Origin of the sequence: Novibacillus thermophilus (assembly GCF_002005165.1) — a bacterium.
Taxonomy (GTDB): Bacteria; Bacillota; Bacilli; order Thermoactinomycetales; family Novibacillaceae; genus Novibacillus; species Novibacillus thermophilus.
Map to the genome: position 1 here is coordinate 1,037,599 of NZ_CP019699.1, position 56,798 is coordinate 1,094,396.

At 45.7% G+C, this 56,798-nt stretch carries 68 protein-coding genes and 5 pseudogenes (2 of these 73 only partly in view); 64 read left to right on the plus strand and 9 right to left on the minus strand.

The genetic code is table 11. The features are described 5' to 3' along the window. The 14 genes and pseudogenes from B0W44_RS05100 to B0W44_RS05155 all read left to right on the plus strand — a co-directional run. Positions 1-498 carry the 3' portion of an AI-2E family transporter gene (locus B0W44_RS05100; protein ID WP_077719069.1) on the plus strand. The gene continues 564 nt to the left of window position 1, outside the view, so only the last 498 of its 1,062 coding nucleotides appear in the window; the start codon falls outside the window, past its left edge; it ends in the stop codon at positions 496-498. Between the two features lie 447 nt (positions 499-945). Beyond that, entirely contained in the window at positions 946-1,212 is a 267-nt protein-coding gene (locus B0W44_RS18030) for a hypothetical protein (RefSeq protein WP_169835339.1), read from the plus strand. Continuing rightward, positions 1,155-3,590, plus strand: a complete 2,436-nt coding sequence (gene lanM, locus B0W44_RS05105) for a type 2 lanthipeptide synthetase LanM (RefSeq protein ID WP_077719070.1) — start codon at positions 1,155-1,157, stop codon at positions 3,588-3,590. Before B0W44_RS18030 ends, lanM begins: the two co-directional genes overlap by 58 nt. 23 nt (positions 3,591-3,613) lie before the next feature. After that, positions 3,614-4,384: a cysteine peptidase family C39 domain-containing protein gene (locus B0W44_RS05110; protein WP_077719071.1), complete on the plus strand. Its 771-nt coding sequence runs from the start codon at positions 3,614-3,616 to the stop codon at positions 4,382-4,384. Positions 4,385-4,399: 15 nt separating this feature from the next. Beyond that, positions 4,400-4,912 (plus strand): annotated as a pseudogene (locus B0W44_RS18875) (ABC transporter transmembrane domain-containing protein); the annotation flags it as partial. A 57-nt stretch (positions 4,913-4,969) separates the two neighbouring features. Next, positions 4,970-5,737, plus strand: coding sequence for an ATP-binding cassette domain-containing protein (locus B0W44_RS18880; protein ID WP_257788069.1), 768 nt, complete (start codon positions 4,970-4,972; stop codon positions 5,735-5,737). A gap of 17 nt (positions 5,738-5,754) precedes the next feature. Continuing rightward, positions 5,755-6,657 (plus strand): ABC transporter ATP-binding protein, encoded by a 903-nt coding sequence (locus B0W44_RS05120; RefSeq protein WP_077719073.1) that lies wholly within the window; start codon positions 5,755-5,757, stop codon positions 6,655-6,657. A gap of 19 nt (positions 6,658-6,676) precedes the next feature. Next, a complete protein-coding gene (locus B0W44_RS05125; RefSeq protein ID WP_077719074.1) occupies positions 6,677-7,414 on the plus strand; it encodes an ABC transporter permease in 738 nt (245 codons plus the stop codon). A 16-nt stretch (positions 7,415-7,430) separates the two neighbouring features. After that, positions 7,431-8,099: an ABC transporter permease gene (locus tag B0W44_RS05130; protein ID WP_077719075.1), complete on the plus strand. Its 669-nt coding sequence runs from the start codon at positions 7,431-7,433 to the stop codon at positions 8,097-8,099. Positions 8,100-8,945: 846 nt separating this feature from the next. Further along, a pseudogene (gene alaS / locus B0W44_RS05135) lies at positions 8,946-11,577 on the plus strand (alanine--tRNA ligase). A gap of 80 nt (positions 11,578-11,657) precedes the next feature. Then, positions 11,658-11,918, plus strand: a complete 261-nt coding sequence (locus B0W44_RS05140; protein ID WP_077719076.1) for an IreB family regulatory phosphoprotein — start codon at positions 11,658-11,660, stop codon at positions 11,916-11,918. Positions 11,919-11,956: 38 nt separating this feature from the next. Then, positions 11,957-12,382 (plus strand): Holliday junction resolvase RuvX, encoded by a 426-nt coding sequence (ruvX, locus tag B0W44_RS05145; RefSeq protein ID WP_077719077.1) that lies wholly within the window; start codon positions 11,957-11,959, stop codon positions 12,380-12,382. After that, the gene (locus tag B0W44_RS05150; protein ID WP_077719078.1) at positions 12,375-12,680 is read left to right on the plus strand and encodes a DUF1292 domain-containing protein; all 306 of its coding nucleotides are present in this window, start codon (positions 12,375-12,377) and stop codon (positions 12,678-12,680) included. The genes ruvX and B0W44_RS05150 overlap by 8 nt, the downstream gene beginning before the upstream one ends. Then, positions 12,677-12,961, plus strand: coding sequence for a DUF1292 domain-containing protein (locus B0W44_RS05155; RefSeq protein ID WP_077719079.1), 285 nt, complete (start codon positions 12,677-12,679; stop codon positions 12,959-12,961). Before B0W44_RS05150 ends, B0W44_RS05155 begins: the two co-directional genes overlap by 4 nt. A 9-nt stretch (positions 12,962-12,970) precedes the next feature. On the opposite strand, the gene B0W44_RS05160 is transcribed toward B0W44_RS05155, so the two are convergent. Beyond that, positions 12,971-13,786: an ABC transporter ATP-binding protein gene (locus B0W44_RS05160; RefSeq protein WP_228441526.1), complete on the minus strand. Its 816-nt coding sequence runs from the start codon at positions 13,784-13,786 to the stop codon at positions 12,971-12,973. Between the two features lie 130 nt (positions 13,787-13,916). Here B0W44_RS05160 and B0W44_RS05165 point away from each other — a divergent pair, with 130 nt between their 5' ends. The 3 genes and pseudogenes from B0W44_RS05165 (at position 13,917) to B0W44_RS05175 (ending at position 16,989) form a co-directional block, all read left to right on the plus strand. Further along, entirely contained in the window at positions 13,917-15,713 is a 1,797-nt protein-coding gene (locus tag B0W44_RS05165; RefSeq protein WP_077719080.1) for a peptidoglycan D,D-transpeptidase FtsI family protein, read from the plus strand. 130 nt (positions 15,714-15,843) lie between these two features. Further along, positions 15,844-16,152: pseudogene (locus B0W44_RS05170) on the plus strand (sigma-70 family RNA polymerase sigma factor); the annotation flags it as partial. Positions 16,153-16,404: 252 nt separating this feature from the next. Continuing rightward, the gene (locus B0W44_RS05175) at positions 16,405-16,989 is read left to right on the plus strand and encodes a sce7726 family protein (protein ID WP_149026935.1); all 585 of its coding nucleotides are present in this window, start codon (positions 16,405-16,407) and stop codon (positions 16,987-16,989) included. Here the strand turns inward: B0W44_RS05175 and B0W44_RS05180 are convergent. From B0W44_RS05180 to B0W44_RS05200, 4 genes and pseudogenes are all read right to left on the minus strand, one after another. Then, positions 16,946-18,039, minus strand: a pseudogene (locus tag B0W44_RS05180) (beta family protein). The gene B0W44_RS05175 and the pseudogene B0W44_RS05180 sit on opposite strands and share 44 nt — an antisense overlap. 113 nt (positions 18,040-18,152) lie before the next feature. After that, the gene (locus B0W44_RS05190) at positions 18,153-18,695 is read right to left on the minus strand and encodes an ImmA/IrrE family metallo-endopeptidase (RefSeq protein ID WP_077719085.1); all 543 of its coding nucleotides are present in this window, start codon (positions 18,693-18,695) and stop codon (positions 18,153-18,155) included. Positions 18,696-18,794: 99 nt separating this feature from the next. Beyond that, entirely contained in the window at positions 18,795-19,193 is a 399-nt protein-coding gene (locus tag B0W44_RS05195) for a hypothetical protein (RefSeq protein WP_077719086.1), read from the minus strand. Positions 19,194-19,216: 23 nt separating this feature from the next. Next, complete coding sequence (locus tag B0W44_RS05200; RefSeq protein WP_077719087.1) at positions 19,217-19,660, minus strand: helix-turn-helix domain-containing protein; 444 nt, start codon at positions 19,658-19,660, stop codon at positions 19,217-19,219. A 147-nt stretch (positions 19,661-19,807) separates the two neighbouring features. Between B0W44_RS05200 and B0W44_RS05205 the strand changes: the two genes are divergently transcribed. From B0W44_RS05205 to B0W44_RS05395, 41 genes are all read left to right on the plus strand, one after another. After that, positions 19,808-20,059, plus strand: a complete 252-nt coding sequence (locus B0W44_RS05205) for a helix-turn-helix transcriptional regulator (protein WP_077719088.1) — start codon at positions 19,808-19,810, stop codon at positions 20,057-20,059. Positions 20,060-20,125: 66 nt separating this feature from the next. After that, positions 20,126-20,446, plus strand: a complete 321-nt coding sequence (locus tag B0W44_RS05210) for a hypothetical protein (RefSeq protein WP_077719089.1) — start codon at positions 20,126-20,128, stop codon at positions 20,444-20,446. A 281-nt stretch (positions 20,447-20,727) separates the two neighbouring features. Continuing rightward, positions 20,728-21,552 (plus strand): Rha family transcriptional regulator, encoded by an 825-nt coding sequence (locus B0W44_RS05220; RefSeq protein WP_228441529.1) that lies wholly within the window; start codon positions 20,728-20,730, stop codon positions 21,550-21,552. A 355-nt stretch (positions 21,553-21,907) separates the two neighbouring features. Further along, positions 21,908-22,414, plus strand: a complete 507-nt coding sequence (locus B0W44_RS05225) for a helix-turn-helix domain-containing protein (protein ID WP_077719092.1) — start codon at positions 21,908-21,910, stop codon at positions 22,412-22,414. Positions 22,415-22,654: 240 nt separating this feature from the next. Further along, on the plus strand, positions 22,655-22,783 hold the full coding sequence (locus B0W44_RS18885; protein ID WP_257788062.1) for a hypothetical protein: 129 nt from the start codon (positions 22,655-22,657) through the stop codon (positions 22,781-22,783). Positions 22,784-23,058: 275 nt separating this feature from the next. Then, a complete protein-coding gene (locus tag B0W44_RS05235; protein ID WP_077719094.1) occupies positions 23,059-23,253 on the plus strand; it encodes a hypothetical protein in 195 nt (64 codons plus the stop codon). An 86-nt stretch (positions 23,254-23,339) separates the two neighbouring features. Further along, on the plus strand, positions 23,340-24,281 hold the full coding sequence (locus B0W44_RS05240; RefSeq protein ID WP_077719095.1) for a YqaJ viral recombinase family nuclease: 942 nt from the start codon (positions 23,340-23,342) through the stop codon (positions 24,279-24,281). Continuing rightward, positions 24,281-25,159 (plus strand): recombination protein RecT, encoded by an 879-nt coding sequence (gene recT, locus B0W44_RS05245; protein WP_077719096.1) that lies wholly within the window; start codon positions 24,281-24,283, stop codon positions 25,157-25,159. The genes B0W44_RS05240 and recT overlap by 1 nt, the downstream gene beginning before the upstream one ends. A 55-nt stretch (positions 25,160-25,214) precedes the next feature. After that, the gene (locus tag B0W44_RS05250; protein ID WP_077719097.1) at positions 25,215-26,126 is read left to right on the plus strand and encodes a MarR family transcriptional regulator; all 912 of its coding nucleotides are present in this window, start codon (positions 25,215-25,217) and stop codon (positions 26,124-26,126) included. Continuing rightward, positions 26,023-26,838, plus strand: a complete 816-nt coding sequence (locus tag B0W44_RS05255; protein WP_228441532.1) for an ATP-binding protein — start codon at positions 26,023-26,025, stop codon at positions 26,836-26,838. Before B0W44_RS05250 ends, B0W44_RS05255 begins: the two co-directional genes overlap by 104 nt. A 177-nt stretch (positions 26,839-27,015) precedes the next feature. Further along, on the plus strand, positions 27,016-27,162 hold the full coding sequence (locus B0W44_RS17700; RefSeq protein WP_169835431.1) for a hypothetical protein: 147 nt from the start codon (positions 27,016-27,018) through the stop codon (positions 27,160-27,162). Between the two features lie 6 nt (positions 27,163-27,168). Further along, on the plus strand, positions 27,169-27,543 hold the full coding sequence (locus B0W44_RS05260; protein WP_077719099.1) for a RusA family crossover junction endodeoxyribonuclease: 375 nt from the start codon (positions 27,169-27,171) through the stop codon (positions 27,541-27,543). Between the two features lie 136 nt (positions 27,544-27,679). After that, positions 27,680-27,859, plus strand: coding sequence for a hypothetical protein (locus tag B0W44_RS05265; protein ID WP_077719100.1), 180 nt, complete (start codon positions 27,680-27,682; stop codon positions 27,857-27,859). A gap of 94 nt (positions 27,860-27,953) precedes the next feature. Continuing rightward, the gene (locus tag B0W44_RS18890) at positions 27,954-28,079 is read left to right on the plus strand and encodes a hypothetical protein (protein WP_257788063.1); all 126 of its coding nucleotides are present in this window, start codon (positions 27,954-27,956) and stop codon (positions 28,077-28,079) included. 111 nt (positions 28,080-28,190) lie between these two features. Beyond that, the gene (locus B0W44_RS05270) at positions 28,191-28,640 is read left to right on the plus strand and encodes a helix-turn-helix domain-containing protein (RefSeq protein ID WP_077719101.1); all 450 of its coding nucleotides are present in this window, start codon (positions 28,191-28,193) and stop codon (positions 28,638-28,640) included. 126 nt (positions 28,641-28,766) lie between these two features. Then, complete coding sequence (locus tag B0W44_RS05275) at positions 28,767-29,177, plus strand: hypothetical protein (RefSeq protein WP_077719102.1); 411 nt, start codon at positions 28,767-28,769, stop codon at positions 29,175-29,177. Positions 29,178-29,268: 91 nt separating this feature from the next. Beyond that, positions 29,269-29,556 carry a YjcQ family protein gene (locus B0W44_RS05280; protein WP_077719103.1) on the plus strand — a complete coding sequence of 96 codons (288 nt, stop codon included), beginning with the start codon at positions 29,269-29,271 and terminating at the stop codon, positions 29,554-29,556. Between the two features lie 57 nt (positions 29,557-29,613). Then, positions 29,614-30,042 carry a helix-turn-helix domain-containing protein gene (locus B0W44_RS05285; protein WP_077719104.1) on the plus strand — a complete coding sequence of 143 codons (429 nt, stop codon included), beginning with the start codon at positions 29,614-29,616 and terminating at the stop codon, positions 30,040-30,042. Beyond that, positions 30,035-31,336, plus strand: coding sequence for a PBSX family phage terminase large subunit (locus B0W44_RS05290; protein WP_077719105.1), 1,302 nt, complete (start codon positions 30,035-30,037; stop codon positions 31,334-31,336). Before B0W44_RS05285 ends, B0W44_RS05290 begins: the two co-directional genes overlap by 8 nt. 56 nt (positions 31,337-31,392) lie before the next feature. Then, positions 31,393-32,835, plus strand: coding sequence for a phage portal protein (locus B0W44_RS05295; RefSeq protein ID WP_418304074.1), 1,443 nt, complete (start codon positions 31,393-31,395; stop codon positions 32,833-32,835). 4 nt (positions 32,836-32,839) lie between these two features. Next, entirely contained in the window at positions 32,840-33,109 is a 270-nt protein-coding gene (locus B0W44_RS05300) for a helix-turn-helix domain-containing protein (RefSeq protein ID WP_077719107.1), read from the plus strand. After that, the gene (locus B0W44_RS05305) at positions 33,099-34,283 is read left to right on the plus strand and encodes a phage minor capsid protein (protein ID WP_077719108.1); all 1,185 of its coding nucleotides are present in this window, start codon (positions 33,099-33,101) and stop codon (positions 34,281-34,283) included. Before B0W44_RS05300 ends, B0W44_RS05305 begins: the two co-directional genes overlap by 11 nt. An 87-nt stretch (positions 34,284-34,370) precedes the next feature. Further along, positions 34,371-34,946, plus strand: coding sequence for a hypothetical protein (locus B0W44_RS05310; protein WP_179947368.1), 576 nt, complete (start codon positions 34,371-34,373; stop codon positions 34,944-34,946). Between the two features lie 14 nt (positions 34,947-34,960). Further along, positions 34,961-35,833, plus strand: a complete 873-nt coding sequence (locus B0W44_RS05315) for a hypothetical protein (RefSeq protein WP_077719109.1) — start codon at positions 34,961-34,963, stop codon at positions 35,831-35,833. A gap of 11 nt (positions 35,834-35,844) precedes the next feature. Further along, on the plus strand, positions 35,845-35,976 hold the full coding sequence (locus B0W44_RS18895) for a hypothetical protein (protein ID WP_257788064.1): 132 nt from the start codon (positions 35,845-35,847) through the stop codon (positions 35,974-35,976). Positions 35,977-36,002: 26 nt separating this feature from the next. Next, on the plus strand, positions 36,003-36,443 hold the full coding sequence (locus B0W44_RS18955; protein ID WP_077719110.1) for a hypothetical protein: 441 nt from the start codon (positions 36,003-36,005) through the stop codon (positions 36,441-36,443). An 8-nt stretch (positions 36,444-36,451) separates the two neighbouring features. Further along, positions 36,452-36,844: a head-tail connector protein gene (locus tag B0W44_RS05325; protein ID WP_077719111.1), complete on the plus strand. Its 393-nt coding sequence runs from the start codon at positions 36,452-36,454 to the stop codon at positions 36,842-36,844. Further along, entirely contained in the window at positions 36,845-37,186 is a 342-nt protein-coding gene (locus B0W44_RS05330) for a putative minor capsid protein (protein WP_077719112.1), read from the plus strand. Beyond that, the gene (locus tag B0W44_RS05335) at positions 37,186-37,515 is read left to right on the plus strand and encodes a minor capsid protein (RefSeq protein WP_077719113.1); all 330 of its coding nucleotides are present in this window, start codon (positions 37,186-37,188) and stop codon (positions 37,513-37,515) included. The genes B0W44_RS05330 and B0W44_RS05335 overlap by 1 nt, the downstream gene beginning before the upstream one ends. Continuing rightward, the gene (locus tag B0W44_RS05340; RefSeq protein ID WP_077719114.1) at positions 37,515-37,913 is read left to right on the plus strand and encodes a phage tail terminator protein; all 399 of its coding nucleotides are present in this window, start codon (positions 37,515-37,517) and stop codon (positions 37,911-37,913) included. Before B0W44_RS05335 ends, B0W44_RS05340 begins: the two co-directional genes overlap by 1 nt. A gap of 1 nt (position 37,914) precedes the next feature. Continuing rightward, the gene (locus tag B0W44_RS05345; protein ID WP_077719115.1) at positions 37,915-38,382 is read left to right on the plus strand and encodes a phage tail tube protein; all 468 of its coding nucleotides are present in this window, start codon (positions 37,915-37,917) and stop codon (positions 38,380-38,382) included. 38 nt (positions 38,383-38,420) lie between these two features. Next, positions 38,421-38,804, plus strand: a complete 384-nt coding sequence (locus tag B0W44_RS05350; protein ID WP_077719116.1) for a DUF6673 family protein — start codon at positions 38,421-38,423, stop codon at positions 38,802-38,804. Beyond that, entirely contained in the window at positions 38,805-39,377 is a 573-nt protein-coding gene (locus B0W44_RS05355) for a bacteriophage Gp15 family protein (protein WP_228441535.1), read from the plus strand. A 40-nt stretch (positions 39,378-39,417) separates the two neighbouring features. After that, positions 39,418-39,960: a hypothetical protein gene (locus B0W44_RS05360; RefSeq protein ID WP_077719118.1), complete on the plus strand. Its 543-nt coding sequence runs from the start codon at positions 39,418-39,420 to the stop codon at positions 39,958-39,960. A gap of 70 nt (positions 39,961-40,030) precedes the next feature. Continuing rightward, positions 40,031-42,265, plus strand: coding sequence for a phage tail protein (locus B0W44_RS05365; RefSeq protein WP_077719119.1), 2,235 nt, complete (start codon positions 40,031-40,033; stop codon positions 42,263-42,265). A gap of 4 nt (positions 42,266-42,269) precedes the next feature. Next, the gene (locus tag B0W44_RS05370) at positions 42,270-43,697 is read left to right on the plus strand and encodes a distal tail protein Dit (protein WP_077719120.1); all 1,428 of its coding nucleotides are present in this window, start codon (positions 42,270-42,272) and stop codon (positions 43,695-43,697) included. Next, positions 43,642-47,013 (plus strand): phage tail spike protein, encoded by a 3,372-nt coding sequence (locus tag B0W44_RS05375; RefSeq protein WP_149026937.1) that lies wholly within the window; start codon positions 43,642-43,644, stop codon positions 47,011-47,013. The genes B0W44_RS05370 and B0W44_RS05375 overlap by 56 nt, the downstream gene beginning before the upstream one ends. Continuing rightward, the gene (locus tag B0W44_RS05380) at positions 47,003-47,218 is read left to right on the plus strand and encodes a hypothetical protein (protein ID WP_077719122.1); all 216 of its coding nucleotides are present in this window, start codon (positions 47,003-47,005) and stop codon (positions 47,216-47,218) included. The genes B0W44_RS05375 and B0W44_RS05380 overlap by 11 nt, the downstream gene beginning before the upstream one ends. 34 nt (positions 47,219-47,252) lie before the next feature. Next, positions 47,253-47,450 carry a BhlA/UviB family holin-like peptide gene (locus tag B0W44_RS05385; protein ID WP_228441538.1) on the plus strand — a complete coding sequence of 66 codons (198 nt, stop codon included), beginning with the start codon at positions 47,253-47,255 and terminating at the stop codon, positions 47,448-47,450. A gap of 28 nt (positions 47,451-47,478) precedes the next feature. After that, the gene (locus tag B0W44_RS05390; protein ID WP_077719123.1) at positions 47,479-48,585 is read left to right on the plus strand and encodes an N-acetylmuramoyl-L-alanine amidase; all 1,107 of its coding nucleotides are present in this window, start codon (positions 47,479-47,481) and stop codon (positions 48,583-48,585) included. Between the two features lie 3 nt (positions 48,586-48,588). After that, positions 48,589-48,837, plus strand: coding sequence for a holin (locus B0W44_RS05395; RefSeq protein ID WP_077719124.1), 249 nt, complete (start codon positions 48,589-48,591; stop codon positions 48,835-48,837). Between the two features lie 67 nt (positions 48,838-48,904). On the opposite strand, the gene B0W44_RS05400 is transcribed toward B0W44_RS05395, so the two are convergent. The 3 genes from B0W44_RS05400 to B0W44_RS05410 form a co-directional block, all read right to left on the minus strand. Then, on the minus strand, positions 48,905-50,569 hold the full coding sequence (locus tag B0W44_RS05400; protein WP_077719125.1) for an IS1634 family transposase: 1,665 nt from the start codon (positions 50,567-50,569) through the stop codon (positions 48,905-48,907). A gap of 266 nt (positions 50,570-50,835) precedes the next feature. Beyond that, a complete protein-coding gene (locus B0W44_RS05405; RefSeq protein ID WP_228441541.1) occupies positions 50,836-51,924 on the minus strand; it encodes a thermonuclease family protein in 1,089 nt (362 codons plus the stop codon). A gap of 97 nt (positions 51,925-52,021) precedes the next feature. After that, positions 52,022-52,339 carry a YhjD family protein gene (locus B0W44_RS05410; protein WP_077719126.1) on the minus strand — a complete coding sequence of 106 codons (318 nt, stop codon included), beginning with the start codon at positions 52,337-52,339 and terminating at the stop codon, positions 52,022-52,024. Between the two features lie 147 nt (positions 52,340-52,486). Here B0W44_RS05410 and B0W44_RS05415 point away from each other — a divergent pair, with 147 nt between their 5' ends. The 4 genes and pseudogenes from B0W44_RS05415 to B0W44_RS17725 all read left to right on the plus strand — a co-directional run. Beyond that, positions 52,487-52,753, plus strand: a complete 267-nt coding sequence (locus B0W44_RS05415) for a LexA family protein (protein WP_228441544.1) — start codon at positions 52,487-52,489, stop codon at positions 52,751-52,753. Beyond that, positions 52,713-52,892, plus strand: coding sequence for a hypothetical protein (locus tag B0W44_RS17710; RefSeq protein ID WP_149026938.1), 180 nt, complete (start codon positions 52,713-52,715; stop codon positions 52,890-52,892). Before B0W44_RS05415 ends, B0W44_RS17710 begins: the two co-directional genes overlap by 41 nt. Before the next feature lie 235 nt (positions 52,893-53,127). After that, complete coding sequence (locus B0W44_RS18320; RefSeq protein ID WP_077719128.1) at positions 53,128-54,627, plus strand: recombinase family protein; 1,500 nt, start codon at positions 53,128-53,130, stop codon at positions 54,625-54,627. 14 nt (positions 54,628-54,641) lie between these two features. Then, positions 54,642-55,013, plus strand: a pseudogene (locus tag B0W44_RS17725) (sigma-70 family RNA polymerase sigma factor); the annotation flags it as partial. Between the two features lie 57 nt (positions 55,014-55,070). On the opposite strand, the gene tlp reads toward B0W44_RS17725, so the two are convergent. Next, positions 55,071-55,292, minus strand: coding sequence for a small acid-soluble spore protein Tlp (gene tlp, locus B0W44_RS05430; RefSeq protein ID WP_077719130.1), 222 nt, complete (start codon positions 55,290-55,292; stop codon positions 55,071-55,073). A 168-nt stretch (positions 55,293-55,460) separates the two neighbouring features. Between tlp and lipL the strand changes: the two genes are divergently transcribed. Then, the gene (gene lipL, locus B0W44_RS05435; protein ID WP_077719131.1) at positions 55,461-56,333 is read left to right on the plus strand and encodes an octanoyl-[GcvH]:protein N-octanoyltransferase; all 873 of its coding nucleotides are present in this window, start codon (positions 55,461-55,463) and stop codon (positions 56,331-56,333) included. Positions 56,334-56,381: 48 nt separating this feature from the next. Then, a protein-coding gene (locus B0W44_RS05440) for a YqeG family HAD IIIA-type phosphatase (protein WP_228441547.1) crosses the window boundary here: on the plus strand, positions 56,382-56,798 show its 5' portion. 96 nt of this gene lie beyond the right edge of the window; 417 of the gene's 513 nt are visible here — the first part of the coding sequence; the start codon lies at positions 56,382-56,384; the stop codon falls past the right edge of the window.

Genomic DNA, 56,798 nt, shown 5'->3' on the forward strand with positions numbered 1-56,798 from the left:
TCCACGGTCCTCTTTTTGCCGAAACACAACCGCCGCAAGTGGATCCGCCTCTTTCGGGATGTGGACGAGGCGCTGGGGAGTTACATCAGGGGTCAGTTGCTCGTCTGCCTCGTTGTCGGGATTCTGGCGTATGTCGGCTACATGCTCATTGGTTTGCCTTACGCATTGCTTTTGGCGTCTATCGTCGGTTTGATGAACGTCATTCCGTATCTGGGACCGTTTATCGGGGCGGCTCCTGCCGTTCTGGTCGGGTTGAGTGAATCGTGGAAACTGGCGCTTTTCGTCGTGGCGGTCAACGTCGTCGTCCAAATTTTGGAGAGCAATGTCGTCTCTCCGCAAATCGTCGGGCGTACCTTGAAGCTGCATCCACTCGTCATCATTTTGGCTCTTCTCATCGGCGGGCAGTTGGGCGGCATCCTCGGCCTGATTTTGGCCGTTCCCTCTTTCGCTGTTCTAAAAGTCTTGCTGGAGCACCTTTTTATTTACAGGTTCCGCTGAAGACGGGTGAAATGGAGCTCGTGTCCAATTGCGGGATGCGGTATCACCGAGAGATTGTCATCGGAGGTGAACAGGGATCAGTGAAAGAGTGTTCTTAAACGTGCGCATCTCCGGAGAAAACGAAAACCGCTGCGATGCCGCCGTATCGTCGAGGAACTGATCTTGGATGCGTAGACAATCCCGGAAGCTTTTGGTGTCTCAGAGGGAAACAATCGGTCCAGGAACCGTCATCCAGATGAACAGTACTTCATTGTCGGCCTACGGAAGCTACTTTCTGGCAGCAAGGGCTCAGCCGGTCATACATCTACCGTAACAACGCCCCCCTGGAATGCAGACAGACTGGACCGATTTTTGATGCAACACTTTCCTGCCCCCGTTCAAAGGGACGAAGAGAAAAGTTTCGACGCACTTGTTCATGTCCTGGGCACTTTTTTTCGCCAGCTGTTTGTGGAAATGACGGACAAACCTGCGGGCTCTGAAAATCTTTCCCTCTTGGCACGTGAGGCCGAGGCCCATTTGACAGACAGAATGTATGAACTGCTGAGGCCTTCATTTGTTCTGTTCATCAATGATTGCAGAAAAAAAGGGATGCTGGCCGGTGCGAATGAACGCGAGCAGTACGCTTATTTTGTCAGGAATTTTTTTGGGAAGACAAATTGTACAAAACGCTTTTCAAAAAGTATCCGCTGCTTCTTGAAAGGTTGTCGGTATTGATCGAAAACGAGTACGCCTTTGTCCGCTGGATCACCGATTGTTTGGTGAACGACGCCGCATTGCTCAAGTCTCGGTTTTCAATCGATGTTTTCTCCCTTGCGGGAGTGTCTTTTGCGGGCGATTGCCACAACGGTGGCAGGAGAACGGTGTTACTCAGTGACCGAAGGGGAAACAAAGCAGTTCTGAAACCAGTTCCACTGGACAACGCACTCTTGTACAGCGCAGTGATCGAACAGCTCAACCGTTTGCTGGGCACTCACGTTCATGTCCCCGGACTGATTGTCAAGGAGAATTACGGATATGTGGAGTACATCCAGCATAAACCGTGCACAACCCATCAGGAAGTGCGGACATACTACTACCACTGCGGCGTCGTCCTGATGGCCGTTTATCTGCTGAACGGAAATGACATTCACAATGAGAACCTGATAGCGTACGGATCATCCCCGGTGATCGTCGATTTTGAAACATTGGGAGGAGTCATTGAGCACAGCGATCACGCAGCGTTCATTGACAAACTGTTGAAACGATCTGTCATGAATTCCAGAATGCTGCCGGTGAAATTCAGTTCTAAAAATGATGCTGTCAGGGATTTCAGCGCAATGGGGCGGCTTATGAAAAAAGTAGAACGAAAAGTTGTCCTTGAACGTGAATTCCGGTCTGACCCAGTAGAACAAACGCAGGAGATCATCGAGGATGACACCAATTGGCATCTGCCCGAATTTCAGGGCCAAGTTGTAGAATACGACGCCTACCTGCCGGACATTTTAGCCGGATTTAGCGACGCCTATCTGGCCGTCCTGAAAGATCGGCATCGTTTTCTGTCCGGTCTCAGGCGACAAACGCCTGCTTCTTGGACATACAGAAAAGTCCACCGCAGCACCGTCGTCTACCGCTATTTGTCCGCGAGGCTGAACGTGCCGGATATGCTGCGGGACAAAGCTTACACAACGCAATACCTCTACGGGATCTTGGCCAAAAATCCGCTCTTTGAACAGAAAGATCACATCTTGCAAAAGGAGGCAGACGATCTCATCCATTCGGATGTCCCTTATTTTTCGGTTCGTACGGGATGGGTGGATGGCCACGAAGGGATCGGGGTTAGGGAGAAGATCGGACAGTTGAGCTACGGTGATTTTCTCCTGCAGCGCAAGCTCATGCATATCTCTTTTTCGGAAAAAGGGGATCAGATGGAACGGATACAAGCCACCTTGGCGCAACACAACCAACACAACCGCTTTCCCCGCACACCTGTCATCCACTTTGACAGCGTGAGAAAACAGTTGTTCAGAACGATCGTCAACTGCGTCTTTGTGTCCGAGCAGGGAGAAGTAGATTTTATCGCCCTGAAAAAGAACTGGAAAGGTCAACTGGAAATCAACAACCTGAATGACGGCCTGTACGACGGCCTTTTAGGTATCCTTCTCGCCATGAACGGAGAAGACGCGAAACAGGGATTCTTTGCCCGTCAATTGGAGCAGAATGCTCTGAAACGGATCGTATTCCGAAACGGGAAAGACAGCAGTCTGGTCAACGGTACAGGTGCCCTCGTCACTTATTATCTGGCCGCAGGTCAACAGGCTACATTTGATGTCCGTCTATTGTTGAAACTGTTGATGGACATCAGGCGAAAGGTGGAAAAGGATACTTACGTAGATCAGGAATTTGATCTGTTGGGAGGAACAGCCGGCCTGTTGTTGGCCATCACACAGTTGTACCGCCAGCACGGCAAGTACAAAGTACTGAAGAAGATTGCCCTTTCCCTGGGAGATTACCTTGCGGAAAACCGGACCAACCGAGAGGGGACGGTATACTGGCCGTCCAAAAATACCCGCAATGTAGCCGATGTGCTGAAAGGCTTTGCACACGGTCTGTCCGGATACTTGCTGGTATTTTACAGGTTGAAGCACTTGTTTTCTACGGACAGATACGACCAGATCATCCAGGAAGTCTTAAAAACCGAACAGCGGGTGATGGATCGGGAACACCGGACCACAAGCTGGTGCAAAGGATATGTCGGGCTGGGTATATCGCGGATGAAGATGCTGGAGCTTGAGGAGCAACCCGACGTATGGGCGGAACTGGAAACGTGCAAGCGCGAGGTGTTGGACGGTCTGTTCAGGCATAATGACTACTCATTGTGTCACGGTTTGATCGGTTCACTGGATTTTTTGCTGGAGTTGAACCGGAAGGGCTGGTTGGATACCCGGGAAAAAAAGTTGTTGGACGATGTGATCAACCGTTTTTTTCAATCTTTTGAACTGGACCATTTCCATCCGTACAAAATCTCGTTGTTTACCGGTTTGAGCGGCATCCTGTACTTGATCCAGCGGCTGGAAGACGAACAGAAACCGTGTGTACTTTCTCTTCATACTTGATACTCTCGGAAGGGTGAGAACACATGCTGTCCAAAAAGGTGAAGTTCATCCCGCAAATGACTCATGCCGACTGCGGTCCGGCGTGCCTGACCATGTTACTGCACTACTTCGGGATTCCCGTCAGGCCGTCAGAAGTGCGCAAGAACAAACAAGTGAACAAACAATCTGGCTGGAGTTTTTTGGATCTGAAAAAGGTGAGCGAGTCATACGGCTTTCGGACAACTGTCTTGAGGATCACGGATCCGTCCCAACTGTCCGAGATTTCTCTGCCAGCCATTACGTACTGGGAACTCAACCATTTTGTGATCGTGGAAAAAATGGTCCGGCGTCGGGTGCAAATGATCGACCCCAAAAAAGGGCCAGCCACGCTTTCCCTGGAAGTATTCAAAAAAAAGTTCAGCGGTTTTGTGCTCATTTTGACCCCGACTGAACAGAAAAAGGCGGCATCAGCTGGCAGAAAAGGCGAGCCCGACAGCAGCACGTACTCGTTTGCCGGTTTTGTGAAAGAGTCTATCTCCTATCGACGGCTGGTCTTGTTGGCTTTGGTCACTCTGTTGGCACAGCTTGTCATGTTCGGGTTTCCTTTCGCCGTGCAAAAACTCATTGAGATCATTCAGCATTCTGGTAAGCTCTCCCTGGAAAGCTTCATGGTCATGACGGCCCTGTTGGGCTTTTTCGTTTTCATCCAAATTGGAACGGGACTGATTAGGGCAAGCTATCAGAAAAAGGTTGACCGTGTATGTACGAAGCGGTTGTTCGAGCATGTTTTTCGCTTGCCTTGGCGACAGGTTTAGGCCAGAAGCGTCGGAGACTTGATCGTCAGGATCATGGGGCTGGAACGCATTCGCAACTACGTTTTGAACGACTTTGTCTATCTCGTTGTCTCCGGTGTCGTGCTCCTGCCTGTATTGGTCTTCATGACTTTCATCAATGCTGTCTATGCACTCATTCTAGTTTCGTTCATCATCTGTGCCCTGCTGTTCAATTTCGTATTCGGTCTACGGCTGCACAAGTTGGCGTTAGTGGAAAATTACGATCTGAGCGATCATCGGGGGCTGTTGAATGAGTTTCTGAAAGAGCATTATTTTATCAAAGCTTCAGGCATATTTCGCCCGGTTCGGGACAAATGGGCCCGGGCGTTTGATCGTTATCTAGATTCGGCCACTGCCAGAATCAGGCAGCAGTACACCGTAGATGCCGTTAACGGATCTCTGGCCATGATGTCGGTAATGCTATTTCTTGTCATAGGATTTATGGATTATAATAACAATCAGGAAACATTATCCAATGTGTTCTTTTTTATCGCCATGTCCAGCATCATTTTTACACCGGTGGCCAGGATTGCTTCAAGCATCATCAACTGGAACACGGTCCGTCCTATGCTGTTAAGGATTTTAGACATCTTGGAAGAAACGCCGGACGACGATCATCTGGCGGAGGGGAAGCAGTTCAGCGGTGGAGACATCTCGTTTCAGGGTGTCAGTTTCCAGTATGACAAAACACCTGTTCTCCAAGATGTTCATCTGCACGTCAGGGAGAACGGGAGCGTGGCTATTAAGGGAGAAAGCGGGAGCGGCAAGACGACGCTGCTCAACCTGTTACTGAAGATCCACCGTCCCACGGGTGGACAAATTCGGATCGGCCAGGAGAACATCGCTGACCTGAATACCGGTGGATTGAGGGAAAACATTGGTTTTATGTCTCAGGATGGCGTTTTGTTCAGCGGAACGCTCATGGAAAATCTTTCCCTTTTCGGTGTTGGTTACGATCCCGAAAAAATTCAGAACGCCCTCCGGGATCTGAACCTCAGCGACTACCTAGAATTTCAGAACCTCAACGACATCACGTTGGTGGAGGGAGGCAGAAATTTTTCTGGCGGTCAAAGACAGCGGCTGGCCATGTTGAGGCTGTTTCTGAAGCGGTATCCCATCTTGCTGCTCGATGAACCGACCAACCACCTAGACAAAGAAACCGCCCGGGTGGTCATTGAGGCCATTTTTTCCGTCCCAGCCACGAAGATCATCGTCACACACGACGAGCGCATTCTGGAGAAAGTGGACGCGGTTTACCAGCTCAAAGGGGGAAAACTTGAGCCTGTTTCGGGTCACATGACGGTGCCGCACATGCAGGAAAGCCAACAGGTTTAACGGAGGGGGAATGGAAAATGGGAGAAGGGACCGTTTTGCAGGCATCCCGTTTGACGAAGTCTTTCAGGGCTCAGCGAATCATCCAAGATTTGAGCTTGAAAATTCCCGAGGGGTCGCTGTACGGTTTCCTTGGACCGAACGGTGCCGGAAAAACGACAACGATGCGGATGTTGGTCGGCCTGATTCCGCCGGATGACGGAGAAGTGTTGTTCAAAGGAAAAAGCATCCGTAAGTGGAAATCGGCACTGTTCGAACATGTCGGTTGCCTGATCGATACGCCCAGCTATTATCCTAATCTGTCGGCTTATGAAAACCTGGCATACATCCAGAAAATGGTCGGTAAGCCGCTTAAAGAAATCGACAGGGTGCTGCACGTCACTGGTATCTTCAAAGCGAGGGACAAGAAAGTTAAACATTTCTCCCTCGGGATGAAACAGAGGCTCGGTCTAGCCATGGCCTTGCTGAACGATCCGGAGGTACTCATTCTCGACGAACCGACGAACGGTTTGGATCCGGAAGGCATTCACGAAATCCGGTATTTGTTGATCGATCTGTGCAGGCAGGAGGGAAAGACCGTTTTTGTCTCGAGCCACAATCTAGCCGAAATGGAGATGATGGCCGATCACATCGCCCTGATCGACAAAGGGCGTCTGATTTACGAGGGAGCTTTGGGGACGTTGCTCATGACCGAACAGTACGTGCTTCGCGTTCGCCAGGGTGAGAAGGCCGAACAGTTGCTGGAGGCCGAGGGGCTGGAATTCTGTAAGGAAGCGCCGGGCGCATTTCTGGTGGAAATCGAACAGGAGGAGGTTCCCCGCCTCCTCAGGCTCATGATCAGCCAGCGTATTGACGTGTTGGAGATGGCGCGTAAGAAACAGACACTGGAAGAACTGTTTCTGTCCCTCGTCAGGGACGAGTAGAGAGGGTGCACGCGCGAATATGCGGATCAGACAGCTGTTTCGGGACGTACGCCATGAGACGGAGAAAACGGGCGCCAGGAAACTCTTTGTGGTGACAGTCCTCTTTTCCGTTCTGTCCAGTTTCTTGACGATGGGGTATTTCCGTGCCCACAAGGGAACGTTGATGCAGGAAGGCATGTACGACAGTTTTCAGTTCCTCGGTTTTTCTATTCTTTTCCAATCACTTGCCCTCGTGTTTTTTTCTGCCCTTTTCTGGTACTGGCTGCTTTCCCAGGAGAACAGATGGGGCACCTGGGGCATGCTGTTGACCAAACCGGTGCCCAAATTCAGGTGGCTGATGGTCAAACATGCGGTGTTTTTGTGTTTTTTCGCTGTTTTTGTGTTGTTGAATGCGGCTGTCTCTTTCGTTTTTCTCTTTGCCCAACAGATGGAGATTAACACCTTTTTTGCCCAGGTATACCTGGTTATGCTGTTGATCGGTCCGGCTATTTCATACAGTCAGGCGCTGTTTCACCTCGCCGTAAAAAACGGGATTCTGGCCTCGACGTTGTCCGTCACATGGATTTTTCTGTACATCGTCCAGAACAACCTGCCAACGGTATTGGTCAAATGGCTGCCGGTTTTTTATGTCGGGTTTGTGTGGGATGGAACTGCCATCCTTCCCGGCCGGTTTGTCACGTACCTGTTGTTGACAGTTTTGTTTATGACGGGCGTTTTCTGGGTGTCAGTCAGGAAGAACGATTACGCCTATGAGTGAGAACGGAGGTTGGCTCATGTATTTTTCTGGTGAATGGCGCAAACTGTCCGGGACAGGTTTGTATACCGTCCTGTTGTTGTTTGTGGTGATTCCCGTTGTGTTTCAGGGAACCCTCGGGCTGTTGGCCGGTATTGAACCGAACAACATGCACATCACCACGTTGGATCTGTTTTCCAGAGTGTTTGTCGTCCTGTCCGCAGGTGCACTCGTTTCCATGTCCTTTTTTTCGGAGTATCGCAAAAATGCCCTGGTGAATACGTACCTTCACGGCATCCCCGTATTCCGGCTGTTGTTGCACAAATGGCTGTACGTCGCAACAGGCGTTTGCCTCTTGGTCCTGACGGGCCTCATTGGAGCCGGTCTGTTCGTCCACTTGGCTGGAGGACACCTATTGGACGTCTTTCGTTCCGTGTACCTGTCCGTTTTGTTTCTGTTTGTCGGCGCGCTGTGTGTGGCTAACATGCATTATCTGCTCTGTCTGTTGTTAAAGGAGCATACGCTCCTTTCCCTCATGGTCGCCTTTGCCGGCGCCATCGGCAATTTCTGGATCCCTTCGACCCGGTATTGGATTGCGTTTCCTTGGTCCTATCCATTGCGGGCGCTCTATTTTTCTTCCCTGAGCGTAGGACAACTGGTCTTCGTGGCGGGGTTGCCCTGGTCAGCTCACTGTTGGTGGCTGGACTGATTTTTTCTGCATCCAGGGAACCCCATCGGTTTGCCGGGCTGAGCTAACACACGGATACACTTTATTTCCAATGAACAAAAAAGAAGGTTCAGCAGTCAAACGCATATGAAAAACTTGCCTCAGTCATGAGGTGGTCAGAGGCAGGCTCATCTCGGAGACAGAGACGTGGCTCGAAAAGCCAAGGGCAAGGTGCCTCCAGTTTGTTCGTTGAAGCAGATGGCCTAGCGGACAAAAGGGAAGAGCGTCTGATGGGGTGGAAGTATCTGACTGAAAGAGAAAAAACACTACCTGCATAAACGGGTGTCTTCGGGAGGGTTTCGGTAGGTTTCTCACTCAGCATTGTGAGGGCTAATCGAGTCCATGCGGGAAGCAGGGTTGAAACAGCAAGCATGCCACCGGTGGGCAGTGTGGAAGACCAAAAGTGCTCACGGCCAGGCGGATCGTGAACGGGAGGATACAGTTGGAGCAAAAAAGAGGTGTCTGAGCGATGCGAGACCGCTGGAGGTCGGATGGATTGACAACGCTGATTCCAAAGGAGTATAATACTACCAAATTTTATAGATGAAACGTAACGTTGAGGAAGCCAGAGTACTCTGCAGTCGCCTGACAGAGAGGGCTTACCGCGGTTGAGAGTAGGCCGCCAGGTTTAGCAGTGTACGGCCCGCTTCCGAGTTACACGCAATGTGCCGGTTATAGATGAGCCGTTATCTCCTGTAAAGCGACCGTTTCAACGAGACGGTAACAAGGGTGGTACCGCGGGAAAATAATCCTTCTCGTCCCTTAACCAGACAGGGAGAGAGGGATTTTATTTTGAGTGAAGGTGTACAGGCAAAGGAGGATGTGACCATGAAATCGCACGAAATTCGGCAAAAGTTCTTGGATTTCTTTAGCGAAAAAGAGCACCGCGTCGAGCCGAGTGCTTCCCTCGTGCCGCACGATGATCCGACGCTGCTGTGGATAAACAGCGGTGTGGCGACGCTCAAAAAGTATTTTGACGGCAGAGTCGTTCCGGACAACCCCCGTATTTGCAATGCGCAAAAGTCGATTCGCACCAATGACATCGAAAATGTCGGCAAGACGCCCCGACACCACACGTTCTTTGAAATGCTCGGCAATTTTTCCATCGGAGATTATTTCAAAGAAGAAGCGATAAAATGGGCGTGGGAATTTTTGACAGACCCGAAATGGATCGGATTTGATCCGGAAAAGTTGTCCGTCACGGTACATCCCGACGACGAGGAAGCTTTCCAGATATGGCGGGAAAAGATCGGCCTGCCGGAGGAACGCATTGTGAAATTGGAAGACAACTTTTGGGACATCGGGGAAGGCCCGTGCGGACCGAATACAGAGATTTTTTACGACCGAGGGGAACACCTGTGTGATTCATCTGATCCCGAGTGCTACCCCGGAGGAGAGAACGACCGCTACTTGGAAGTGTGGAATCTCGTCTTTTCCCAGTACAACCACAATCCGGACGGTTCGTACACGCCCCTCCCGAAAAAAAATATCGACACTGGCATGGGGCTGGAGCGGATCGCCTCTGTTGTACAAGACGTTCCGACGAACTACGATACGGATTTGTTTAAACCGCTGATTGAGAAGGCCTCTGACATTGCAGGTGTCCGCTACGGTGAAAGGGAAGAAAACGACGTCGCTTTGCGGGTCATAGCCGACCATGTGCGCGCCGTCAGTTTTGCCATCGGGGACGGTGTTTTGCCGTCTAACGAAGGTCGGGGCTACGTCATCCGCCGCTTGCTCCGGCGCGCCGTCCGCTACGGCAAGACCCTCGGTATCGACCAGCCGTTCATGTATCGGTTGTCGCCGATTGTGGCAGAAACGATGGGGATGTTCTATGCGGAAGTCGCGGACAAACGAGACTTTATTGCCCGTGTGATTCAAGGGGAAGAGGAGCGCTTCCACGAAACGTTGAGTGAAGGCTTGGCCATCTTGGAGCAAATCGCAAAAAAAGCGCGCAACGAAAAGCGAACGGAAATCACAGGTCGGGAAGCTTTCACGTTGTACGACACATACGGTTTTCCGCTGGATTTGACAGAAGACGTCGCCCAGGAAAAAGGGTTGTCCGTGGACAGACAAGGGTTTGAACAGGCGATGGCTGAGCAGCGCGAACGGGCCCGTGCGGCTCGCCAGGACGTCTCCAGTATGCAAGTACAAGGAGGAGTACTGGGTGAAATCAAGGTTAAAAGTGAGTTTATTGGGTACAATGAGTTGGTGTCGAGTGCCAAAGTGGAAGCCATCATCGTGGACGATCAGTCCGTTGACCACGTGTCTGAAGGTCAAAATTGCCGCCTGATTCTGGACCGGACCCCGTTTTACGCCGAAAGCGGCGGGCAGGTGGCCGACCGAGGCATCATTTCGTCCGGTTCCACTCAACTGAGTGTGAAAGACGTACAAAAAGGGCCGAACGGTCAACACGTACACGAGGTGTATGTGCAGAGCGGAGCGATTCACGTCGGAGATGAGGTTGAAGCTGCCGTCGATCGCGAGTTCCGCATGGATGTAGTCAAAAACCACACGGCAACCCACCTGCTACACAAAGCGTTAAAAGAGACCCTCGGGGATCACGTCAACCAGGCGGGCTCCCTGGTAGCCCCGGACCGTTTGCGCTTTGACTTCTCCCACATCGGCAAGGTGGATGAGACCGAGTTGCGGGAAATTGAAAACCGCGTGAATGAAAAGATCTGGGCCAACTTGCCCGTGGAAACGATGAACAAGCCCCTGGAAGAGGCCAGAAATATGGGGCCATGGCACTTTTCGGTGAAAAGTACGGGGAGATCGTGCGCGTCGTCTCTATAGGGGATTACAGTTTGGAACTGTGTGGCGGGACGCACGTGAAGAACACATCCGAAATCGGTTTGTGTAAAATTGTCTCCGAGAGCGGCATCGGGTCCGGTGTACGGCGCATCGAGGCCGTTACGGGGCAACACGCGTTCCGCTATTTAAGCGAACGGCTGCAACTGCTTGAACAGACGGCAGAACTCTTAAAGGCGAAAGAGGCGGAGTTGCCGCAGCGCGTCGAAGCGCTGAGGCAGTCACTGAAAGAGGCTGAGCGGGAAAACGAGTCGCTCAGCGCAAAATTAGCGCAAATGGAAGTCGGGAAACTGCTAGAGAAAGTGACAGACGTCTCGGGAGTCCCTGTTTTGGCCGCTTCGGTCAATGTTTCCGACATGACGCGTTTACGTCAAGTGATGGACGATGTCAAAGTGAAGGTGAAGAGAGGGATTATTGTGCTCGGTGCAGTTGTCAAAGGGAAGGTTCAACTCGTCGCACGTGTGTCCCCCGATCTGGTAGAGGAAGGCTACCACGCCGGAAAACTGGTAAAAGAAGTGGCCGCACTGTGCGGGGCGGAGGCGGAGGCCGGCCTGACATGGCGCAGGCCGGCGGGAAAAATCCGGGTCAGCTCCAGCACGCTCTGGCGGAAGTGCCGAACTTTGTGGACCAGATGGGTAAAAAAGCGTGACAGCTTGCAGGAAAAACGCGTGTCAAGAGAGAATGATTAAACGAAGACCTTCTCATCTTTTCAGGCAAGGGGTGTTGAGCTTGAGTTCGATGGACAAAACGATGCGCTACAATTTCAAAGAAGAGGAACAACCTGTCGACGTGCTCGACGTGTTGATGAATGTTTTTAAAGCCCTTGAAGAAAAAGGGTACAACCCGATTAATCAGATCGTCGGTTACTTGTTGTCGGGAGATCCGGCTTACATTCCGCGCCACAACAACGCCCGAAACATGATCCGCAAACTGGAACGGGACGAGATTATTGAAGAGCTGGTAAAATCCTATTTAAAGGATCGCAAATAAGGGGATGTCGTTCAGGTCATACTATCGGGAGTAACGGTATGCGCATCATGGGACTAGACGTGGGAGAAAAGACGATCGGAGTGGCGGTAAGCGACGACTTGGGCTGGACGGCCCAGGGAGTGGACGTCATTCGACGTTCTACGCCTGACCGCGATTTTGGCCGTTTACAGACGATCGCTTGTGACTTCGACGTGGAACGAGTCGTAGTTGGCTTGCCGAAAAACATGGACGGGACGTTCGGTCCGCGGGCCAGAAAATGCCAGGATTTTGCCCAAGAAGTGGAGCGGCGGCTCGGGTTGCCTGTCACGTTGTGGGATGAGCGGTTAACGACGACGGCGGCAGAGCGAACGCTGCTTACGGCCGACGTCAGCCGCCGACGGCGGAAGCAAGTCGTTGACAAACTGGCGGCTACACTGATATTGCAAGCTTTTCTAGATGCACAAAGGAGGAATTCCCATGCCTGAAAACGGAGCGAGTGAGGAACGGGACATCATTTACATCCCGGATGAAGACGGCAACGAAGAGGCGTTCGAAGTGCTCTTCACCTTTGAATTGGACGAAAACGACCAAAAATACATCTTGGTCACGCCGGAAGAAGACAGCGGGGACGGGGAAGAGACAGAGGTTTTTGCCTTTCGATACGAAGAAGACGGTGACGACATGACTCTTTACTTGATAGAAGACGATAAAGAGTGGGACATGGTGGAGGAGACGTTTAACGCCTTGTTGGACGAGTTTGAGTCGGACGGTGAAGAGGTTTGAATGAGACGTACCGGGAAACGTCCGGCTTGACGGAAGCTTTCGGACCCGACCTCATTCTGGAAGACGAACGCGGACATGAGGAACATTACCGCGTTGTGACGGAAATGGAGATCGACCAACAGCATTACGCTGTGCTTAGACTACACGGAGACCCAGATGAAGAAGCGTTTTTGTTCCGCGTCGTGCCGGACGGAGACGGGTTCATTGTAGAAGATGTGGAGGACGATGACGAATGGGAGCGTGCGGCGGAAGTGTACCGGCAAATCGTATGCCGTCACTGACCGCCTTTTTTAGTCGGTCAGCTTCACCCACGGTCTTCCCCTTTGCCAGGTTAAGTGGATGGTCACCCCGAACAGCTTGCTTAGCAGATGGTCGGTCAACACACTCTCTATTTTACCGCTGGCAAGAACTTGCCCATCTTGTAGCAGAAAGGCGTGGGTAAACAGCGGAATAATCTCCTCTACGTGGTGGGTGACGTACAGCACAGTCGGGCCGTCAGGAGCCTCGGCCAGTTGTTGGACAGCATGCAGAAGGCGTTCCCGTGCCAACAAATCCAAACCGGTGCACGGCTCGTCCAAGATGAGCAGCTCCGGCTTTGCCATCCACGCCCTGGCTAGCAATACGCGCTGCTTTTCCCCTTGGGACAGGACATGGAACGGTTGATGGGCCAGCTCTTCACAACGGAAAAACTCGAACAAGGCATACGCTTCCTCCCTGTCTTTGTCTGACACGTGTTCGTAGATGCCGATGGAAGCGTATTTCCCGCTTAAAACGACGTTTAATGCCGGTTCGTTCTGGCGGAAGCGGTAATATTGGTCGAAGAGAGCGGAGCTCACCCACCCGATCGATTTGCGCAGCTCGCGCACGTCGCAGTGACCAAACTTTTTCCCCAGGACGCTGACGTTTCCAGAGGTGGGCCACGCGTAACCGTTAATGATGTTGAGGAGAGCCGTCTTGCCGGCGCCGTTCGATCCGATCAACGCCCAATGCTCTCCGCGTCGAACCGTCCAGTCGATGTTTTGCAAAATCCAGCGGTCGTCCCGCCGCCAACTGACTGTCTGCATGTCAATGACGTTCAATGTCAAACTCCTCTCACGGTGTTTCACGCTATATGCCCCTATGATACCACATCGCACTTGGAGTGGAACCGCTTGATTTTAAAAGAGAACGCGTATGGAATGCCGCCCCCTTGACCATGCTGGAGATGACAGCAGGGTGAAGGGGTTATGCATTTAAATGGGAAATGGGCGAACAGTCGTCCTCGCAATCTTGTTGTTCACAATGTTCGCCGCTCTCATTGTTCGGCTCTTGCACATTCAGGTGTGGGAACCCGAGGCGTTCGGAACTGGGCACGTCGACCTTCTGACGCAAGCGAACGAACAGCAGACGCAAGTTTTTCTCGCGGACAGCGGAAGGGGGACCATTTACGATCGCCGCGGAGCCGCTTTGACCGGTGAACGGGACTACCACATCATTGTCTTTCCCCTCGCCCGCCCGATCGATCGTCTGACAGAGTTGTCAGCCATTTTAGGGTGGACAGAAGAAGCGTTGCAAGGGGCACTGCGCGAAATCGATCAGCCGCAATTCCTTAAAGATACGAAAACGGGACGTCCGATCGCGGTGTCCGAGGCACAGGCACGCGCGATACAGGACCTTAACATTCCAGGTGTGCACGCGCTCTACTCCGAAGGAGACCGATACGCTCCCAACAGATTGGCGCATCACTTGCTGGGGACCATCCGCTTCAACACGGAAGCGAAACAAGGGATCGAAAGCGGAGAAGGTGTGTCGACAGGTGCCGTTGGCTCGCGGGGACTGGAAAAGTCATTTGATCCGTTTTTACGCGTATCCGGTGTGAACCGAGTGACGTATGCTGTAGACGGGGCGGGAAAGCCTTTGTCAGGGGATCAAACGGAGTGGGAGAACACCCTGGCGTTGGGCAGCGAGTCTCCTAAGTCCCTCGTGACGTCTGTTGATGCCCAGATTCAACAGATTGTCGAACAAGCCTTAGATCAGTCCTCTTCTGCCGCTCCCCTTTCTCGTCGCGGCGTATCAGACGGAGCCGCTGTCGTGCTTGACATTGCCAGCGGAGATGTACTGGCCATGGCCAGTCGTCCCCACGAGGGGGAAAAAGGTGAGGATGGTCTGCCGGGGGAGGCGAACCGCGCTTTGCTTGCCATGGAACCCGGTTCCATCTTTAAAACGGTTATCGCGGTCGCGGCCCTCGATCAAGGAATCGTGCGCCGTGAAGACGAATTTTTTTGTGACGGGAAACTGCATGCGTACAATTTACCCTGCTGGACGTTGGGCGAAGGAGGGCACGGTCATCTCACCTTTGCCGATGCGTACGCCGAGTCGTGTAACGTCGTCTTTGGAGAACTAGCTGTTCAATTAGGTGGAGACACCATTGCTGAATACGCAGACAAACTCGGCATCGGTCATAAGGTCGGGTGGGAAGGACAGGTCTATCACGATCAACAATTTGCTCAATTGCCGGAAGAAGAAGCGGGACAACTGTTTCACGACAAAAGGGACAGGCACGACCGTTACGCGTTGGCGCAAACTGGAATCGGGCAGCGGGATGTCCGCGTCACTCCCCTGCAAGCGGCCAATATGGTGGTATCGCTGTTTCATCCCGGAAAGTTGCACCATCCCCGCGTCGTCAGTGAAATTCAGTACGATAACGGAGATCCTTATTTTACGTTTGAACCACAAGTGCAACAGACGGACAACCCGATAAAGTCGGATACTTTGCAAACGGTGCGTCAACTCATGATCGAAGTGGTACAGTCCGGTACTGCGTCTCCCTTGTCTGATGCCGAGTGGAAGTTAGGCGGGAAGACCGGGACGGCTCAGGTTGCCAAAACTGGAAAAGAACACAAATGGATGATCGGTTTCGGCCCGTTAGACAAGCCTCAATACGCCGTGGCTGTCGTCTCGCGGTATTCAGAAGGCGGTGAAGCGCATCTGGATACATTTCAGGCGATCATGGACGGCTTGGCACGATACGAATCAGAAGCGGACTCCCAGTGAGACACTCGATTTCCCCCTAGACAGACAAGGACAGACCCTCCGACACATAGACTAATCCATATAGTCTTTCGCGGAGGTGGCGTGTTTGGCCGGAATCTTCCCAACGATCGCCCTATTTTTCAAAGATTTAATGGTCTTCGTCTCTTACGTCAAGAACAACGCTTTCCCCCAGCCGTTAAACGAAGAAGAGGAGGACAAGTACTTAAAGAGGTTGCGCGAGGGAGATCGAAAAGCCCGCAACATCCTGATCGAACACAATTTGCGCTTAGTGGCGCACATTGTGAAAAAGTTCGAAAATACCGGTGAAGACACGGAAGATCTCATTTCCATCGGAACTATCGGCTTAATAAAAGGTGTCGAAAGTTACACGCCTGGAAAAGGGACAAAATTGGCCACGTATGCTGCTCGCTGCATCGAGAACGAGATTCTAATGTCTATAGGGTAGTAAAGATTTCATGCTGTTTGTTCGAGGTGAGTTAAGCATGAGCGCGTGTTTCACGTTATGTACCTCCTTATTGGAGGGCATATATGTTCGAAAATAAGTATTAATAAAGAAAGCCCGGGAGGAGTCGATACACAAAACAAAAACCGTGACATTTGGCAACACATAGTTTACACTTAGAGTGCATGACCGACCCAGTGTGTGCTGGAATATCGGCCGTGCTTTTCATTATAGTCATTAAGGCCGAGGGTGATTATTGTGAAATCTCGTGATGTGGATATAAGAAAAGGTCTTCATTATACGTTATTGAAAGACCATAAAAATGACCCTGACACCTTAGTCTTAGATGAAATGACTATATGCCAAGGCGACGCGAGAATAGATGTTGCTGTTATTAATGGAAAAATTAACGGATTTGAAATAAAAAGCGAAAGTGACACATTGGAACGTCTACCGAGACAGGTGGATCTATATAATATGGTTTTTGATACTGTAACAATTGTAACTGGGCCTCGCTACATCGACGGAATATTAGATTTAATACCTGATTGGTGGGGTATCATTAAAACTGAAATGGATTCAGATCGACAAGTTTATTTCTACACTATTCGTGAAGCTCAAAACAATTACAACAGTGATCCTTTAGCAATTGCACAACTACTATGGAGAAACGAAGCTTTGGAAATTTTAAAAGAAAAGGGCTTGCATAAAGGTCTTTTAAGCAAGCCTAGAAGAGTTTTATGGCAAGCTTTAGCCGAAAAACTAAGCATTGACGAACTTAAAGATGAAGTTAGAAAGAAACTGAAGAATAGGTCAAACTGGCGAGGTCATTAACTGTAATTGTTAAATGATGACTTGTTCCTGCTTCTCTCCAAGATGTTAAGTTCCCTGGATTGGTAAGTCTTTCTGAAACTTCTTTTATATACTTATCACCAGCAGAATAATTTTCTCCTTTGAACTCTTTGTGTTCTACGACTTTCCTCGCTAGCTTATGATATTGTGAGTAGCCATTCCGTTTTAAATTAGTACCCTTAAAGATAATGAAGCTATCTCCAGAAGTATAGCGAATGTTAGCGCTAGGCTGAATGATTCGTGGATCTCCTTCAAAAGGTTGAGGGTTAGCAATCCCATAATCACCAAAGAGTGGAATTCTTCTAAGGTTAGAAGAATTGGATACGATTTTATTCCAAATTACCCATTCAGACCTTTCAATTTTTGTAACTTGGTTTGTACCAAGACCCGATAAATCTTCTGGTATTGCCGTAGCAGTTAAAATTAAATTTCTCCATGCCAATATATCTGGTATATTGTTTAAAAGACCGTTTAAGAATAAATATGTTCTTGTCCTATCTTTCGGGTCAACATACTTATAATCAATTAACAAATCTATATTATCAGGTGAAGTATTAAAATATCTTAATAATTCGTCTATATTTTTATTTAAGTCTTCAAAATCATTTTCTGTCAGTCTAAAACATAACCCTAACCTGTCGTTAATTAAAGCGTTTTTAACCTCTCGTTGATAATCTGGATCCCGGTCTGTTCCAGTCACAGGCACAATTTTAACCCCTTGACTGCGGGCATTATCTGATATATGTGATAACGGGTGTGTACCGTCAACCATTCTTTCAGCAGGGTCAATCCATAACATATCAAGGTACAGCATTCTTTCTGTTCCCAAAGTTCTTTTAAAACTGTTAATAATCCCTCTAAATGTTCGTCAATCGTCCTCTTTGGTTGTTCATTTTCATAATCCCAATCAATAGGTGGTACTTCAATGAGGGGAGTTAATCCATTTTTAATGTCTGGATCAAGTTCTTCAATAGCGCCTTGTTCCCCTTTTTTCCATTTCAAGATTGGCACATAATGATTTTTTTCAAACATACTAAATTCCTCCTAAATAAGTTAAATTTATCTATATAAAAAGACACGCCTCAAATTCATGATGCATGTCTTGGTGTCATAATCGTAATCCTCTGTTTTATAATATTTCCGAGTTACTCAAACCACTCAATCGTCCCCAACTTATCTCCAAAACGGATAATAGCATCTATTTTTCGCTTGTGTATCAACTCCAATCTAAATTGTGCAAACTCTTCCGTTACAAGGAAGTAATCTGCAATTTCAGATATCATGACTGCTTGGTCGAAGGCGGCATTATAGATGTGGTCTAAAAACTGTTTCGGCATGAGAAGATATGCCGCCATTTTTTTGGCTTGCTTTTCATCCTTGTTAATCTCATAATCTTTCTTTCCCAATTGATTAGAATAATGATTGTATAAATGGCAAAACTCCTCAGCAATAACTATACGCTTATTGATGTGATCAAGATCATGCTGAACAAATATAATGCCTTTTCGTCCTTCTGATGGAATTGAATAACTACTTTCTTCAGTAGGAAGCAGTTTGATACCATAACGCCAGCAAATATAACCCATATCTATTTCGTCAGGGTATCGAAAATTAAAATTGGATAAAACGCTGTTTGCTTTGTCCTCCCACGTATCATTGATGCTGGTTAGCATTTTAAATAATTCCAAGATGTTCCAGCCCCTAGGTGTATAAAAAAGAACCCTATACAAAAAGTAAGGATTCTCAGGTGTAATTTCTAAGTTGCATATTCTTATATTACAGTTGTGTTATTTTATTTTTCTTAATTCAGCAATGTCGGCTTCATGTTCAATGGACCGTACCGATAAACGTTCAAGTATTTTATCTTGCTTGGCTTGGCTGGTCATTAATGTTTTGACATCTTGAGATGTTTCCGTGACAGCCTGCTTTATTTCTGGAATTTGCTCAACGAATGATTTCATTTCTTGTTGTTCGGCTTGAAGAAGTGAGATCCCTTCAGCATTTTTCACGACTTGTTCTTTCGTTGCGTCTAACTTTGCTTCTATTCCGTCTAAACGCTCGTTCGTTTTTTGCTGTTCTACTTTAATATCAGTGACTTCTTTTTTAAGTGCTAGTAGTTCCTTTTCGATCGGTTGTAATGACCCTTTGATGACAGATTCTAGCATCTCTTTAAGATCACTGTTCATATGGTCATTCTCCTCTCTTTTACTTAATCCTCCAGCTCCCCAAACCCTTCTCCGAATTCCTCATCATCATCTTGCTCAATCTGCTTTCTTATGAATTCCCATGTGTCGATGAGCTGTTTTACTTTCTTTTCCGTGTCTGTGGCCAGATCGTGGAACATTATTGCGAATTTAGGGTGTTTCATCATTTCCTGGAAGACTTTATATTGCTCGGGTGTGAGTTCGATTTCTTGACCGGCGACGGTGACTTTCGAGCTGTTGTTGGGTGACGGATCGTCCGTACGGCCGAGAAGGTAGTCAGTTGTTGTATCGAAAAAATCTGCAAACTTTTGGAGAGTATTGTAATCGGGTTCTCTTTGACCTTGTTCATAATTAGCAATTTGTCCTCGCGAAAACCCAAGTCTATCCGCAAGTTCGTATTGACTTAATCCACGTTTTTTTCTTAATTCGGACAATCGTTTACCGAACATATCTTTGCACCTCATACTCATTATAGGAAACAAATAGTTTCTATACCATATTAGACACAAAAAGTTTCTGAAATGTGTTGACAGAAACATAATGTTTCTTTATGATATACTTAAACAGAAACGTAACGTGTCTAGGAGGTGATGTGAATGGCCGGAAAAAGGGTTAAGCTGATCGAACTGAGAGGTAGCCATAAACGCCCCAAAGTCGCTAAAGAAATCGGTATTACACCTCAAATGCTTGGTATGATCGAACGAGGTGACAGAACTCCTTCCTTGTCCTTGGCGATCAGGATAGCGGAGTACTACAAGGTTTCTGTTGAGGATATTTTTTTTGATGAATTTGGACACGAATCGTTTCCTAATGATCATCCTAAAACAGAAAGGAGGAAGCTCGCGTAAATGGATAAAGAACTTGAACTCACTGTCATTGATGTGTTGTAAAACAAGCGAAAGGAGGAGCTTAGCTTGACCGAACAAGAACTTGCACAACTTAAACAGCAACTCAAAGACGAAATCTTGTCGGAAATACAGTCAAAGCCTACTAAGCGGATGCAGACAGTCTGGGACAGCATCAAGCCAATGATCGAAAGGCGGTTCGGGCACCTTAACGGACCGGAACTGTATCAGCTAACAGCAGCAGTTTCCACAATCATCCGTTATTCACTTGGGATTAGGCAGGTTCGATTCATACCGTACAGCATAGAAGATGATGTCATTCGATTTGTTGACGGTTTGCTTGAAGCCATGACTGATTTGGGAGAAATAAAGAAACAACAATCAGCCTAACGAAAGGAGGTCAACTGAATTAAAGTTAAACGCTTGTATTTAGTTACTGGCGATATGTACGAAGATGTTGAAATCGTAAAGGAAGTGCCAAGTGAGTTAAAGGAGAATGTGTCAGAACTGTTCATTGGCGTGAAGTCTGACACATCCACAGTGTATATCAGTCCAGAAATGATTGTTTCGATTGAGTTAGAGAATACGACACTTAAGGTTATTTCTTCTTAGATTTTCTCGTTTGTGACAAAGCACTGCCGGCTACTTTTTTTGAAGTTTTGCTGTACCGATTGTCTCGCAAAATCTTACTTGCCTTTGTGGCTACACGTTTTGAAGTCTGTTTTTTGTTAGCCAATCGGATCACCTCCTCCCAAAGACTCATTCGACAGGGAGGAAGAAAATCCTACATCAGCCTAACGAAAGGAGAAGATATGATGAACCGGAAACTAGTCTTCATTAAAGATAATGAGCCAGTGACGGATAGTTTAACTGTAGCTGAGACCTTTGGTAAACGTCATAACGATGTGCTCAGGGATATTCGATCGTTAGGATGTAGTAAAGAATTCTCACAGCGCAATTTCGCGCAGTCAACTTATACCAATGAGCGTGGCCGCGAATACACAAAATTCATTATGACAGAGCAAGGTTTTACTTTGTTGGTTATGGGTTATACCGGTCCGAAAGCGATGGAGTTCAAAGAAAGGTATATCCAAGCATTTCACAAAATGCGTGAAAGATTACAGAAAGGTGTAGTACCTCTCAACGATCGGCAAGCACTGATCCAGTCGCTCAAACTCACTGCCGAATTAGCGGAGGAAACTGAGGAACTAAAAACAATTGCACAACAGCATTCGCAAAAGATTCTCGAACTGGACAACAAAATCGAGGAGCAAATCACGCTAGACCATGCAGAACAACGGAAGCTACAGAAAACAGTAGCTCGAAAGGTATACAGCATTACTGACGATCCTGCCGAACGTCGTCGGTTATTTCGCGAACTGTACCGTGAAATCAAAGACCGGTTTGGTGTTGCGAGTTACAAAGACGTGAAGCGCAAGGAGTTGAACAGTGCCATCAATTATGTAACTAACTGGATCCCGAGGAAAGTGTCTTAAATGAGAATAAAAGTGATAAAAGGACCATTGTTCGAGAGGTGTCTTAAGCAAAGTTATATTTACCTCCGCAGAGTTGTAGAGGAGAAAATACGTACTGGTGAATACAAAGAGAAAATAGATTATCAAAGTCAAAGCCGAAGAACAAATTTTAATTGAAGAGGAGAAAGCAGCCCGCGACCAAGAGTGAGGAGTGAAATGAGGATGTCTCTGATGGGAAATCTTACGAAGGGAAATGTAGTGACTAAATGGTAGGCGCGGGCGAGGGAGAAGTTCAAGACATCAACCACTATCTATAGTACATGGAAATAGGGTCACAAAAAAGACGAACAACGCGACAAAGGAGGCGAACAAACGCATGAGTATGGGACAAGCGATAGCGGAGGCACGACAAGGCATGACGCAAGCGGAGTTAGCGGAGAAATTACACCTAGATAGGACATCAGTCGGGAAGTACGAGACTGGGAAACGTCGAGTGCCGGAACACATGAGAGCCACCATAGCCAGCACACTTGACGATCCGGTGGTGTACTTTGCAGCAGAGGAAGAAGCGACGGGAGGTGTTACGATTCCATATCTGAACGGAGAACGGATAGAAAGGAGCTTATCCGCCATGAAGGAACTGGCGCGGTACGAAGCCCTAGAGGCTTTAGAACATCTTGACCGGGTACGGTTCCATAAGCCGCCGGAATACTGGACTGAAGAAGAAAAAGCAGAAGTGCAACAAGTGATGTACGAACTCCTGGACGCGGCAGCAAGTATTCAAAATCTTGTAGCGGTGTCGTGCAAAGATTATGGTTTTTCTCCCAAGAAAATTTACAAAGAATGGCGTAATACCGTGAAAAAGCGAGGATGGATGAAATGAGAGGGATAGGAACTATCAACTTTATCGGAGATGAAGCAAGAGAGGAAGTCGCAGTATGACTGACAGGGAGCGAATTTCACGCTTAATTGACCGGCTTTCGGTTTTCGCTGAAAGGCAGAAGAATACAGAGGACAACACTGACTTCATGAAAGGATACCTCACTGGAAAATGTGACGCTTATAACTTTTGCATCGAATTGATTCAGGAGGAGTTCGGTTTGAAAGAGGAGGGAAGGGACGAATGATCTTTTTCGCCGGTACTGCTAGGGAGTGGATGAATCTATCCGAACAGCAGAAAAAGGATTTGACCGGATCAGTATTGGTTTTGCAGAAACAGAAAAAAGCCGCTGCTCGAAGGCAAACGGCATAAAGTATCACTACCGTAATTGTACCACGTTGGTGGTGCGATCACAAGGCGGGATTCAGTCCCGCCATCGGGGAGCGTAGCTAAATCGTTATCTAGTTACGCTCTCGGATGGCGCGACTGAGCGCCAGCAAGGCGGTGGCGGAAAAGGTAGACGCTAAAGCACACCCTTAATGAGACCAGCAATAGGTAGTGGAAATAGGCTTGGGTTGGACGCTGCCATGCAGGGTGCAAATCCCTGCCCGCCTTACAAATACGTACGAACGAAAGGAGTGATAAACGTGAATCGGGCAACATCTTCATATGAGCGTTGTCAGCCCACAATCGAATTCTTCTGGTGGTGTCCGGAATGCGGTATCGAAGTTGAACCTTCCGAGATTGCAGAAGATGGAACGCACGATGTATACGAAGGCGGTTGTGGCCAACAGGCTGATTATTGTTACCGGCGCAAAAAGAAAAAAACAATCGCGCTGTAACGCGATTGTTCGAGGGTTTTTTAAAAATCCGCTTGAAGATATGTTATCACGAAAAAACCTCGAAATCAATTGGAGGAGGGATTGCTTTGAATGCGACAGTATTGGCTCCGACTGTCGAGATGGAGCATGAACAGTGGTTGGAGGCAAGAAGAAAAGGCATTGGCGGCAGTGACGCTGCTGCTATTGCTGGCTTAAACAAATGGAAATCTCCTGTTCAGGTGTACCTTGAAAAAACGGGACAAGCTCCTGAGGAAGAGGCGGGGGAAGCCGCCTACTGGGGAAATATTTTGGAAGATGTGGTGGCACAAGAATTTTCTAATCGAACAGGATTAAAGGTACGTCGTAGAAATGCAATTTTACGTCACCCGAAACATGAGTGGATGATTGCTAACGTTGACCGTTTGATCGTCGGAGAACGCACAGGTCTAGAATGCAAAACGGCATCTGAGTACCTCAAGGATGAATGGGCCGGCGATGAAGTCCCTGCAACATATCTCATCCAATGCCAGCACTACATGGCCGTCACTGGTTATGACGCTTGGTGGATCGCTGTTCTCATTGGGGGTAACAAATTCGTGTACAAGAAGATTGAACGCGACGATGAGCTGATCAGCTACCTAATCGACATTGAACGGGACTTTTGGGAGAACCACGTCAAGAAGCGAATCCCACCGGCGTTTGACGGTTCGGATGCTTCCAGTGACTTGCTTAAAGTGCTGTATCCCGAAGCAGCACCGGAAAGTGACATTGAGTTGCCAGATGAAGCAGATAAGCTCATTGAGGCGCTTGAACAAATAAACGCTGAGCTCAAGGAAATAGAAACACAAAAAAAAGAATATGAGAACCGATTAAAAGGGATGCTTGGCGAGTTCGAGACCGGTGTGGCTAGTAACCACATCGTGACGTGGAAAAACGTCACCAGTAATCGTGTAGATACGAAAAAACTTAAAAAAGAGCGACCAGATATTTATGAACAGTATTTAAAAAAGTCGACGTCGAGAAGATTTAATATCAAGGAGGCTAACTAATGGCTCAAAACAAGGATATTAAGAATCAGCTGTCAAAGCGGGCAAATAGTGGTAATGGTAAACCTCAGACACCAGCCCAAACAATTGCATCATATTTAAAAAGAATGGGACCGGAAATTGAGAGGGCGCTACCAAAGCATATGGACGCTGATCGTTTGGCACGTATCGCACTTACTACTATCCGCACGACACCAAAACTTATGGAGTGTAACTTGCCATCGCTCATGGGAGCTGTGATGCAAGCGGCACAGTTGGGACTGGAACCGGGGTTGATAGGTCATTGTTACATCATTCCGTACGGAAAAGAAGCTACATTCATCATCGGTTATAAGGGCATGATCGATCTAGCTAGACGTTCGGGTAACATACAAAGCATTTATGCCCATGCAGTATACGAAAATGATGAATTCGACTATGAACTGGGGCTAAATCCGAAGTTGGTACACAAGCCTTATATGGAAGGTGACCGTGGAGAGTTTATCGGCGCATACGCAGTAGCACATTTTAAAGACGGTGGATACCAAATGGAATATATGCCTAAAGCAGAGATTGAGAAACGTAGAGAACGTTCAGCATCAGCTAAATCGCGTCATAGTCCGTGGGCAACCGACTACGGGGAGATGGCCAAGAAGACCGTCATCCGTCACATGTGGAAGTATCTGCCCATTAGCATCGAGATCCAACAGCAAGCCATGCACGACGAGGTTGTGAAAAAAGACATTACATCAGAGCCGGAGTTCGCTCATGACGTGATCGACATTGAGACCGGCGAAATTGTGGAAGAGCCAGTTGAAGAAGAACAGGTGAAGCAAAATACTCAACCGGATACGAGTGACCCAACAGAAGAAGAGATGAGTGAGATCCTTACTGGAAAATGATGTGACAAATGGAGAAGGGCTTGTTTGCCTTCTCTGATGGCTAGGAGGGAAAAGGATGGCCGAGAGCTTTCCGTTTACAACCTATTCAGGATTGTTAGAACCAAAGCACTATAAAAGAATAGGATCGGCCATCTGGCTCTTTCTATGGTGTATCAGCTCAACAACAAAAGAAGTAGAGAAAGACGGAATAGTCTGGGGGATTGTACTAGGCAATAAACCATTAAAGATTACTGAATTAGCGATGATCTTTGAGGTTAATGAGAAAACTGTCAGGCGTTGGCTAGATACACTTGAACAACACGGATATATACGTGTTACGCGAGTGCCTTATGGGTTAATCCTAACGGTGAAAAATTCTAAAAAGTACAAAGGAAAAAGAGTGGACAAAAATGTCCATTCTCAAGCAGATCGGACAAATATGTCCAATCCAGAGTGGACAGAAGTGTCCGATCACTCGGACAAAAATGTCCACTCTAATAAAGATATTACAAGAGATATTACAAAAGATGATGGATGGATGGATATAACTACACGCGAGGAAGATGTCAAAGGTGACGGGATGCCGATTACCGATGATGCCGTTCATGAAATTTCACCTTTGCGAAAGATTGAGAATCACTTCCTGATGCGTAGAAACTCGGGCGTTTCGCTCAGTCCTGATGACTACGAGTTAATGCAAGAGTTGATCAATGACGGAGTGCCGGTCTCCGACATTATCGCTGGAATCGACCATGCGTTCGACACGTTTCAGCCTCGTTTTAAACATGACAAAATACGGAGCTTTGCATATTGTGAACCGATCATTAGACAGCGATATCACCAACGGACTGAAAGAAAAAAAGCAGAAGGGAGGTTAAAGTCAAATGAAAGCAGCAGGCAGCATGATACAGGACATTCAGGAACGCATAAACCGATTACGGGCGGAAAGACCGGCTGGCTCAACCGACCAACCGGCAGTGACGTATGACTGTTCTAAGTGTAAAGACGAAGGAGGATTCATCAAGCGTGATAAAGATGGCGTGGAACGCTGGGTGTTTTGTGAATGCTGGAAGCAGAAACAGACTGAACGGTTATTTAAGTCCAGTCAGATCACTGAAGAATTCCAAAAGCTGACGTTTCAAGGTTTTGTGACGAACGGCAGGCCAAAAGTGGTCGAAGAGGCTTTTTTGGCGGCAAAACACTATTTCATGAATTTCCGTGATATCCGTGAGAAACGGGAAAACAGCATCGCTCTTCTGGGAGAACCAGGGTGCGGTAAAACGCACTTACTCATGGCGCTATCAAACAACCTAATTAAACGTGGTGTGAGGGTGCAGTATTTTCCGTGGGTGGAAGGATACAACGACTTGAAAAACAACTTGGATCTACTAGACGAAAAAATCTACCAGATGCAGACCGTTCCCGTGCTGTTCATCGACGACTTGTTCAAGGGACGCAGGGAAGCGACAAACTTCCAGATAGAGCAGTTGTTTGCAGTGGTAAATTACCGGTATTTAAATCACTTACCGATCTTGGTTTCTTCTGAAAAAGACATTGATGAGATATGCGAGATCGACATGGGGATTGGATCTCGAATCTATGAGATGTGCAAAGACTATACTGTGGTTTTGAAGGGTGTTCCCGGATTGAATTATAGAATACGAGAGTTGGAGGATGCATATGTGCCCAACGTGCAATAACACTGGAGTTGTAGTAGCAAATGACGGTGTCATAGCGACATTTCAGAAGTGTCCGGATTGTGATCGAACTTTGGAAAACGAAAGACGGTTGAAGTGGCTTCGAAAACAGGTGAAGGAGTACGAACGACGTAAAGGCAGAATGAAAAGGAGCGGGTGACAGTGGGAGAACTTATGAGGATGGTGCTCATAAAAAAGCTTGAGCAAAAGCAGATATATGAATCCAGTGACGGCCGACTGTTACGGCAGTTAACGCAGGATGAGTTGGAAACAGAACTTCAGCGGGCGGAGAACCGGGAGCAGCTACTGCAGGCGCAGGAGGGGTGAGGGAGAATGATCCGTTTCACCGTGCCGGGGCGTCCAGTACCGGCTGCAAGGATGACACATAAAGGGAAATTTGTCAGCAAACAAGCGGAACGGTACTTAAACTATAAAAACAAAGTTGGTTGGATAGCGAGGCAGAATCGAGTAAAACGATTGGAGGGGGCGGTATGCGTTGAATTATACTTGTACCTTCATGGAGGAAGACAGGGTGATGCTGACAATTACGCGAAGTCAATCCTCGACGGACTCAACGGGATCGCTTGGACAGATGATGAAAAAGTGAAACGTTTGGTGGTTGAAAAACGGGGGTGTGGACCGGATGAAGAACGAGCAGAAGTGACAATTGAGTCCATGCCAGAAGTGGAGGATAGCGTAGGGTTATGAAAGTATCGGACAAGTACTGTGTCGGGTGTGTATGGATTATTCGGCACGAAAACAGACGTGAAGGTGTATGCCCATTCGTGAAGTGCGTTAAACGTGTTGGTTGGTCAAGTGCGAAAGAATGGCGGGAGTGTTCGGGATGGAGTTAACAGTCATGCAGTTGGTTTTGTGGGGAACTGTTTTATCGGGAATCTGTTTAGTAGCTGGAGCGTTTATCGGCATTGTTTTGGCGGCACTTATGACAACGGCAAAGGAGGCGGACAAGCAATCAGAACGTTTAAGAAAGGGGAAAAGTATCGACCCGTCGTTATGGTTCTAAAGACGAAGAAGGGTAAGCCGACCGTTATCCGGGTGAGCGGACGTGAATATCAGTTGAGATTGGCGGGGCATACGAAGAGGAGAGGATGATTTAAATGTATCTTGATGAATTATTAAAGGAATTAGAGGAATTGAAAGAAGAAAATGAGCGATTAAAGCAGGAGAATAAAACGTTACAAGGTATTGTAGCCAGTTGTACATGCGATGAATTCGCGAATTGATAAAGGAACAAAGTAAGCACTGCGTAATTCGTTGATGATGTGAAATAAAAAATCCCCTCGCCCGGGGAAAGTTGCTTGGGTAAATTATACCACATATGGGGTGAGGGGAACATGAACCGCCGAGAAATAGAGAAAGCACTTAAAGATTATCATTGGATGGTTAAAGAAATAGCAAGATTGCGTAAAATATTAGGCGGGGCAGGGGAACGTTTGTGCAGACAATACGGAATTGAAAGTACCTTACCCAAGCCGAAAGGAATTAATACGGATATTGTATATAACGAAGTTGCTAGAAGAGAGAGGCTATGGAAACATTTAGAACAATTGGTTAAGAAAGTAGCATTTGTTGAATCTCATATACATTTAATTAGCGATGACCGAGAACGTACAGTTTTATACTGCCTTTTAGAAGGAATGACAATCGCGTCAATCGCTCGACATTTAAAGATGTCGGAAAGACAGGTTTTTAGAACTAGAGACAATATCGTGTCACGAATGTCAGGAATGTCAGGAATGTCAGGGTTGTCACGGAATTTGAATAAAGAAAAATCATGTGTGTAAAATGGGAGGCAGGAACGGTGCGGAATAGTCAAGCGTCTACCCAAACGGGCGGGCGTTTTTTTTTGCAGGAAATTATCTCCTTTTGTCGAAGTATGTTAGGTAAAACGATGAAAGGGGAGAAGTAATGTGGAAAAGGAAAAACTTTTATTTGGTAGAATGTTGGGGGAAATGTACCGAATTCAAAAAAAGTTGGGGATGCAAGTTTCTGATGCAAGGATTTATGGACTTTTAAACGGAGTAGAAGAAGCTATTGATGAAGAGATTGAAAAAATTGGCTATGTTTCAAATAGGGATATTTCCGCAGTTTGTGACGTATTGGACGAATATTACCAAGACTGGGATAAGGTTAGTAAATTAGACGGTTTTTATGAAGTAGAAGATAAATTGAGGAATAAGGGTATTGGAAGGTCAAAGGCAATTAGAATCTTGAAGTATTTATACGCATCCAATAGATACAATGATTTGATAGATAAATTTGACAGTCCAAAATCTCCAGTTGAGGCAAAGAAATTTAAATTAAAAGAATACGATTTATGAAAACTTTTCATTAGCACCCACGTGGTGCTTTTTCTTTTGCAGGAATATCCTCCCTTTTGTCGAATTAAGTTTGGCAGGAGGAGATGATGGTATGAACAAGAAAAAATTAAGGTATGCGATATTAAAGGAAATTAACAGCGGGAATAAAAGGTTAACAGAGAAGGATTTTGGGGTTTCGGAGGATGATTTTGACGAGACTGTACGCTATCTTGACAGAGAGGGTTATCTGAAAGGTCTCATGTACGCTGATGATAGACCTTGTCTGTTCGAAGGAACCGCTTATGTAACAGAAAAAGGGGAAGATTATTTATCAGCAAATAGCAAACTATCAAAAACATATAAAGGATTAAAAGAAATAAGAGATTGGTTGAAGTTATAGCGCCCAAAGGGCGTTTTTTCTTTTGGAATGACAATAAAGGAGGCGGTGGTGATGTAAATGGCGAGAGGCCCTAAGCTGAACGACCGAAAAAAAGAGAAGATAAGGCAGTTGCTGGCAGAAGGGTATGCTAAAAATGCAGTCGCGAAAAAAGTGGGTGTATCATGGGCGACAGTAGATAAGGTGAGTAAGGAAGATGCAGATGGTCTTGAGACTTTACGAGAACAGAAAAAAGAACAGTGGATAAAGGAATCGTGGAAGACAATATATCTCTACATGCAACACGTTCAATCCGAAAAGGTCATAAAGCGGACGGGTGCTAGAGACAGCGCAATTCTCATCGGGACACTTCATGACAAGATGTTAAAGGCAAAGGAACTTGAATTGAAACAACAAGAACTTGAGTTAAAGCGGAAAGAAATCGAAGAACCGCAAACGAGCCGTGTTATTATCGTTGACGACGTGCCAGAGGTAGAAACAGATGAATGAGACTATAGTTAAGGTCACGGATTTAATCAATCGAAACTTTTACCCTGTATGGAGAACGGAAAAGCCGAACGTGGTGTTATCCGGCGGACGTTCCTCGATGAAATCATCGGTTATCTCTTTGAAACTAGTGGCAGATTTCCTGAAAGACGATATGGGGAACGTTGTTTGTTTACGTAAGGTCGGGAAGTACCTCTCTACGAGTTGTTATGAACAGATTAAATGGGCAATCTACATGCTTGGCGTGGAGAATGAATTTTATTTTGGGAAATCGCCACTCAAAATCACGCACCGTCGGACAAAGACGGCTTTTTATTTTTACGGTGTAGACGATCCAATGAAATTAAAGTCAACAATCATCGCGAAAGGCTATGTGATGGCGTTATGGTTTGAAGAATTAGCCGAATTCGACGGAGTAGAGGATATAGACACGGTTGAAGATACGTTTATTCGGCAGGATTTAGACGGAAAAGAGGTAAAGGTTTATTATTCGTACAACCCACCCAGAAACCCTTACGCATGGGTGAACGAGTGGAAAGAAAGCAAAGTGAATGACCCTGACTTCTTTATTCATCATTCGACATATCTTCAGGACGAAAAAGGTTTTCTTTCAAAGCAACTGCTACGAAAAATCGAGAATTACAAAAAGAATGACTATGATTACTGGCTTTGGATGTACAAAGGGGAGATCATCGGGCTGGGAGACATGGTATACAACATGAATCACTTTCACCCGTTGGATGAACTCCCTGATGACGATGATATACTCCTCATCGATACTGCGACGGATACAGGGCATCAAGTGTCGGCGACGGTTCATTGCGCGTTTGCGTTGACGAAAAAACGAAACGTTATTTTGCTTGACACGTGGTACTATTCGCCGGAGAACAAGTCCGTGAAGAAAGCGCCAAGCGACCTGTCGAAGGACTTTTTCGAGTGGATAACGAAAATAAGAGAGACATACAAAAAATCGATCGACAGAATGACGATTGATTCGGCAGAGGGTGCGCTGAGAAACCAAGTTTTCAAGGATTATTCGATCAGGCTTCATCCAATCTCGAAAAAGAAAAAAGTGGATATGATCGACAACGTTCATGACTTGCTGGCTCAAGGCAGGTTTTTTTATTTGGATACGGAAAACAACAAGATATTTATCGAAGAACATAGAAAATATCAATGGGATGCGGATACGTTACAATCGGACGACCCGAAAGTGGTTAAAGAAGACGATCACACATGCGATGCGTTCCAATACTACGTGAATGACAACTTGCGCAAGTTAGGGTTGAAATTTTAGGCGGTGATGACATGTTCAAAGGCCTAATCGCCAAGATAAGGCAGGTGATGTACCGGATGGGACTGCTGAAAGGAATAGAAAAACTGTCTGATCACAAAGATGTGACATTGAACGAGGAAATGTTTCAGCAGATAGAAATTTGGAAAAGTCTCTATAAGGGATACTATGAAAAATGGCACAATATAACGTATCAGACGGTTGAAGGAAGAAAACAACGCATCATGGAAAGCCTGAACATGGCTAAAGCATCTGCTGCGGAAATGGCTTCTCTCGTGTTCAACGAAAAATGTGAAATCAGTATAAGCGATGATACTTTAGCGAATAACATCGAAGAAGTGTTTAAGCAAAATAAGTTTTACAAAAAGTTTCAGGACTATCTCGAATACTCATTCGCACTCGGCGGCATGGTGATCAAGCCGTATGTGGAAGATGAGAAAATCAGGCTGTCGTTTGTTACAGCGGATTGCTTCATCCCGTTAACGTGGCAGAATGAGACGATCTATGAAGCTGTTTTCCCTTCGGAGTACAAAAAAGGTGACAAGAAGTACACTCACTTGGAATGGCACGTATGGGAAGACGGAGAATACGTCATCCGGAACGAATTGTACGAATCTAACGGACAGGACTTAGGCATAAAAGTAGCTTTATCGACATTGTTTCCTGATCTGGAAGAAGAAGTACGAATAAGCGGTTTGTCGAAACCGATTTTCACGTATTTCAAGCCAAACACGGCAAACAATATCGACACTCAAAGTCCACTGGGCATTAGCATCTATGCGAACGCTCTTGACACGATGAAAGCTATCGACACGGCGTTTGACAGCTTGCATCGAGAGTTCAGGCTTGGCAAAAAGCGAATTATCGTCCCTGCTCACATGGTCCAAGTAGTCATTGATCCACAGACAGGTGAGCCGAAGCGTTATTTCAATACCAGCGACGAAACATATGAAGCGCTCAACGCTGATGAGAACGATGTGGACATTAGAGACATGACCGTGGAATTGAGGGTCGAAGAACATATTGAAGCGATTAACGCATTGCTCAATCTGTTCGCGATGCAGACTGGTTTCTCGGCAGGGACATTTACTTTTGATGGCGAGAGCATGAAAACAGCAACCGAGGTCATCAGTGAGCAATCAAAAACATTTAAGAGCAAGCAGTCCCATGAAGTCATTATCGAAGCTAGTTTGCAAGAATTGATTGATTCGATAGTCGCAATTGCTGAACTATACAACATTTTTTCAGCGCCGGAGAATTATGAAGTCGCCATATCCTTCGATGACAGCATAGCAGAAGACAAGAGTGCTGAAATCAATCAACAGATTCAACTTGTTACGAATCAATTACAAAGCCGTAAACGTGCAATCATGCGAATACACGGGATGACAGAAGAAGACGCAGAACAATTGTTACAAGAGATATACGCAGAAGAACGGCAAGGTTCTCCTGACTTCGAGGAATTGCAAAGCGAATCAGTATTGTTTGGTGCAAGGGAGTGATTGAATGGAATCACAGTCGATTGGAGAATTCATCCGATCAAAACGAAAGGAAAAAGGGTTGTCTTTGCGAGAGTTGGCAAGGAGAACTGGAGTTTCTCAGCCTTATTTGTCTCAATTAGAAACAGGAAGCCACAACAACCCTTCTTTAGATACTTTGCGAAAAATATGTAAACAATTGGATGTGGATTATATAGATTTTTTTGTCAGAATTGGATATATAACCGAAGAAGACATAAAAAGCTATGTCGCCAGAAGGTGGTTAAATGAATCCTAACCAACTAGACATATTCACTCAACCCGTCATAGATATTTACCGTACCCTGGAAGAGGAAATATTTTTAATGATGGCCAAACGGTTGAAAACAGACGATGATATTACACGAGAACAAGCGTTTGAGTGGCAAGCTGAAAAAATACAGCAGTTAAATTCAATAAATGATGAGACAATAAAGATGTTATCTAAAACAACTGGTCTTGCCGAAAAGGAAATCAGAAAAATCTTTGAAGAGGTCGGAGATGAAACAATTAACACTGTTGATGAAGACGTGGAGAGAATCTACAATCAAGCGAAAGCAGAAGGAAAGAGCGATATATTAGCGACTTTTGTTGTATTAGGCGCAATGATCTACGGCTTTCAGCGGTTAAGGAAATCTAGAGAATATCAGCGGACAGTTAGCGAATTTCAAAATAGAGTTTTTCGTGATTTCAATGTGTTCATCAATGAAACGCTAATCACAACGAATTACGGCGAAGGAACAGTTGCGAGGATGTATCGCCGTATCGTCGAAGAAGCGGTAAGTCGGGTATTGACAGGGGATATCACGATCAATAAAGCCGTGGCTGAAACTGTTATAAAATGGGCTGAACGAGGCATACAATCAGGATTCGTTGACAGAAGCGGTCGGATATGGAGCCTAGACCGATACGCCGAAGCGACAATTCGGTCAACGGTAAACACTTTGTATAACGAGTTAACGATAAATCGAATGAAAGAGTACGGGACAGACTTAGTTCTAGTTAGCAGTCTTCCTGATCCACGGGAAGCCTGTTCTCGTATACAGGGAAAAGTCGCATCGCTCAGCTATCCGTCGAGCCATCCAAAATATCCGAGCGTATACGAGTTCGGTTACGGAGAGCTTTGGGGTTTGCGGGGGGTTAATTGTCGACATCGCTTTTACGCTTGGTTTGAAGGAATCAGCGAAAATAACCAAGTTCAATACAATGTCAGAGAAGCTCAAGAAAGGTATCAGCTTTCACAAAAACAGCGTTATTATGAACGTCAGATTCGTAAAGCAAAACGCTCTTTGAATATCGCGAAGGAATTAGGAGATGAAGAACTGATACAGCGGTATAGAAGACTTGTCAGAGCCAGACAGGCAAGAATACGAGAGTTTATCAAAGAACATGATCTACCAAGACGATATGATAGAGAAAGAGTGATTGCGTAAGCCGTTAGGGCTTTTTTATTTTGTCCGTTTATGCGTAGTGGACGTTAAATAAAACGCAAGGAAATTACCCATACGGGAGGCTTCAAAATGAGTGAAGAACAAAACACACAACAACAAGCGGCTAACCAGCAAGCCGAAGAAAAACAGGCTGGAGAGCAAGAAACGGGCACTGCTCCCGAAAAAGCAGAGGAAAAACTGTTCAGGCAAGAAGATGTGAACAACATCGTATCCAGAGAGGCTAAAAAAGCACAGGAGAAGTTGTTGAAGCAGCTAGGCATTGACGACTTTGATTCCGCAAAAGAGGGGCTGGAAAAATTCCGTGAATGGCAAGAGTCGCAAAAGAGCGAAGCTGAAAAACAAGCCGAACGACTTCAGAAGTTGGAATCTGATTATAATTCCGTTTCTGAAGAAAATGCTTCGCTTAAAGCGCAAATTGCCGCCATGAAGTCGGGTGTTAAGGCTGAATCTGTTGAGGATGTTGTCGTATTAGCGAAAACACTTGTCGATGATGACACAGATATGAACGAAGCGATCAAGAAAGTCATTGAGAAGTACCCGCATTTTGCGGAAGAAAAGCAAGAGCAAAAACCGTCTTTCACGACGGGACAACACACGAAAGAAGGCAATATGGACGCTTTCGCTAAAACATTACTTGGGAAATGAGGGGTTGATTAAATATGGCAAATGCTATTAACTACGCTGAACGTTATCAACAAGAATTAGATCAGGTTTTAACGCAAGCAACACTTACTAACGCTTTGGAAACACCGAATGTCAACTGGATGGGAGCGAAAACGTTCCACGTACCGACTGTTGACGTGACGGGGTATCAAAACCACAGCCGAAACGGCGGTTGGAATCGTGGAGATGTCACGGTCACTCATGAGCCGTATACGCTTCAGTTTGACCGTGACGTTGAATTTTTTGTTGATCAAATGGATGTCGACGAAAGTAACCAAGCGGCAAGCGCAGCAAATATTACCCGTGTTTTCCTGACCGAAAAAGCGGGGCCGGAAGTGGATGCATACCGCTTCGGGAAAATGGCGACACACGCGATTGATGAAGGTTTAGCCACTGGAGAAGCGATTGACGCAACGAATGTGTTTCAACGTTTGAAAGCCGATATTTTGAAAGTGCGGAAATACGGTCCGTCTAATCTCATTGCGTACCTTTCAAGTGAGGCAATGGACGCATTGGAGCGCTCTGAGTATTTTCAGCGCAATATCAACGTTCAAGATCAGGGGACGGCGATCGAAACTCGTGTCACGTCTCTTGACGGCGTACAGCTTGTAGAGGTTTGGGACGCCGAACGCTTCAACACGGAACACGATTTCACCAGCGGGTTCACGGCAACTGGGTTAGGAATCAACTGGATTATCGTTTATAAAGGGGCTATTGTGGCGAAAACGAAAGTGAACAGCGTATACCTGTTTGCTCCGGGACAACACACGGAGGGTGACGGATATCTCTATCAGAACCGCATGTATCACGACTTGTTTGTGATGAAAAACAAAGCGGACGGCATTGTGGTTTCGCATGTAGAAGCATAGGAGGTCACGTCATGAAGAAATTCAAAAAAGGGAACGTGATTATCCGAACGAATGACCCGCGTGAGGAGAACGAGTTGCGGCTACAGGGATATGAAGAGGTAAAAGAGAAGCCTAAAAAGACGAAGAGAGCATCCTCTCAGTAGGGTGCTTTCTTCTTTGAGGTGATTGCATGGCTTATGACATCGAAAAATACCCCGCACGAAGCGGTAGAGTGATTGGAGAGGACGGACAACTCTACAACATTGTAGAATTGCTCCAAAGCGGTGGTAGCGGAGGTGGTGCGAGCATGAGATTTCATTTTGGTGAAGGAGCGCCAGACGCATCACTGGGAGCGCCGGGAGATGTGTACCTTGATACTGATAGCGGCGACTTCTACCAAAACCAAAACGGCGCATGGAACGTGATTGGTAATTTGCGAGGGCCTCAAGGTCCACAGGGGCCGCAAGGGCCGGAGGGTCCTCAAGGGGAACAAGGTCCCCAAGGCCCCGCAGGAGCAGACGGTGCTGACGGTCGTGGAATCGACGACATCACGTTTGATGCAGATACGAACGAACTTGTTTTTCATATGACTGACAGTACCGAAATCAGAGTGCCGTGGCCAGAAGTGTAGGTGATTGAATGGCATATTTGACATATGACGAATACACTCAATTCGGATTCTCTGAGATCGAGGAAGACGAATTCAATCGGCTATTGCCCAAGGCGAGTGATGTTTTGAATGCTGTCACTCGTGATTTTTATGTGTTTAATGACATTGAGGATGATGTTGAGTTCCGTCGGGGAAGGTTCAAAAAGGCTGTTGCCGCCCAGATTGAATATTTCCATGACATAGGGGCAACGTCGTCACATGGATTAAACGAACCGTCTACCGTCACAATTGGGAGAACGACTGTATCACGAGGATACAGAGGAACGTCACAGGATGAGACGCAATTTAGTATCGTGTCTCCAGATGTGTTGATGTATTTGTCAGGGACAGGGCTTCTCTATCGCGGCGTGAGGGTGGTTTAAATGCGTATCGGTCCGTTGCCGAAGCGTTGGCTCATTCATTCGATTGAGTATTACGAGTATCTCGGGGAGGATGATTGGAGTAACCCGATATACGATGATCCGATTGTGATCAAAAACGTGCGTTTTGACAATTCAACTGTGTTTAGCCGCGATACAACACAAACAAAGGTTTTAGCCGATGCGGTTATTTTTGTAGACGTCACACATAGTGACCCTGTTCTTGATTTTAAGGAACGATCAAAAATTCAGTTCAACGGCAGGGATATGATACTTCAAAAAGTGATTCCCTGCTTTTATCCGCACAAAAACGAGGTCAGACACTACGAACTCGAGGTGATCTGATGGCAGTCAGAGTAAATGTGAAAAAAGACTTAAGAGGTGTCGGGAAACGGGTTTCGCAGATGACTAAGCTAGGGCAATATGCTCTGGCGAATCAGGTTCATGCTGACTCGAACCGTTATGCACCATTGTTGACAGGAGACTTACGCAACCAATCGGCAGTATCGCCGGACAACAAGTCTATCGTTTGGAACGTTCCTTACGCTAGACGACAGTACTACAACTATGGCGCAAAATTCACCACGCCGGGCACGGGGCCAAAATGGGACGAAAAAGCGAAAGCAATTCACATACGATCGTGGGAACGAGTTGTTAAAAGGGCGATGAAGTAATGACACTTGATTTTATGTTGAAGCTGAATCAACTCATTAACAGTCTTGACCTTTATGCGCCTTGCAAGATCGGCGTGTTAGGAGAAGAAGAAAGCCTGTCCATTATGTCAATGCCCGGCGGGGAAGAAACGGTCTATTTCGACGGCGTGCGGGACAAGGATTATCAAGTACAGGTGAATGCGAAAAGCAGGAATCACAATAACTGTTTCAACGCTTTAACAACGATTTATCAAACACTTGAAAATCTAACAGATTTACCGAGCGATAACGGAAGTTACGATTTTCAGGGAATTACCACACAATCATTACCGTCACTCGTGATGCAGGATGAGGACGGTTTTTTTATTTACCAGCTTTCGATTAGCGCAAAAATTACGATTTATGAAGGAGTGAGCTAATGTGGCGAGACAAAAGAACGCTCTGACGGAATATTACGTTGGCGCTATACCTAGCGACGGGTCAACCGAACCGGAATATTTTCGTTTGGCGAAATGGATTTCAACCGTTACGGATGATTCGGAAGAAGAAACGGAAAGTGTAGGGTATTACGACGGTGATGGGACGCCTGAAACAGATGTGATCAGCGTAGCGAAAACTTACACATTCGAAGGGTTTTATGATGATGAAGATCCGGCTATGTCGTTTATCAAGAGTCTTGAGTTTGAGACAGGTGAAGGCCGGAAAATTATGTTTAAGCAAGTGCGAACAAATGGCGACACGCTTGAAGGGCGTGCAACAGTAACTGACATTGCAGTGACAGGAGGAGAAGCGACAGAATACGCGACGTTCAACTGCACAATTGCGTGGGACAGAAAGCCGGACATCACACCCGGTGACGGAAATGGTGGCGGTGGAGTAGAGGGGTAGGTCCATCCTACCCTTACATATTTTTAAGGAGGGATAATGTGGCTATAAAAATTCAAACGGAAAAACCGGAGATTCCTGTCGAAATCGGGGATTTGAAATTTTCTTTTGATGTGTCGGATGAATCGATAAAGAAGTTTCGAGAAGATGCATTGAAGATTCAAAAGGAACTTGAAAACATTGAATCAATCGATAATGACAAGGAAGCACTTGAAGCCGCGAAGAATGTATTGCATCGTGGATATAGTCTTATTTTAGGCGACGGATCATTTGAGAAAATTTATGAGCTATCCCCTTCGGTAATCATTTGTATGAAATACCTAGAGCAGATCGTAGTCGGCATTGAGGAGGAGTTAAGAAACAAGGGGTATTCTCAAACTCAAAAAGAAAAGGCGCAAAAGTATATAAGCAACAAAAAGAAGTAGGTGAAGCGCGTGCTTTCACTTGCTTATCCGATAGATGACACTGTAGAAATTAACGGTGAAAAATACGAGTTAGATATGAGCTTTGATAATGTTATACGGCTTATCGACATGCTTAATGATGATGAATTAGACGACATAACAAAGATTGAGATAGGTTTATACATGCTTTTAAGCGTTGAATTAGATTATGATATCGAGAAGAAAGCAAAGATTTTCAAAGAAATTTTTGAAAAAGTTATTTTAGAAGGAGAAAAAGCTGAGCCTGCCTTGGATATTCAAGGGAATCCTATGCCGGAGAAAAAAGAAAAGGTTATATATTCGCTAAAAGAAGACGCCGAGTATATATATGCCTCTTTTATGCAAGATTATGGAATTGATTTGATCGAAGAGCAGGGAAAGCTTCACTGGTATAAATTTAAGGCTTTGTTATCTGGATTGAGAAACGATACGCACTTTAAAGAAATTTTAAACATTAGAACGATGGAATTGCCAAAAGGAAAAGGGATGGAAAAGGAACGTCGACGAATAATGGAACTAAAAGAAATATATAAATTAAAAGATCAATCCGATTAATATGTTAATATTAAGTAAAAAGTGGCTAGGAGGATTGGTCTTGAGCAAAAAATTGATGTTTGCAAGTGTATTGGCGATCTTTTTGTTGACAGCATGCGGGGGACAAGCGGCCGATGAAATGAAAAGTGAGGCAGAAGACAAACCAAAACAGGAAGAAGTAGAAAAAGAAGAGAAACAAATTGATGTGAAGATTGATGTAAATGAGGAATTAAGTTTTGAGCAGTTTGACGTAAACTTGAAGAAAGTCAGAGTGTATGAAGAGGATAATAAAATATTAGCTGATATTAGTTTAGAATGGCGGAACAATGCGTATGATTACGGTAGTGATGAAATGACATTTTTTGTTGCGACAACATTTGAAGTAAAACAGGGAGATAATGAACTAGAAGAAATCAACGATGCTTGGAATCCGGAAAATAAATCGTCTTCTAATGACGTATTCTTCCCGAATGCATTAGGTGGTTTGTGGGGCGTAGAATTGACTTATGAGTTAACGGATAAAACTACGCCGATTGACATCATTTTTACTCCGAACACTGAAACAGAAGGTAGCGAGACGATAACAGTCGATATTCCGGAATAATACAATGTGATGATTCAAGAACTCCGAAAACGGGGTTCTTTTTTATTGCGCCGAAAGGCAGGTGAGAAAAATGGCAGATGGCAGGGTCGTAATAGATGTCATACTCGACGACGGAAGAGTGGCAAAAGGTGTCGCAAATATCGATAAATCATTAGGTGGTCTAGGACAAACCGCTAGAAGAGGAGCGGCAGTCGTTGGAAAATTAGCAGCGGCATTGGGTTTGGTATATGTCGCAAAAAAAGGGATTGATTTAGTCACTAGATCACTTGACGGAGCTATAGATCGATATGACACATTGAACAATTTCCCTCGTGTAATGCAACAGATGGGGTTTGATGCAGAAGCGTCTGAAAAAGCAATACAAAGGCTGTCGGATGGTGTTCAAGGACTACCAACTCGATTAGACGAAGTAGCTAAAACCACCCAAAGAATTGCAATTATGACAGGCGATTTAGATGGAGCTGTAGAAACCACCCTGGCCTTGAATAACGCCTTTTTGGCTTCGGGTGCGAGCCAAGCTGATGCGGCGCGCGGGCTAGAACAATACGTGCAAATGTTGGCGAAAGGCGAAGTGGACCTGCAGTCATGGCGGACTCTGCAAGAAACGATGGGCGTTGCGCTGAACGATGTGGCGAAAGCGTTCGGTTTCGCTGGTAAATCAGCGCAGAATGATCTTTACGAAGCGTTAAAAAGCGGAGAAATAACGTTCGATGAATTTAACAATAAATTAATCGAGTTAAGCAACCAAACAGGTGGGTTTGCAGACCAAGCGAGAACTGCTAGTGGTGGGATCAGGACAGCATGGACTAACTTAAGTACGTGGATTGTCACTGGCGTCGCTGATGTGATCGGAGCAATCGATGAAGCGTTAGGTGGTACAGGATCGATCGAAAGTGCTATTAACAATTTAAAACCTGTCATCCAAGCTGTTTTTGGGTGGATGGCTGAAATGGTTTTAGTCGTAGCAGATAGAATTCGAATGGTCAAGGACGCGATTGATCCGTGGCTACCGTCGATTAATGAAGTGAGAGACGGTTTTATGAACGTCTTTTCGGCGTTACAGTCATTCGTTATGCCGATTATTCAAGAAGTTGTTAGCTTCATTATGAATGTTTGGGGGCAGTTAGTTGCGTGGTGGCAAGAGAACGGAAACCAAATTATGCAAGCGGCGCAAAATGCTTTTCAATTTATACTTACAATTGTTCAAGCGGTGATGCCAGCAGTTCAGTTTATTATTCAAATTGTGTGGGATGCTATTAAAAACATTATAAGCGGTGCATTATCCGTTATTCAGGGATTGATACAAGTCTTTACCGGAATTTTCACCGGGGACTTCTCGCAAATGTGGGAAGGCATCAAAAAGATATTTTCTGGAGCGATAGATTTAATTATCGGTTGGTTGTCGCTCTCTTTCTTGGGTGGAATCAGGAAAATACTTCTAAATTTATTGAAAAATGGCGTTAAGATTGTTCAAAACATGTGGAAAAACATCGTAAATTTCTTCAAGAACTTTGGCACGAACGCTCAAAACCTTGTTTCCAATATGGTCATGAGAGTTCTGAGCTTTTTTAGAAACTTATTCAATCAAGCGAGAAACATATTTACCAGTTTGAGGGCATCTGGAGTTTCTATTTGGAACTCCTTACGCGAAACTGTTTTAAACGTAGTCAGAGGTATATGGCAAGGCGTTACACAACGTTTTCGGAACATGTTATCCAGCGTTAGAAACACAATGAATAATGTCCGCAGTACTATTTCTAATATTTGGAATAGAGTGATGTCGTTTTTCCGCGGGATTAACTTGTATAAAGTCGGGAGAGACATTATTCAAGGGTTGATTCGAGGAATTGGATCAATGGCTGCTGCTGTATGGGAAAAAGCAAAAAGCATCGCTAGCGGGATAGGAGATACAATTAAAAAGGCTCTTGGTGTTTCATCTCCGTCCAAACTCGCTATTTGGATCATGGAAATGGTTGGGAAAGGGTTAGAAATTGGCGGCGATAGAGCTTTACCCGGCATCAGAAAAACCGCTCAAAAGATGGGACAAACCGCAACCCCCGTCCCAGAAATTCTTAAATTGCGTGGAATTAAACCGCCGTTGGGCAACTTGATGCCTACAGCGTCGTTTGCAACGGCTAGCGGTTCTGCAAGTGCCGGAAGTCCTATATTTTCTCGTGCAATAGATAATAAACAACCCGCTGTTATTCGACTAGTGTTGGGAAGACGCGAATTCGAAACATACGTGGATGATATCACGGAAGTGCAAGACAGAAAAAGCTATAGATTAGAGCGTTTCAGGAGATGATTCTATGATATTTAACGGAATTGACCTTTCCCCTTATTTGCGTATCAAAGAAATACATGGCAGAGGTATTTCACCGAGCGAACTTACGTTGATTGACGTTCCCGCTATGGATGGGGCTTATTATTCGCAGAAGAGACGTCCGCCACGAGTAATAGAAATTGAAGCTGATATCAGAGCGAGTAATCGAGAAGAGTTACGCACGAAATTAGATCAACTGAATGCGATTCTAGATGTCAATCAACCTGTTCCGATTATCTTTCCAGATGAGCCGGATATGATTTATTATGGCATACCTGAGTCGACAGGAGAAGGCAATGAGTATACGTTTTTGCATCAAGTGCAGCTTACGATTATCTGCCCTGATCCGTACAAATACAGCGACGAGGTTATTGTCGAATTCCCGTCTGATGTCGTCACGGTCACGAATGAAGGGACAGCAGAAGCCGATCCGGTGTTTGAACTTGAAGTATTGGAACCCGTGACATTCGCGATGATACAGAATCAAGACGAAGACTATATGATGATTGGACGACCCGTTAGCGCGGAAGAAATTGCTTTTGAGCGCGAAGAAAGAATTTTGCACGATGCGATGAACAGTACGGTCGGCTGGGTGGAAGGGGTGGATATAGATGGTGATATATCTGGGACTATGGTGTCTGCCGACGGAAAGTTTGTGGTCAGCGATTTTGGGGAACCGTCCGAAGCTAAATGGTACGGTCCGGCATTAAGACGCAGTTTACCTGAACTTTTACAAGACTTTCGCGTTGACATACTTGTAGAAAATTTTAATACAACCGAAGGTGTTGGACGTGTAGATGTTTATTTGCTTGATTCGAGTAATCGTACAGTAGCGAATATTAAGATGTCGGACGCGTGGCAAACAATAAAACGAAATAGAGCGAGAGGGTATTTGCAGAATCCTGAAAGAACTGAACAGTTGATTTATACACATGAAACAACATCACAAGCAACGGGAGAGCTTTGGAACGATTTTGACGGTATTTTTCGATTTCAGCGGATAGGAAATCTATGGATGTTATATGTTGGGAAAGTGCGCCCGGATGGAACACATCATGCCCGGAGAATTGTGAGGTACTCTGATACGCTCGAAGAATTTTCACAACCTATTGCGCAAGTGCAGATTCATATGGGGATATTTGATGATCATCCCCCAACTGATCTAGCGATCAAAGACTTGAAAGTATGGAAAATCAATGATCCCGCTGATGATCAAGTTCCATATATCGCGCATGAGGGAGATAGTATTGTGTTTGATCATACGAACGAAGATATTTTATTGAATGGAGAACCGCGAAAAGATTTAAAAGATTTTGGGGCGAAGTTTTTTAAATTAAAACGCGGGAACAACCAATTAATTGTTCATCCGGATTCATTTAATACGAAACTTCGATACCGTAAAAGATTTATATAGAGAAGGCGAGGTTGTAAAAATGTCACCATCGGAAACTGTTATACACATAACCGATCATCAAACTGATGTCATCCTCGACACGATCAGCGATTTTTGGGATGATACGCATCTAAAACAACTGAACGGCGTGGAGACGTTCGATTTTACCACGTTTTCCGATGAGTCGTACTCCGAACATCTCGCTGACCGAAATAGGATAGTTATCCCGGGTGAAGACGGTGAGTTTCTCGAATTTATTATTGAAGAAGTTATACAACACTCTGATCGAACAAAAGCGGTTTACGCAAGTGCAAGTTATTTAGAACTGAAAAAACAGAAAGTGATCGAACCGCAGACATTGAGCGGACAAACACCGCAATCCGCCGTTGATTTTGCCCTATCTAATACAGAGTGGCGGCCCGGGATTATTACTTTTACAAATATTCGAACGATACACATTGAAAATCACACAAACCCGTATAACTTGTTACGTAAAATTGCGAGTGAGTTTGACCTTGAATTGCGTTTCCGCGTAGAAATAGACCACTACCGGATTATCGGGCGTTATGTGGATTTAATTGAACAGGTTGGTGAATGGCGCGGGCGCGAAATAGTGTTTGGTAAAGATTTACTAGGGATAGAACGAAAAGAAAAAACCGATCAAGTTGTAACAGCGCTTATTGGACTTGGACCAGAGCGTGAGGACGGTACACGACTCGAGGTGTTCGTCGAAGACTTAGACGCGTTACAGCGCTGGGGTCGTGGGGGGCGGCATCTCATTGAAGTGTATGAACCGGAATCGACCGATCAAGATATGACAGAATCGCGGTTGCGGGAATTAACTGAAAACGAACTAGAAAAAAGAGTAAATGCAATTGTGGAATATGAAGTAAATATTTCAGATGTCGAGAATGTCCCGGAACTGGAAAACGAACAAATTCGATTCGGCGATACGATCAGAATCAAAGACGAGAAGTTCAGTCCGCCGTTATACCTTGAGGCGAGAGTTCACACGCAAGAGCGAAGCCTTAGGGACAGATCAAGAAAAAGGGTTGTTTTAGGCGATTTTACTGAATACACGGAAGAAGAAGTGCGAGCGATATGGAAACAATTGCGACAACAAATACAACAGAAAATAAGTCGGGCGGAATTATCCGAATATGCGGAACGAAAAATACACAGAAGCGCTTCGCCCCCAGAAAATACGGAGCATTTATGGTTAGACATTACAACAATACCGAATGTGTTAAAGCGTTATGACGAAGAGGAAAACGATTGGGTCAAAATCACTCCGACGCGCGCAGATGAAGTGGGCGCGGAAACGCCGGACGGAGCGCAAGAGAAAGCCGATCAGGCGGAAGAAAATGCGAAAATTTATTCGGAAAACTTTACGATTAACTATGCGCAAAAACAAATAACATCTAGCCCTACGCCTCCCGAAAATCCGGAAATAGGAGACTTGTGGTTTGATAATAGTACCGAGCCGCCCACTTTTAGACGGTGGAATGGGTTGGAATGGGAGAAACTGTCGGCGTCGTCGTTTGAAGAATTGGAAGGCATGATTGACAAAGAACAACTTCCTGACCGTGTGATTGACGCAACAAAACTGGCGATTGACGCGGTACAAGCGGAGAATTTAGCCGAGAATTCAGTGTACGCGGAAGCGATCCAAGCCGAAGCTGTCGGAGCGCAAGCGATTGCGGCGAACGCTATTTTAGCCAAGCATATTGCGGCTGGCGAAGTGACGGCAAATCATTTAGCGGCTGATGCCGTCACAGCGAATGCTATAGCGGCGGGGGCTATTTTATCAGAGCATATCGCATCGAAGAGTATAACGACAGATAAGCTCATGGTGGGCAACCTAGATAATATGATTGACAACCCTAATTTCATAGATTCTATTGAACCTCATCACGTCTTCATGGGAAGATGGGGGCTACTTACAGGGGAACAGTCGTTCGTGCAAGGGAAACCCTCGCTCGAATGCGATGCAGAAGAGCTTGGGGGCGAACAACGAATATATCTGAACGGCGACCACACTATAGAGGTGCAACCGGGAGAGCGCTACTACATGACTGTCTGGGTTAGGCCGTCTGGGCCTAGCGGAGTGACTTGGAACAGGCTCAATTTAGCCTTTCGTTGCGAAGATGCAAACGGAAACTATTTGGCTTTTGCGGGTAGCCAGACATGGAAACCGGGAGTAGACATTCCCGTACGACAGTGGACACAATTAAGTTTGATAGCGGATATTCCAGCCGGAGCTGTCACGATGGCCCCGACAATTCGTGTCTTAGACGACGACGCAAATAATATCTCTCACTATCTTTTCGACGCGGTTAACATGCGGCGCATGGTTGATGGCAATATTATTACCGGGACCTTGGACGCAGGACAGGTGACAATCGGCGGGACGGGGCCTACGCGAGCGCATCTGGGTGTAGACAATATTGAGTTTTATCGAAATAACAACTATACCGGACAAGTCACAACCGCTCAATACGATAATAACCGCGATCAAATTTTAGTTCACTCCCCGAATCAGTCTGCATTAGCCGCATCTGATGAAGTCGGCTGGGGATCGTTGTATAAAGGCGCCTTTGTCGAAGCGCACAACACTTCTAACAATGCGAACGTCAATCTGATAGCGTATAATGGTAGCCGTGTTTCTGAATTCTCAATATCGGCGACAGATGGCGCCGCACTCTTTGGCGGTTTAACAGTGTACGGAGGACAGTCTGTTTTCTACGACCCGATTATTGTCGAACCCCTTAGCGGGACTACAGCTCTCCGTCTTAACATTGAAAGAGCTTGGGAATTCAGGTCATACGGTACAGGCTCTGCAACAGAATTAGGTTTAAAAGCTTTAACGGCGCAAAAAAATTTTTCAATAAGGAACTCTGATGATCAGCGGATAGTCGACTTTAGGGCTTATACAAGCGGCGGTGGTATGTATGTTTACCGCGATTTTACAGTAGCGGGCAGCAAGTCAGCAGTTGTCGAAACCGAAAACTACGGGAAACGTCTCATGTATGCACTTGAGACGCCAGACAGCCGTTTCATGGACGTAATAGAGACGACACTCGAGCCCGGTGAGCATTGGATTGAGCTTAATCCTATGTTCGCGGAGACGATCAACGGTTATAGCGTGTTTCCTATAACGCAAGACGGAGGTAGGGTACAAGTGTTGGAGCGTGAGCCAAAACGCTTCAAACTTCGCGTGATCGGAGAAAAACAAGTGGACGTTGCATGTTGGGTGTACGGGAAACGAATCGGTCACGAAGAAAAATACATGGAAAAAGTAAAAGAGGAGGATGAGTTAGAACACAATGAACATTGATGCAAACAAAGTAATACAAAAACTATCCGCGCAAATAGCGGCACAGGCGCAACAAATAGCAATACTTCAGGTGCAAGTCGAACAGTTGCAGGAACAGATTGAGAAGTTGGAGGGAATTAAAAATCAAGCCCAAAAGGTTGTGGAAAGCCACGAAAAAGCGCAAGAAACAAAAGCGAAATTAGCAGAGCTAGGTAAAGCCGAATAGGCTTTTTTATTTTGCATGGAGGGAGCGGGGATATGTGGAAATAGATGTAATGCAATATTTTCTCACACAGGGGCCGTTCGCGGTCCTTTTTGTGTGGCTACTCATTTACGTTATGCGAAACAACCGAGAACGCGAGAAACAGCTACATCAGACGCTGAACGAGTTCGCATCACGATACGACATCGTGATCGATGAGCTGCGGGAAATCAAAGACCGGCTACCACGGAGGTAGGTGGTTAATTTTTTAGAGGGGGATGATTATGGTTGTTAAAGTAGCAATTGGAGCTGGACACGGTGGTTTTGGGGCAACACCGGGAAAGCGCACGCCAGACGGTGAATATGAGTGGGATTTTAACAACAAAGTCGTTTTAGCTGCTATCAAGTACTTGAAACAATACCAAGGTGTAGAGATTATGCGCCTTGATGATCCATCTGGAAAAACGGATGTACCGCTATCAACCCGTACAAATAAAGCTAATACGTGGGGGGCAGATATTTATGTATCTTGTCACCACAACGCAAACACAGGGGTATGGGGTGATTGGACCGGAACAGAGACTTTTTATTACGTTGGGTCCGCCAAAGGAAAGAAACTGGCACAACTCATCCATGCAAAAGTACTGAAGGCATACGGTTTAAGGGATCGAGGAATCAAGAGAGGGAACCACTTGTACGTCATCAAAAACACAAAAATGCCAGCGGTCCTAATTGAAGGCGGGTTCATGGACTCCACGATTGACATTAAAAAGCTTCGTGACGATAAGGTGCTAGACGCCGCAGGAAAAGCGATAGCAGAAGGAGTTGCGGAGTATTTTGGGTTAAAAAAGAAAATGGGTGGTCAGTCTAAACCATCGAAACCCAGCAAATCCTCTACTAAATCTAGTAAAGGCAGTAGCACAAAATGGACAGGTCAGATTCTTCGGAAAGGCGATAGCGGCCCGATTGTCCGATCTATGCAGAACATGTTGATCTCAAAAGGTTTTAGTCTCCCGAAGTTTGGAGCAGATGGCCATTTTGGCGATGAAACAGAAAGAGCTGTCCGGGCAGCACAAAGAGCAACTGGCATTCCCGTGGACGGCATAGCCGGGCCGCAAACTTACCGTGCATTACGAAACTACTCCGGATCATCATTCCGCTTCCGTCATTGGAATGGTTCCGTCATCAGAAACGGAGAACGTGGAAAGCATGTCAAGGAGCTTCAGGACCGACTGTTGGCACTTGGATACAAGTTGCCGAAATACGGTGCGGATGGCGTGATGGGTAGCGAGACAGCCAATGCAGTCCGAAAGTTCCAGCGTGATGCGGGAATTAAAGTTGATGGTATTCCAGGACCAGAGACGAAAAAGTCATTAGAGGGGAGAGGGTAAGCCATGGAACAAGTACTCATTTTCGCCACAATCTTGGCACCGATCATCACGGCACTTGTCGAATTGGTGAAGCGATCGGTACCGGTTCCGAAAAATGTCATTCCGGCGATCAGTCTCGTGATCGGACTGTTTGTCGGAGCAGTGGCTTATCCGTTCACTGACTTGGAATTGGTACTGCGATTATGGTCGGGAGGATTGGCAGGATTGGCAGCGACGGGCTTGTTTGACCCGAGTTCGACAGTTGCTAGGTAAACGAATGCCCCTCAAAGCTTTGTGTATCAAGGTTTTGAGGGGTAAAAAGGGCATAATTATTGTGTTACTAGCTTTTCGGTTTGATTTCTAAAATTTCAGGAGGCAGATTCACGCCTACTTTATTGAAAATCTCTTTCTGTTTGGCGGTTGGTGTCGTCGTACGATATAGATCTCCATCCTTCGTGGTGAAATGACCCACTTGAAGCCTTTGGACCTCACGACGCACGGAATCCCAACTCGAGCCGGTTTCATTTTCAATCAACCTGACAAGCAAAAGTGCCAGCCAATTAATGATGATATGAGCTCGAATTCGTCTCTCTAGCCGATGGTACATCGGCCGTATGTTTAATGTGGACTTTAACGTTCGAAAAGCGCTTTCGACTTGAAGTAACTGCTTATACCCTAACGCAATATCCTCAAGGGATAACGTATCGTCTGATGTCCGGATTAAGTATTTGCCATCGTATTTCTCTTCATCCCGTATGGCTTGCTTATTCAGTTTCAAGGTACCATCTTTCAATTGGCGGATATATTTCCCGTACACTTTATGCACCCGTAAAGCACATGCCCGTTTGTGGTGGGCTTCATTCGGTAATTGTTTCAAATTTTCAAGCTGCTCCTCAACGGCACAGATGATTTCCTTTCTTTGACGGCGGTCACGTTCGGCTTCTTCCGGATTATAGGCGATCACATAGCGTTTTCTGGCTTCGCCATCTCCAACAATCGATTCTTTTACTAAGAGGTTTTCACGAATGGCATGGAACCGTCCACGTTTATTAAGTGCAGCTTCCACATCCTTTTTGCCTGCCCGCATCCGTTCGCCAATAATATAATGTCCGGCACCACGTTGTAGGATGCGTAGATTTTCTTCGGAGGAAAAACCACGATCCATCACATGGATTATGCGCCCAAGGCGCCAACCCATCAAATCTTTCTTCACTTCCTCAATCACATTCATATCCATCGTGTTTCCTGGCCAAGACCACACTTTAATGGGAATGCCTTCACGTGTAACCGCTAGTCCAATCACCGTTTGTACGAGGTCCGGACGTTTATCTTTCGAGTATCCTTGAAGCCGAAAATCGTCATCTTCCGGGGTTTCGTTGGGAGCGACTTCAAAGTAACTGGATGTCGTATCGAAATAGAGAAGATCAACTTCCAGATTGAACAGGTTGGAAACATTGTCAAATACACGATCTTCCAACAAGCTTTGGGCATCCAATAACTCGTCCATGGCACGGTAAAGCTGATGGCAATGAACACTTGGAAGCCCAGGGAGATAGACATCTTCGGATATCCATTCTTCCATTCCTAATTTACTGGAAGGGGCAAGCGCACGGTTTGCGACCATTGCAAAAATGGCACGTTCTAAATTGATTTCGTGCTTGCGCTCTTTAAAAATCTCTTCGAGAATCGTATCCATCCCTAATTTTTTCCAAAGTTGATCAAATAGCCAAATGCCACCCAGTTGCTTGACAGACCGGAATAAAAATTCAGCTGTATCTCTAATTTTTTGTTTCGACTTCAGTGCCTCTTCGGGTGAGAGGAATCTATTGATACTTTGGGCCAGTCGTTCGAGTACGTCCATATCGAGATCATCTTCACGACCGAATGAATAGATCACCTTCGCTTTCGCATATTTGGCCTTCGGATCCCACACGTTATGAGCGAGCTGAATGTACGAAACTCTTGATCCATCTTTGTTTTTGCGAGTCACCCTTCTAATATACATGCCTATATTATAATTCATAAACATTATAATGTAAACACAAATTTTATTAAACGTGTGCCTATGTAAAATTCAAAAAATTTTAAGCACAAATCCACGAAAAGATTGATATCATAGGAAATACATTTTATTAAAAAGTGAATTTGTGCCTATTTACTGTCGAACTCGGGGTTTGAGTTGGCTGTGAATAAACATGAAGGTGTGACGAAATAATGCAAAAGCCCCATCTCGTGTGAGGTGGGGCTATATTGGCCTAAAATTTTGCTTTTTTACCTTTCACAAGCCCAGTTGTCTTTGTCTCGATCCATTTTTGGCTGGTATGCTGGATGACCCTTTGGTACACCATCCGGGTAAACTTTACGTAATTCAGTGCAATTAGCAAACGATTCTTTTCCACTACCTGTATCTTTTGAAGAAGTTTCCTTTTTAGATGGATTACTCTTTGTTGTGCTTTTCTTCGTAGATGATGTTGATTTTTTTGATTCTACACACCCCTTAAAGCCATCATCCGTGACATACCCGGATTTCCCCCAGATATTTCGTTTTTCACTTTTTGCGGCGTTTTCAGCTTTCTTGTACTGATCGAGATACTTATACGGTGGTTCATATACGTATGCAACACGTGCGAGACCTTCTTTGAGAAGCGTTTCTTGTACTGATTTCCCATCCACAAATATATATGCCAGCAACCTGTCGTATTTATCTCGCTTACTTTTTTCGAACTCAAGAGTTAGTTTTCCACTGTTAACGAGTTGTTTATTGCGGTTGTAAGCCTCTTCCGCGTATGGTTGTTTACAAGATCGCGAATCCTTACTTTCCGGGGTGTCTATTAATAAATATCGCACAGTCTCCTCTTTTCCGTTGTAATTTACCCTTATCGTATCTCCATCCACTGTTTTAACTAACTTTACCTCAACTTGATTTGACTTTGATTCTTTTGTAGTGGTTGATTTCTTTTTTGATGAGCTTTCTTCTTTACTATTGTCATTGGAAGCTGTTGATTTCTTATTTGATGTGTTAGAACTTGTCGATTTTTCGGCGGTAGTGGTTTTAGACTCATCATTAGAGGGTGTTACCTGTTTTCCGGTATTCTCGTTTTTTACATCCGTGCTTTCTTCCTTAACAGTTTGTTCAACTTTTGTTTCATTATTTGCAATGTCTGCTGTTGTATCATTTGTAGTGCCTGCGTCAGTTGTAACTCCGAACGCTATAAAGCTAAAAAAAGTAACAGCTAGGTAGACAAAGCTATGTCTTCTCTTCCGAACTTTACCCCAAAATATAAACCTTTTTGGTTTGATAAAAGCTAAGAAAAAAAGAATAATACTTGCGAAAAACAGCAATAGAAAAAAGTCGTCCAATTAGACCCCTCCCTATATATTTCTGAACATTATAACCTTTTAGTGTTATAAATTCTATCATAGTGTTCACTAAAGATATACTCTATTTAGAACCAGATCATCTGATAAACATTTTCTCAACCTCCTTCACTACATCCACTGCAGACACTTCTATATATCCTCGTCGGTTTTTCACCCGCACATCATATACTGTCGCCTGATCTGTTCTGGACACACGTATAAGCTCATTGCTCAATCTGTCCAGTTTGGCGTCTACACTCTTTAGGACATTTTCTATTAGCTGTTCATAAATCAACCGAAATTTCAGTCCATTCTCACGTATCCTATCCCGATCATACCGAAGTGCTTTTTGTGCAGATCTGAAAATGAGGTATTCCCGCGCCAGCTTCCGATCTCGATCGGTTAGCGTGCCCATACGATCACCTCTTGTAGGAACATTTGTTCCCATTATATTCAATTTGTGGTTATTTTCAAAGAAAAAACCACACCTCTATCCGTGAGGTTTTTTGAATTGAATGCGAACAAACATTCGTATATAATAAAGAACTAGGAGGGGATATTTTTGCTAACAAGAAGGCAGCGAGAGGTTCTTGATGCAATCATTACGTTTACACAAGAAAACAATTACCCACCTACTGTCCGAGAAATTGGCAGCATGATCGGAAGCAAATCGCCGAGCACGGTACAGGACTTATTAAAGAAGTTAAAAAGAAAAGGCTTTGTCACGTGGGAACCAAAGATACCGAGAACAATTCGAATTATTAAAAGGATTGAAAGGCGGGTTAAGCATGGAACAAGAGGAAAGGAACCAGATTATAGAGTTTGTTAAATTTATGATGAAGAAGAATTCAAAGAAGTTTAAGACCGGGGACAAAATGCCCGTTCACGTGAATGGAACCGGTTACGTAATTGTTGAGGTGGAGGGAGTAAACGATGACGGGACCGTTGAGCTAACGATAAAAGAGTAATTTAGTAAGACTGTGGGGGCGAGTGGGAACGATAAGAAGATCTAATAAATAATAAATTTTTCGGATCTTCATTAAGGATTCCCTTTTGTAAAGCTGACAAGCAGAGGGCGCATATCCTGAGAAATAAGGGGGTATGCGCCCATGCATGTTAAGATCATCGAGGGTGAATTTGCTGACAAGTGTCGCCACGCTTGCTATGCTTATCTTAAAGGGAAGTACAGGAGGGAGAAACTCGGTGATCGGGATTTACGCAAGAGTAAGCACAGAGGAACAAGCAAGGACAGGTTTCAGCTTACAAGACCAAATCAAGGAGTGCAAAAAGAAAGCGAGAACGAATGAAGTTATTGAATACATAGATGATGGATTTTCCGGAGAGTTTTTAGACAGGCCGGCATTGACAAAGTTGCGGAATGATGTAAAAGAAGGAATCATTTCTAAAGTAATTTGCCTCGATCCTGACCGACTATCCCGAAAATTAATGAACCAATTAATAATAACGGATGAGTTTGATCGTCTTGATGTTGAACTTATATTTGTGAACGGTGAATATGCCAAGACTGCTGAAGGGCAGCTTTTTTACAGTATGCGTGGTGCTATTGCTGAATTTGAGAAGGCCAAAATTAATGAACGGATGTCTCGTGGACGAAGGGAGAAGGCACGTCAAGGTCGTGTCGTCCGGGACTACCAGATATACGGTTACGACTACGATAAAGAAACCGAACAGTTTATCATCAATGAAAGCGAGGCGGAAATTGTCCGTCTCATATTTGATCTTTTTACGAAGCCTAATGACCTTGTCCGCGGAATCAACGGGATAGCAAAATATTTAACGGAGAAAGGTGTTCCCACCAAGCGTGGTGCAAATGTGTGGCACCGCCAAGTAGTACGACAAATGCTCATGAACCGAGCCTATATTGGAAAATTCTATCAGAATAGGTGGAACACGGAAGGAATGCTTGGTAACAAACACAAGCCAAAAGATGAACGCATACCTATGAAAGAGCGACCTCGGGAAGAGTGGATACCTGTTCCTTGTCCTGCCATTATAGATCGTCAAACCTTTGACCATGCACAAAATCTGCTCTCCGAATCTCGTCGCCGATGGACAAAACAAAGCAAAAGAAGATACCTTCTTAGCGGACTTCTTCGATGCGCCAAATGTGGTAATACAATGACCGGAAGAAAACATCGTAACTGGGGGGCAGATGTTTTTATATATACCGATGAGAAAAATTACTCTGGAGCAAAGCATCCCGGTTGTGGTATGCGGGTTAGGTGTGAAAAACTTGATAAAGATGTGTGGGATAAAATATCCCATTGGTTGAACAACCCAGATGAGATTGCAACGGTAGAAGATGAGACGGATGAGGTTGATTTTGAACAGGCTGAAATCATTCGGTTAGAAACTGAAATTAAAAAGGCAAAAGAGGGCCGTAAGCGGCTTCTCAACCTGTTTGCGGAAGGTTTGGAGATCGGTCAGGAAGAAATCCGAGAATCATTGAAAGGGTTGAAGCGAAAAGAGGAGCATTTAACAGAAGAATTAGAAGAGTTAAAGAAAAGATATAGCGAACTGTCGAATAAGCAATATAGCGCCAACCTTATAAAAGAGGCCGCTGCGTACTATTTAAATCATGGTAAGGAAGAACTGTCTTTTGACGATAAGCAGGCATTGATTAGATATGTAGTGAAGGAGATTAGGGTATATAAGGACGGTATTGAGATATACACTTTCTAAACGCCTCTAATGACATTAGAATCGAGATTTTGATGCACCTTCGATCGTTGAAAAAAACGCGAAAAGACGTCTCTCTGCACGATCCCATCGGAACGGACAAAGAGGGGAACGAAATCACATTGATCGATGTGCTCGGAACGGACATTGACGACGTGATTCAGCGAGTGCAACTGAAAATTGAGAAGAGCAAAATCTATCAACACATTCACATCTTAGACAAACGCGAGCAAGAAGTGATACGCGGCCGTTTCGGACTGGATAACGGCGAGGAACGGACACAGCGTGAAATCGCCCGCAAACTGGGCATTTCCCGTTCTTACGTTTCCCGCATTGAAAAGCGGGCGTTGATGAAATTGTTTCACGAGTTTTACCGGTCGTCAGAATAAAAGGCGAGACGGTGTTCCCCGCCCACTGCAGGAACACCGTCTTTTATGTGCGATGCGTTACTTTTGGTCGTTCGCCTCGTCTTTGATTTCGCTCCGCATGCCTTCGATGCTCTGTTCCCTGCGTTCGTTTTTCGCTCTGATTTGTCTTTTCTGTTCTTCACTCAGTTCTTCTGAGTGAGCTTTGAGGTAATCGCGAGCATCATCCATGTTATCGAGCGTATGTCCGATCATGTTTTCCAACTTCTCAACGTTGTCGGAACGGTCGTCTGGTTTTGCCAAAAGTATTCCCTCCTATATAAAAGTCGTACGCTTAGTATGGACGCGCAAGACATTTTTATGTACAATGTGGCGAGCAACAGGAGCTGATGGGAGGCTATTTATCTCCGCCATCGAATCGTGTATTATAGGGAAGATAGTGAATTACCGCTGGTGCAGGAGTTACACGTTATGAATCGGGAACCGACTCACCTCAACCAAAAAGTTTGGCGCATCCTGGACCAAAGGGGACACGAGTCGGCACTAGACGCCATCGATTCATTCGCCATGGACGATACTCTTTGTGCGTCTGTCGGCGGAAAGCTGTCTCCTCCCACTGCCCGACTGTGGGTACATCGGGATACCGTCGTTCTGGGGATACAAGATACCCGCCTTCCCTTTATCGCAGAGGGACTTAACTATTTGGAAGCGAAAGGTTACCGCGTCATTGTGCGAAATTCCGGAGGCCTCGCCGTCGTGCTCGATGAAGGCGTCCTCAATATTTCGCTCGTGATGCCCGTGGACCGTCCCTTTGCGGACATCGATGACGGATTTGAAGCGATGCGGCAATTAGTCGAGGAGCTGCTTCACCCTTACGTGAGGCACATAGCAGTCGGGGAGGTGGAAGGATCATACTGTCCGGGCCGTTATGACCTGTCCATTCGCGGGGTGAAGTTTGCCGGCATTTCACAGCGGCGCACAAAGGGCGGGATGGCGGTTCAAGTCTTCTTGCTCGTTTCAGGGAGCGGACGGAGAAGAGCTGAGGTGCTTAAACAATTTTACCAGTTGGCTGGTGCTGCCCAGGAACCGCGCGGAAAGCTCTTTCCTTCCATCAACCCGGAAACCATGGCTTCCCTCACCGAATTGTTGTCGATCGGGATGAACACCGATATGCTCAAACAGCGGTTAGTGGAAGTGTTGCAAAACCGGTCGAGCCGAATTATCACCACCTCACGGTTCCCTTTTGAAGAAGAACGGTTTCAGCTCAATCGGCGGCGAATGGTGGAACGCAATGAAAAAAGTTTGTACAAGTTTGATAAAATAAAAAGAGAAATGCCGTTGTAAGAATTTGAGCGCACTTTTTTGGGGCAAATTATGGGATGGGTGGATGCGGTGAAGAGACTGATACCGAAAAAGTTCGTCAAAAGTGTATACGATATCGATTTTAACGAGTTGCAACATCGCGGGTTTAAAGCCATTATTTTGGATTTGGACAACACACTCATCGAAACGGACAAAATGGATGTCACACCGGAGCTGATGCATTGGCTAAAGCAACTGGAATCGATGGGGTTCCGGGTCATGATTGTGTCGAACAACACGAAAACCCGCGTGGCGACATTTGCCAATATGCTTCAGGTTCCTTACATACACGCAGCGAAAAAACCGTTTTACTCCTCTTTTCAAAAAGCGTTGCACCACTTAGAAGCGACCCCGGAAGAAACGGTCATCGTCGGAGATCAGCTGTTGACAGACGTGTTGGGCGGAAACAAAGCCGGACTGTATACGATTTTGGTCGTTCCCATTTCA

Bases quoted from the DNA above. Each gene is read 5' to 3' on its own strand.
- B0W44_RS05110 (WP_077719071.1), top strand. From the start codon at position 3,614: ATGCTGTCCAAAAAGGTGAAGTTCATCCCGCAAATGACTCATGCCGAC.
- B0W44_RS18880 (WP_257788069.1), top strand. From the start codon at position 4,970: ATGCTGTTAAGGATTTTAGACATCTTGGAAGAAACGCCGGACGACGAT.
- B0W44_RS05120 (WP_077719073.1), top strand. From the start codon at position 5,755: ATGGGAGAAGGGACCGTTTTGCAGGCATCCCGTTTGACGAAGTCTTTC.
- B0W44_RS05125 (WP_077719074.1), top strand. From the start codon at position 6,677: ATGCGGATCAGACAGCTGTTTCGGGACGTACGCCATGAGACGGAGAAA.
- B0W44_RS05130 (WP_077719075.1), top strand. From the start codon at position 7,431: ATGTATTTTTCTGGTGAATGGCGCAAACTGTCCGGGACAGGTTTGTAT.
- ruvX (WP_077719077.1), top strand. From the start codon at position 11,957: ATGCGCATCATGGGACTAGACGTGGGAGAAAAGACGATCGGAGTGGCG.
- B0W44_RS05150 (WP_077719078.1), top strand. From the start codon at position 12,375: ATGCCTGAAAACGGAGCGAGTGAGGAACGGGACATCATTTACATCCCG.
- B0W44_RS05165 (WP_077719080.1), top strand. From the start codon at position 13,917: ATGGGAAATGGGCGAACAGTCGTCCTCGCAATCTTGTTGTTCACAATG.
- B0W44_RS05195 (WP_077719086.1), bottom strand. From the start codon at position 19,193: ATGAACAGTGATCTTAAAGAGATGCTAGAATCTGTCATCAAAGGGTCA.
- B0W44_RS05200 (WP_077719087.1), bottom strand. From the start codon at position 19,660: ATGTTCGGTAAACGATTGTCCGAATTAAGAAAAAAACGTGGATTAAGT.
- B0W44_RS05205 (WP_077719088.1), top strand. From the start codon at position 19,808: ATGGCCGGAAAAAGGGTTAAGCTGATCGAACTGAGAGGTAGCCATAAA.
- B0W44_RS05225 (WP_077719092.1), top strand. From the start codon at position 21,908: ATGAGTATGGGACAAGCGATAGCGGAGGCACGACAAGGCATGACGCAA.
- B0W44_RS18885 (WP_257788062.1), top strand. From the start codon at position 22,655: ATGATCTTTTTCGCCGGTACTGCTAGGGAGTGGATGAATCTATCCGAA.
- recT (WP_077719096.1), top strand. From the start codon at position 24,281: ATGGCTCAAAACAAGGATATTAAGAATCAGCTGTCAAAGCGGGCAAAT.
- B0W44_RS05250 (WP_077719097.1), top strand. From the start codon at position 25,215: ATGGCCGAGAGCTTTCCGTTTACAACCTATTCAGGATTGTTAGAACCA.
- B0W44_RS05255 (WP_228441532.1), top strand. From the start codon at position 26,023: ATGAAAGCAGCAGGCAGCATGATACAGGACATTCAGGAACGCATAAAC.
- B0W44_RS17700 (WP_169835431.1), top strand. From the start codon at position 27,016: ATGGTGCTCATAAAAAAGCTTGAGCAAAAGCAGATATATGAATCCAGT.
- B0W44_RS05260 (WP_077719099.1), top strand. From the start codon at position 27,169: ATGATCCGTTTCACCGTGCCGGGGCGTCCAGTACCGGCTGCAAGGATG.
- B0W44_RS05265 (WP_077719100.1), top strand. From the start codon at position 27,680: ATGGAGTTAACAGTCATGCAGTTGGTTTTGTGGGGAACTGTTTTATCG.
- B0W44_RS18890 (WP_257788063.1), top strand. From the start codon at position 27,954: ATGTATCTTGATGAATTATTAAAGGAATTAGAGGAATTGAAAGAAGAA.
- B0W44_RS05270 (WP_077719101.1), top strand. From the start codon at position 28,191: ATGAACCGCCGAGAAATAGAGAAAGCACTTAAAGATTATCATTGGATG.
- B0W44_RS05280 (WP_077719103.1), top strand. From the start codon at position 29,269: ATGAACAAGAAAAAATTAAGGTATGCGATATTAAAGGAAATTAACAGC.
- B0W44_RS05285 (WP_077719104.1), top strand. From the start codon at position 29,614: ATGGCGAGAGGCCCTAAGCTGAACGACCGAAAAAAAGAGAAGATAAGG.
- B0W44_RS05290 (WP_077719105.1), top strand. From the start codon at position 30,035: ATGAATGAGACTATAGTTAAGGTCACGGATTTAATCAATCGAAACTTT.
- B0W44_RS05295 (WP_418304074.1), top strand. From the start codon at position 31,393: ATGGGACTGCTGAAAGGAATAGAAAAACTGTCTGATCACAAAGATGTG.
- B0W44_RS05300 (WP_077719107.1), top strand. From the start codon at position 32,840: ATGGAATCACAGTCGATTGGAGAATTCATCCGATCAAAACGAAAGGAA.
- B0W44_RS05305 (WP_077719108.1), top strand. From the start codon at position 33,099: ATGAATCCTAACCAACTAGACATATTCACTCAACCCGTCATAGATATT.
- B0W44_RS05310 (WP_179947368.1), top strand. From the start codon at position 34,371: ATGAGTGAAGAACAAAACACACAACAACAAGCGGCTAACCAGCAAGCC.
- B0W44_RS05315 (WP_077719109.1), top strand. From the start codon at position 34,961: ATGGCAAATGCTATTAACTACGCTGAACGTTATCAACAAGAATTAGAT.
- B0W44_RS18895 (WP_257788064.1), top strand. From the start codon at position 35,845: ATGAAGAAATTCAAAAAAGGGAACGTGATTATCCGAACGAATGACCCG.
- B0W44_RS18955 (WP_077719110.1), top strand. From the start codon at position 36,003: ATGGCTTATGACATCGAAAAATACCCCGCACGAAGCGGTAGAGTGATT.
- B0W44_RS05325 (WP_077719111.1), top strand. From the start codon at position 36,452: ATGGCATATTTGACATATGACGAATACACTCAATTCGGATTCTCTGAG.
- B0W44_RS05330 (WP_077719112.1), top strand. From the start codon at position 36,845: ATGCGTATCGGTCCGTTGCCGAAGCGTTGGCTCATTCATTCGATTGAG.
- B0W44_RS05335 (WP_077719113.1), top strand. From the start codon at position 37,186: ATGGCAGTCAGAGTAAATGTGAAAAAAGACTTAAGAGGTGTCGGGAAA.
- B0W44_RS05340 (WP_077719114.1), top strand. From the start codon at position 37,515: ATGACACTTGATTTTATGTTGAAGCTGAATCAACTCATTAACAGTCTT.
- B0W44_RS05365 (WP_077719119.1), top strand. From the start codon at position 40,031: ATGGCAGATGGCAGGGTCGTAATAGATGTCATACTCGACGACGGAAGA.
- B0W44_RS05370 (WP_077719120.1), top strand. From the start codon at position 42,270: ATGATATTTAACGGAATTGACCTTTCCCCTTATTTGCGTATCAAAGAA.
- B0W44_RS05380 (WP_077719122.1), top strand. From the start codon at position 47,003: ATGAACATTGATGCAAACAAAGTAATACAAAAACTATCCGCGCAAATA.
- B0W44_RS05390 (WP_077719123.1), top strand. From the start codon at position 47,479: ATGGTTGTTAAAGTAGCAATTGGAGCTGGACACGGTGGTTTTGGGGCA.
- B0W44_RS05395 (WP_077719124.1), top strand. From the start codon at position 48,589: ATGGAACAAGTACTCATTTTCGCCACAATCTTGGCACCGATCATCACG.
- B0W44_RS05400 (WP_077719125.1), bottom strand. From the start codon at position 50,569: ATGTATATTAGAAGGGTGACTCGCAAAAACAAAGATGGATCAAGAGTT.
- B0W44_RS05410 (WP_077719126.1), bottom strand. From the start codon at position 52,339: ATGGGCACGCTAACCGATCGAGATCGGAAGCTGGCGCGGGAATACCTC.
- B0W44_RS17710 (WP_149026938.1), top strand. From the start codon at position 52,713: ATGGAACAAGAGGAAAGGAACCAGATTATAGAGTTTGTTAAATTTATG.
- lipL (WP_077719131.1), top strand. From the start codon at position 55,461: ATGAATCGGGAACCGACTCACCTCAACCAAAAAGTTTGGCGCATCCTG.